This is a genomic window from Pedobacter soli, from assembly GCF_900101435.1.
GTDB lineage: Bacteria > Bacteroidota > Bacteroidia > Sphingobacteriales > Sphingobacteriaceae > Pedobacter > Pedobacter soli.
The window spans coordinates 2615-60285 of sequence record NZ_FMZH01000004.1; the positions used below are offsets into that span (position 1 = coordinate 2615).

10 protein-coding genes (1 of these 10 cut by a window edge) are annotated in these 57671 nt (G+C 44.3%); 9 read left to right on the plus strand and 1 reads right to left on the minus strand.

Features of this window, described 5'->3' with window-relative positions:
- From BLR37_RS09890 to BLR37_RS09900, 3 genes are all read left to right on the plus strand, one after another.
- A partial coding sequence (locus BLR37_RS09890) for a DUF7507 domain-containing protein (RefSeq protein WP_090767928.1) occupies positions 1-5432 on the plus strand: 5432 nt, incomplete at its 5' end.
- Positions 5433-5436: 4 nt separating this feature from the next.
- Positions 5437-6408: a PorP/SprF family type IX secretion system membrane protein gene (locus BLR37_RS09895; RefSeq protein WP_090767932.1), complete on the plus strand. Its 972-nt coding sequence runs from the start codon at positions 5437-5439 to the stop codon at positions 6406-6408.
- Positions 6409-6519: 111 nt separating this feature from the next.
- Entirely contained in the window at positions 6520-7167 is a 648-nt protein-coding gene (locus tag BLR37_RS09900; protein WP_090767935.1) for a response regulator, read from the plus strand.
- A gap of 19 nt (positions 7168-7186) precedes the next feature.
- Here the strand turns inward: BLR37_RS09900 and BLR37_RS09905 are convergent, their stop codons facing one another.
- Positions 7187-7372, minus strand: a complete 186-nt coding sequence (locus BLR37_RS09905) for a hypothetical protein (RefSeq protein ID WP_090767938.1) — start codon at positions 7370-7372, stop codon at positions 7187-7189.
- Positions 7373-8011: 639 nt separating this feature from the next.
- Here BLR37_RS09905 and BLR37_RS09910 point away from each other — a divergent pair.
- The 6 genes from BLR37_RS09910 to dinB all read left to right on the plus strand — a co-directional run.
- Positions 8012-31837 (plus strand): Calx-beta domain-containing protein, encoded by a 23826-nt coding sequence (locus BLR37_RS09910; protein WP_090767942.1) that lies wholly within the window; start codon positions 8012-8014, stop codon positions 31835-31837.
- A 57-nt stretch (positions 31838-31894) separates the two neighbouring features.
- Complete coding sequence (locus BLR37_RS09915) at positions 31895-32869, plus strand: PorP/SprF family type IX secretion system membrane protein (RefSeq protein ID WP_244154632.1); 975 nt, start codon at positions 31895-31897, stop codon at positions 32867-32869.
- A 46-nt stretch (positions 32870-32915) separates the two neighbouring features.
- Positions 32916-34877, plus strand: coding sequence for an OmpA family protein (locus tag BLR37_RS09920; protein WP_090767948.1), 1962 nt, complete (start codon positions 32916-32918; stop codon positions 34875-34877).
- A gap of 585 nt (positions 34878-35462) precedes the next feature.
- The gene (locus BLR37_RS09925) at positions 35463-56279 is read left to right on the plus strand and encodes a Calx-beta domain-containing protein (protein ID WP_090767951.1); all 20817 of its coding nucleotides are present in this window, start codon (positions 35463-35465) and stop codon (positions 56277-56279) included.
- Between the two features lie 23 nt (positions 56280-56302).
- Positions 56303-57277 (plus strand): PorP/SprF family type IX secretion system membrane protein, encoded by a 975-nt coding sequence (locus tag BLR37_RS09930; protein WP_244154633.1) that lies wholly within the window; start codon positions 56303-56305, stop codon positions 57275-57277.
- Positions 57278-57576: 299 nt separating this feature from the next.
- On the plus strand, positions 57577-57671 hold the 5' end (the start) of the coding sequence (gene dinB, locus BLR37_RS09935; protein WP_090767956.1) for a DNA polymerase IV. The gene runs 1228 nt beyond the window's last position; the window shows 95 of its 1323 coding nt (coding positions 1-95); it begins with the start codon at positions 57577-57579; its stop codon lies off the right edge, out of view.

Here is a 57671-nt window from a genome sequence, read left to right on the forward strand (position 1 = left end):
GTGTGTATACCTTAACTTATACCATCACCGATAAACTGGATGCTTCAAAAACTTCGACCGCAACAGTTAAAGTTACGGTAGCTTCAGGCGCGATCTTAGCCAAAGACGATGTAGGTTCAGCGAACTCGGTAACCGGTGGAACTGCTGTTGCGAATGTATTGGCGAACGATAATTATAACGGTACGACAACTGCTCCAACCTTAAATGATGTAACCATCACCAATGGTACTAACGACAGCAATGGCAAAGTAACCTTGGATCCGTCAACAGGTGCTGTGAGCGTAGCAGCAAATACCCCTGCAGGCGTTTATACCTTGACTTATACCATCACCGATAAACTGGATGCTTCTAAAACTTCGACTGCAACAGTTAAAGTAACAGTAGCTTCAGGCGCGATCTTAGCCAAAGATGATGCCGGTTTGGCAAACTCAGTAACCGGTGGTACTGCAGTGGCGAATGTATTGGCGAACGATAACTACAACGGCACGACTACCGCACCGACCTTAAATGATGTAACCATCACTAATGGTACTAACGACAGCAATGGCAAAGTAACATTGGATCCGGCAACAGGTTCAGTGAGTGTAGCAACCAATACCCCAGCTGGTGTTTATACCTTGACTTATATCATCACCGATAAACTGGATGCTTCTAAGACTTCAACCGCAACAGTTAAAGTAACGGTAGCTTCTGGAACTTTAACTGCAAAAGACGATGCAGGAAGTGTTAATGGTTTAGTAGGAGGGATACCGGTTGCAAATGTATTGGCTAATGATGCTTACAACGGCACATCTACAGCTCCGACCTTAAGTGATGTAACACTTACACAGGTTTCTACAACAAACCCGAATATTACACTTGATGCTACAACCGGACAGGTAAATGTAAAACCAAACACCCCGGCTGGCGTTTACACGATCATTTATGAAATTGCAGATAAATTAGATCCTAACCAAACCAAACAAGCTACAGTAACCATCACAGTGACAGCACCAGCTATGGTTGCGACAAACGATTCAGGAAATGCTAACGGCTTTACCGGAGGTACTGCAGTTGAAAATGTATTGGTAAACGATACCTACAATGGTAACCCTGCAACTTTCACCGATGTTAAATTAAATCAGGTTTCGAGCAGCAATCCTAACGTAAGTTTAGATGTAACTACCGGAAAAGTAAATGTAGCGCCAAATACGCCCGCAGGAACTTATACTTTGGTTTACCAGATAGAAGATAAGTTGAACCCTGGTCAGACTAAAACAGCGACCGTTACCATCACAGTAACAGCACCAGCTATAGTTGCTACAAACGATTCAGGAAATGCTAACGGCTTTACCGGAGGTACTGCAGTAGAAAATGTATTGGTAAACGATACCTACAATGGTAACCCTGCAACTTTAACGGACGTTAAATTAAATCAGGTTTCGAGCAGCAATCCTAACGTAAGTTTAGATGTAACTACCGGAAAAGTAAATGTAGCGCCAAATACGCCTGCAGGAACTTATACTTTGGTTTACCAGATTGAAGATAAGTTGAACCCTGGTCAGACTAAAACTGCTACCGTAACCATTACAGTTGGTACAGGAACAATTTTAGCTAAAGATGATGCAGGCACCGCAAATGGCTTTACCGGAGGTACTGCAGTTGCCGATATTTTAGTGAACGATAACTATAATGGTACCTCAACCGCCACAACAGAAACAGTTTCCATCACCCAAAATTCAACTGATAATCCAAATATCAACATCGATGTTACCAGCGGCAAAGTAAATGTTGCAGCTAAAACACTACCGGGTGTTTATAACTTAACCTATACCATTACCGATAAACTGGATGCAACCAAGGCTGCAACAGCTAAAGTTGTGGTAACTATTCCGGATTGGAGCAGCGATTTGCAAATCAGCAAAATAGCCAATATAAGCGGAGTGGAAACCAACGGAAACATCAGCTATACCATTAAAATTAAAAACAATGGTCCGGCTACTGTTTTAAGTGGTAAAGCTATCGGTGTGACAGAAAACCTTCCGGCAGGATTAGAAAATGTTACCTATACCACTACAGATGGAGTTTATAATGCTGCTGCAAATACCTATACCTTATCGGCCGATTTATTGTCTGGCGATGAAGTCAGTTTAGTGGTAAACGGAAAGGTTGCAGCAAACTACGCAGGGTCGACCCTGGTTAATCAGGTAGCTTTAACTGCACCAGTTGGAACAAACGATCCTGAAAATACCAACAACCAATCTTCAGTAAGTACACCTATATTAAAAGGTAGTATTGCGCTGGTTAAAACTGGTAGCTTAAGTACCGATGGTAATCAGATTACTTACACCTTTACCGTTACCAATACCGGCGATGTTGCCCTTACTGATATCGTATTGGTGGATAGCAAACTGGCCATGACCAAAACCTTACCGGGAACTTTGGCTGCGGGCGCAAGTTTAACTTATAATGAGGTTTATATTCTTACACAAAGTGATAAAGATGCCGGAAAAGTAAGTAATACCGCTTCGGTAACGGCAAAAACACCTGCGGGTAATACAGTAACCGATGTTTCGGGTAGCGGTAGAGGTAACGATACCCCAACCGAGACACCAGTACCTGGCAGTCCTTCATTTAACTTTACCAAAGTAGCCACCTCAAAAGGTACTAAGGCGGGCGAATCGATTGATTATATTTTCACCATCACCAATACCGGAACTACTACATTGAGCAATCTGATATTGAGTGATGCTGCTGCAAATGCAGGAAGTATCCAGCCAGCAAGTATTGCTACTTTAGCGCCGGGAGCAAGCGTTACTGCTGTAGCGAAACATACTTTAACACAAAGTGAGGTTAATGCGGGCAGCTTTACCAACCAGGCCACTGTAAAAGTTACCGATAGTAAAGGAAATATCATCAATCAGTTATCAGATGATCCGGGTACTAGCACGCCAAACGATCCGACAGTAACTAAACTGGTTACTTCGCCTGCTTATACGTTAACCAAATCGGCGACCAATACCGCAACTAAAGCCGGTGATGTAGTTAATTACAACATTATCTTTAAAAATACCGGTAATGTAACCTTAACCAATATTGTTTTAACAGATGCCAATGCCGATGCCGGAAGTTTAACACCTGCCAGCATTACAACAGTATTACCGGGTGAAACGGTTAATATTACAGCTAAACATACTGTAAAACAAAGTGAAGTGAATGCTGGTGGTTTCAGTAACCAAGTAAATGCAACGGCAAAAGATCCGATGGGAAATACAATAACCAAAGTATCTGATAATCCGACTACACCTGCTGCAGATGATGCTACTTTCTCACCAATTATAGCCGATCCATCGGTAAGGTTTACCAAGTTGGTGGCCAGTGGGGCGGGAGTTATCAAGGTAATTGAATATAGTATTCAGGTAACCAATACCGGGAACATTACTTTAACCAATGTCGTGGTAACCGATCCTGGTGCCGATGCCGGTAGCATTACACCTGCAGTTATTGCCAAACTAGAACCCGCTGAAACAGCAATGATTTTGGCGCGCCATACCTTAACGCAACCTGAAATCGATTATGGTAAGTTTGTAAACCAGGCTAGTTTAACGGCTAATTATGGTGTAGGTAATAATAAGTTGTCTAAATTGTCTGATAACCCTAAAACAATTGCACCAGACGATCCGACTGTTTATATTATTCCTGAAGCTCCGGGTTTAACTTTAGTGAAAACAGGTGCCCTGAGTGCAGATGGTAATACGGTAACTTACACTTTCACTGCTAAAAATACGGGTAACATTACCTTAAATAATTTCAACCTGGTAGATGCCAAAATCCCTGCTGCGGTTACTTTCGCACCGGCAAGTATTGCACCAGGCGAAACTGCTGTGGCAAACGTGGTGTACACCATTACCCAGGCCGAGAAAAATGCCAGTTCAGTGAGCAACACCGCTACACTTACGGCAAGCACCCCGGCAGGAAATAAAGTAACCGATGTTTCGGGTACGGCAGAAGATAACGACAGTCCGACAATTTTAGAATTGCCACGCATTGTTAGCGCTAAAACCGTTACCGATGCCAATAATAATGGTAAGGCTGAACCTAATGAGGTATTAACTTACAACATTATGGTACGTAATAATGGCAATACCACCCGTACAGGTGTTAAAATTACCGACCAGATACCGGCCAATACTACTTATGTAAATGCGAGTGCCGATAATGGTGGTATACTTGCGGGCAATGTGTTAACCTGGGCTAACTTAACTATACCGGCTAACGGTCAGGTCATGGTTGCTTTCAAGGTAACTGTTAATGCTACGCTTCCTTCAGGTGTTTTAAATATCAACAACATTGCAACGGTAGTTGATCCGGCCAATATTACCTCGCCATTAAATCCGGCTGCTGCTATCCCTACTGAAGGCAAATTGGAAGGAAGCAAATCAGTAAGCGATACGAAGGGTAACAAAGATGGTAAGGCACAGGCAAACGAAATATTAACTTACGCCTTGCAGGTTCGCAATACCGGTGGTTCGGCCTTAAATGGCGTAACCATTACCGATGAGCTTCCGGCAGGTTTAACCTATGTGCCGGGTTCAGTTTCAGGATATGGAACAGTAACCGGCAACAGCCTGAAATGGACGATCAACATGCAGCCAAACTCGAGCACCGTACTCACTTTTGATGCGAAGGTTGCACCTGATGTAAACAGCTACAACACCATTAAAAATGTGGCTACAATGACTGCTCCGACAGGAACTGTAATTAAGCCAGAGGTAATTATGGATGTTGATCAATCGGCTGATTTAGTGGTAACCAAAGAATTGATGACCACTGGCGAAATCAGAACCGGATCAGATGTAACCTATAAAATTACGGTAACCAATAAAGGTGCAAACAGGGCAACAGGCGTAACTGTTACCGATAGGTTAAGTACGCTCATCGATGCATCTAAAGAAATTACAGTAACCACAGGTACTACAACTTACAGCACCACAACGCGCGATTTCGTATGGTTGGTTGGTAGCCTGGATCTAAACCAATCAGCAACCTTAACATTCAAATCGCGTACGCTGGCAACAGGTGCATTGAATAATTCGGCAACCGTAAAAGCCGACCAGCCAGATCCTGTACCAAATAACAACTCGGTATCGGCTAATGCGGCCACCATTTCCGGTGATGAATTGCTTATTCCGAACCTGTTTACGCCAAACGGCGATGGTATTAACGATACCTTCGAAATAAACGGATTGGCCAATTTCGCTGAAAGTGAACTCACCATTGTAAATCGTTGGGGGAACGAAGTGTTCCGTGCAAAAGGTTACCAAAACAACTGGACAGGGGAGGGGCTGAACGAAGGTACTTACTATTATTTGTTAAGGGTGCGTAAAGCCGGTAGCAGCGAACTAAAAGTATTTAAAGGTTATATCACATTAATCAGGGCATTTAAGAACTAAAAGGATGAAGAAATTAATTTGGATAATTGCAGGTGCTTTCATGTCCCTTTCGCAGGGCGTATCTGCCCAGCAGGATGCCCAGTATAGCCAGTATATGTTTAACGGTATCTACATCAATCCGGCCTATGCAGGTTATAAAGAAGTGCTGAATGTGCATACTTTTTATCGCAGCCAGTGGACAGGAATAACAGGGGCGCCAAGGAGCATGTCGCTGGCAGTAGATGCCATTGCCAACAGTGGTAATGTAGGCCTTGCCCTGCAGGTGGCCAGCGATAAGCTGGGTGCGCAGAATAACCTCAGCATTTACGGTAACTACGCTTACCGCATCAGGATGAATGATGATGGCAGCTCGCGCCTGGCACTGGGCTTAGGTGTAGGGATGGTACAGCTGGGGATTGATGGTTCGATGCTTAACCCCAACAATCCTGAACCTAACCAGCCGGTAGGGATGCAGAGCACTATTGTACCCGATGCCAGGGCAGGGGTATATTTTGCCAACGATAAATACTATGCGGGTTTTTCGGTCGATAACCTGATTGCTACTTACATCGATATAGACCGTTATGCTTTTATTCCGCAACCCAAACCGCATTACTATTTAACGGCAGGTGCTTTATTTCCGCTTTCCGAAAACTTTCAGCTTAAACCATCTTTCCTGTTGAAAGACGATCGCGGTGGACCAACGAGTCTGGATGTAAATGCCTTTTTAATGATCAAAGATTTTATATGGGTAGGCGGGTCTTATCGTACGGGGGTAAAACTGTATGATAAAAGTTACCTGCAGAAAGATTTAACGCCACGTAACTCGGCTGTTGCCGCGATCCAGATTTTTCCTTCCGAGAAAATCCGGATTGGTTATGGCTACGATTTCTCTATTGGTCCGCTACAAGGCTATAGCAGCGGCACTCATGAGATTTCTATAGCCTATTCTTTTATCAGGCAAAACATCAGATTAGCAACACCAAGGGTCTTCTAAACAAAACAATTAAAATGTGTATAATAATATTTACACTTTTAGACAAAAAATAACTTACATTAGCGTACAAAAAAATAACTTTTTATTAACTTGCAGAATATTATAAAAACAATGAAAACAAAAAATGCTGTTAGCGGCTTCACAGTACTTATCGCCGATGATCATGAGATTATCCGTCGTGGATTAAAAGGTTTAATATCAGACTTTTGGCCTGGTGTCGAAATTATCCATGCATCAACTATGGAGCAAGCGCTTGTTGAAGCAGAAAAATCGCCAAGTTTAATTATCATTGATGTAAACTTACCGGGTGGTAACAACTTAAAGGTTATCGATCAACTTAAATTGGTTCAGCCAAATGCGAAAATCCTGGTGTTTTCTTCATTGAACGAGAATATTTACGCGGTTCCTTATTTAAAATCTGGTGCGTCTGGTTACTTAACCAAAAATGCCGAAGAGTCGGAAATCGTAATTGCCATTACCACAATTCTGGCTGGTAGCCGTTATTCGAGCAGAAATGTTAAAGAAAACATGTTCAATAGCATATTGGGTAACGATGCCGATAATCCATTTACCAAACTATCTGGCAGAGAGCTTGAAGTAGCTGAGCTTTTAACTAAAGGTATTGGTGTATTGGAGATTTCTAACCAGTTAAACCTTCAAATGGGTACAGTAAGCACATATAAACTGAGACTTTTCCAAAAACTGAAAATAAAGAGTATCATCGAACTTGCCGAAAAAATGAGCATTTATGAAAGATAAAAAGAGTATTTTACTCTTTTTATCTTTCCCTGTTCTTATTTTTAGTGCCGAGCCCGCTTTCTCCCGATTCGTTGTGAGTGGAGCCAGCCTGTCCAAATTTATCTGACGAGCCAGCTCCATTTTGATCAAAAGATGCTTTTTCCTTTGCTGTTCCCTTTACTTTTTCTTTGCTTTTCTTTGCGTTTTCCGGTGTGGTCGTTTTCATAGTCTTCCTTATTACTTATTCAATAACAGGCCTTGAACAGGAAAGGTTTTGCCAAAAACAGATCCGTAAATTTTCCGATAGTTAAAAAACAAACATTTAGCATGTAGATTTGGGTATACAATTTACATGCAATATATGTGTAGTTAGTACTCAATTTGAAGGGCCCATTTATACAATCTTAATATAGGGCAGATAGCAGATAAAATCCGATCAAATGGCTAAGGTCAAACGATTGACTAATGCTTAACATGCATCTATAGCAAAAATGACTAAAAGAAAATATAGCTGTAAGTTGTATTGAAAATATTGACGCAGATCAATATCTATGAGTCTAAATGCATTTTAAAAAGCTCTCTAACTCCCTCTAAACAAATAATTTTCCTGACAAATATCAAAAAATATAAATCTTGTCTTATTTGTTGTACGTTATTCAAGTTCTGAATAGAAAATTGAAAATTCAAAAATATATCTTTGCTCACTAAATGAACGAAATGAACTGAGCTGAAAAAGTTTGGGCGTTTTTTTTTATTTTTTTAAAACCATAGGTTTTAAGCTTACGTATGTATGCCTAAAACTGAATAAATAAGCTATGTAAACTGGATTATTCCAGATAGTATAATACCATTCATTATCCCGTGTATGAATAAAAATTTACTCTCTCCGTGTGTCCCGACACGGTATTTCCTGACGAATAACAATTATTTAACGAAGTATTTCGGCAAATATTTTAAGTCTGCATTCTTTTTAGCTCTTGCGCTTCTTTTTATTAACCTCAATCATGCATTTGCTGATGGAAGTAAGGACTTGTATCCTAGTGGTGCAACAGGTAACAGGGCTTTCTTGTATACGAATATAAACCCCGCTTACGCCCCAGATTCGTGGCCCTTTAAAACAGCAGGTACTCATTTTGTGTATGCGAAAGCAGGAGAAGTGATTATGGCTTCTTCGAGTGCTGTTGGTCTTGGTTCCGGAGCAGTCAGGATTTACAGCCCTGATGGTTCGATAACCCAAACAAGTACTACAAATGGTTTCATATCTAACAGGGTACAGGAGTTAGCCGGACCAAAAAATGGTACTGCCGATGCAACGGCAAACAGGTATACCCCGTTTCAGTTAGTTGTTCCTGCAGGTCAGGATGGTATATGGAGGGTAGAATTTATCCCGCCTTCGGGAGAGACCAATACAACCGCTCAAAATTCAGGTACTGCAACTGTAGCTGCAGATGCTGCCTGGATGCAGGGAAACACAGCTACAGGAACAACTGCAGTAACAATGATTGCCGCATGGGATGTAAGTGTGAGGACGGGAACGCTGGCTACTGCAGGTACATTCATACCAGGAAGGGTATATACAAATGTGATGAACTTTAGGATCAACAACGTGTATACAGCCGGATCGGGATTTTACGGTCGTTTTTATGTTCTAACGAAAGATGGTAATGCTTACCGTGTAAGCAATAACGGGCAAGTAGGTGTTGGTTTTACTTTTTTTGCTAACAGCAGGGGCTTTACAACAGCTGCTAATGGGGCTGGCGATCCGACTTATAAAAGTGTTAATACTTCCACCAATTTAAATATTAAAGATCCGCGGACCGATGACAATGCCAATATAACACACAAGATCTTTTACACTTCACCCGCAAGTGATATGCCTACGGTTTCTAAAATCAATGGATTATCAGATACCTGGTTAAAGCCTGCAATTATATCTCCACAAGCATCGGGGCTAACATTTTTGGGTGTTGAAGGATCATCGAGTAGCGTAAGTTCTAAAGGAGCTTACATCAAATTCACGTCAAATGTGAATGGTAAATATAAAATTACCATTCCAGGTAATGGTAATTTCATTGACCGTACGCTTGTTGGTATAGCAACTACAGGTAATATGACTGTTTTTTGGGATGGAAAAGCTGGAAGCGCTTTGAACTCAAGCCTTCCTGGTGCAGCTGTTCCGCCTGGAACAACTGTAAACTCATTAAAAGTACAATTGTTTGGAGCAGAGGTACACTTTCCGTTTATAGATACTGAAATAAATCCGAATGGTATCATTATCGAACAATTAGATGCCAGTGGTAATGTTATCAGTGGTAATGATATTGTTTATTGGGATGATTCTGATATAACAAGTACCGGAACTGCACCTACACCTGCTTCTGGCTATCCCTTAACTACTTCTGGTGTTTCAAGTAATGCCAATGGTCATAAATGGGGTGCCAATACAGCTACGACTGCAACAGGAGATAGTGAATATGGAAACAATAAGGCGCTTGATACCTATGCTTTTACTCCCGGACTTGAAAATACTGAATCGGTAAGTGTTACCATTTCACAAGCTGATTTAAGGGTAACCAGTATAACTCCTTCGGTTACCACTGCAAAGGTAGGAAGTACAATAACTTACACTGTTGTACTGGAGAATTTAAACAATGCCAACAGTGTGAGTAATGTAAGTGGGGCTGTATTTGGCCTGGAGTATCCATCTGGTTTTGTGGTAAGCTCGGTTTCAGCACCTGTAGTAAATGCAGGAACTGCTTCTCAAACGTCGAGTACCATTGGGGCTACAAAATTTTCTGCCACATTAAATATGTCAACAGGGTCAAGAATTACTTATACGATTACCGGTACAGTGGGGAACGCCTTAAGTAATACAACAGTTGCTGCAAGAGCAACAATTTTAAGACCGGCAGATGTGGGAGATCCGGATGCTACTGACGAAAGTACAACAACTTTCTCTGGCAATGCAGATACAGAGTGTAACGGCGCTCCATCCGGAGTTGGCTGTAATAATATTGTAACTGCAAATGCAGTTACCGTACCTGCATCGGTAAGTATTGTAGCGACTACCCCTAATGCTTCAGAGCCTTCCACAAACGGATTGTTTACTGTAAATTTAACCAGTGCGGTTTTAGGAAATACCGTGGTTAATTATACCATCAGTGGAAATGCCACTAATGGGGTCGATTATAATACGGTTACACCATTATCGGGATCGGTAACCATCCTGGCTGGTCAAACTTCGGCAACAATTCCAATTACTGTATTTGACGACAATATTGTAGAATCTACAGAAACTGTTACGCTAACCATCAACAGCGTTAGCAATACATTAACTCCGTCAACTACAACGGCATTTAATGCAGCTGATTTAACGGCTACGGTAAATATTGCTGATGATGATGTGGCCACCATTACAGTGGCTACAACAGATGGAGCAGAACCTGGTACCAACGGATCGTTTTTATTTACCATGAACAAACCGAGCAGTACAAACACCACGATCAGTTATACTGTGGGCGGCTCGGCGGGTAATGGTACAGATTACAATACCATCGCTGGTACAGCAACTATCTTGGCCGGCCAAACAACGGTAACGGTTCCGGTAACAATTATCGACGATTTGGTTAGTGAACCTGCTGAAAATGTTATTTTAAGTGGTTTCAGTACAAATAATGCAAAAATTACAGTTACGCCAACTTCTTCAACAGTTAATATCACAGATAACGATGCGTCGAGTATTGCGATCAACAATATAAGTGTTGCCGAAAATGTAGCTGGAGGTAATGCTGTGTTTACGGTAACCCTTACCGGAGCTATCCAGAATGCCTTTACGGTAAACTATGCCACTGCCAATGGTACTGCCATTGCCGGATCGGATTATACCAATACTACAGGCACCTTAACTTTTCCTGCAAATTCAGCAACAGGTACCACGCGTACGATTACTGTTCCTATTCTGAACGACGCAATCAGCGAGCCTTCAGAGGCTTTCACAGTTGTGCTGTCTGGTATCAGTGCGGGTCCAACCACCATTGCTACAGCAACCGGGACTGGTACGATTACCGATGATGATGCTTCGAGTTTGGCAATCAATAACGTAAGTGTTGTAGAGAATGTGGCAGGAGGTAATGCTGTATTTACGGTAACTTTAACAGGCGCGATCCAAAATGCACTAACGGTTGATTTCGCCACTGCTAATGGTACTGCCATTGCCGGATCGGATTATACCAGTACTACAGGAACTTTAACTTTCCCGGCAAACTCAGCAACAGGTACCACGCGTACGATTACTGTTCCTATTCTGAACGATGCAATCAGTGAGCCTACTGAAGCCTTCACGGTTGTACTTTCAAATATCAGCGCAGGTCCAACTACCATTGCAACTGCTACAGGAACCGGTACGATTACTGATGACGATGCTTCGAGTATTGCGATCAATAACGTAAGCGTTGCTGAGAACGTGGCAGGAGGTAATGCTGTATTTACGGTAACCTTAACAGGAGGAATCCAGAATGCAGTAACCGTTAATTACGCTACTGCCAATGGTACTGCTATTGCCGGATCTGATTATACCAACACTACAGGAACTTTAACTTTTCCTGCAAATTCGCCAACTGGTACCACACGTACCATTACGGTTCCTATTCTGAATGATGCGATCAGCGAGCCTACCGAAGCCTTCACTGTGGTGCTGTCTGGTATCAGTGCGGGTCCAACTACTATTGCTACAGCAACCGGAACAGGTACGATTACAGACGATGATGTTTCGAGTTTGGCGATCAATAATGTAAGTGTTGTGGAGAACGTGGTAGGAGGTAACGCTGTATTTACAGTTACTTTAACAGGTGCGATCCAGAATGCGGTAACGGTTGATTTCGCCACAGCCAATGGTACTGCCATTGCGGGCTCAGATTACACTGCAACCAGCGGAACATTAACGTTCCCTGCAAATTCACCGACAGGTACCACGCGTACGATAACTGTTCCTATTCTGAACGATGCCATCAGTGAACCTGCCGAGGCTTTCACGGTTGTGCTTTCGAATATCAGCGCAGGTCCAACCACCATTGCAACTGCTACCGGAACAGGTACGATTACAGACGATGATGTTTCGAGTTTATCGATCAATAATGTAAGTGTTGTGGAGAACGTGGTAGGAGGTAATGCTGTATTTACAGTTACTTTAACAGGTGCGATCCAGAATGCGGTAACGGTTGATTTCGCCACTGCTAATGGTACTGCTATTGCGGGCTCAGATTACACTGCAACCAGCGGAACATTAACTTTCCCTGCAAATTCACCGACAGGTACCACGCGTACGATAACTGTTCCTATTCTGAACGATGCCATTAGTGAGCCTACTGAGGCTTTCACGGTTGTGCTTTCGAATATCAGTGCAGGACCTACCACCATTGCTACTGCTACCGGAACAGGTACCATTACTGATGATGATGCTTCGAGTTTGGCAATTAACAACGTAAGTGTTGTGGAGAACGTGGCAGGAGGTAATGCCGTATTTACGGTAACTTTAACAGGCGCGATCCAAAATGCACTAACGGTTGATTTCGCCACTGCTAATGGTACTGCCATTGCAGGTTCAGATTATACCTCAACCAGTGGAACTTTAACTTTCCCGGCAAATTCAGCAACGGGTACCACGCGTACGATAACTGTTCCTATTCTGAACGATGCAATCAGCGAGCCTTCCGAGGCTTTCACCGTTGTGCTGTCGAATATCAGTGCAGGTCCAACTACCATTGCAACTGCTACCGGAACAGGTACGATTACCGATGATGATGCTTCGAGTTTGGCGATCAACAACGTAAGTGTTGTGGAGAACGTGGCAGGAGGTAATGCCGTATTTACAGTAACTTTAACCGGTGGTATCCAAAACGCAGTAACGGTTGATTTCGCGACTGCCAATGGTACTGCCATTGCCGGATCGGATTATACCAGTACTACTGGATCCTTAACTTTTCCAGCAAATTCGCCAACAGGTACCACGCGTACCATTACGGTTCCTATCCTGAACGATGCGATCAGTGAGCCTACTGAAGCTTTTACTGTTGTTCTTTCAAATATTAGCGCAGGTCCAACCACCATTGCTACTGCTACCGGAACCGGTACGATTACCGATGATGATGCTTCGAGTTTGGCGATCAATAACGTAAGTGTTGTGGAGAACGTTGCAGGAGGTAATGCTGTGTTTACGGTAACCTTAACAGGGGGAATCCAAAATGCAGTAACCGTTAATTATGCCACTGCCAATGGTACTGCCATTGCGGGATCGGATTATACCAATACTACAGGAACACTAACTTTTCCGGCAAATTCACCAACAGGTACCACGCGTACAATTACCGTTCCTATCCTGAACGATGCCATCAGTGAACCAACCGAAGCCTTTACGGTTGCGCTGTCGAATATCAGTGCAGGCCCTACTACCATTGCTACGGCTACCGGAACCGGCACAATTACTGATGACGATGCTTCAATTGCAAGTATTACTCCGGGAGTTAACGGAAATGAAAACGGCCCGGTTAACGGAACTTTTACGGTTACTTTAAGTAATGCCGCTTCAACAGATACACAAATTACTTATAGTTTGGGTGGTACAGCCACCGAAGGAAGTGATTATTCTACGATTGCAACCAAAACCATTACTATTCCTGCGGGTCAGACTACAGGAACCATTACCATTCCGGTATTGACGGATAATTTGGTGGAGGGTAATGAAACGGTTATTGCAACACTTGTTTCTTCAAATAGCCCGCTGGTAAGTATTACCACAACACCTGCCGATAAAACAGCTACGATCAATATCCTCGATAACAATACTGCTACTGTTAGCATTTCTGCTACACCAACAAGTGTTAACGAAGGAGCGGGTACAGCCACATTCACCGTAACCTTAAGCAATGCGGTTCAAAATGCGTTTAGTGTTAATTATACTACAACCAACGGAACAGCTATTGCAGGTCAGGATTATACAGCAACCAGCGGAACATTAAACTTCCCGGCAAATTCTGCAGCGGGATCTACATTAACCTTTACCGTTCCGATTACCGACGATAACATCGTTGAACCAAGTGAAACTTTCAATGGAACATTAACCGGCGTTACCGGCGGACTGGTAACCATTGGGACAGGTAGCGCTGCCGTAACCATTATCGATAACGACAGCTCTGTGGCCAGCATTGCCCCGGGTGTTAATGGTAACGAAACCGGTCCGGTTCAGGGAACCTTCATTGTAACCTTAAGCAAACCAGCTTCAACAGATACACAAATTACCTATACATTAGGTGGAACGGCAACCGAAGGAAGCGATTACAGTACCATTGCAACCAAAACCATTACTATTCCGGCCGGACAAACCACCGGAACTATTGTGATTAATGTATTGCAGGATGCCCTTACTGAAAGTACTGAAACCGTAATTGCTACATTGGGTACTTCCAACAATGCAGTAACGGTAAATACTACTCCGGCATCAATCGATATCCTTGATGCCAATACTTCAAGTGTAAGTATTTCTACTACGCCGACAGTTAACGAGGCTGCCGGCACAGCTACCTTTACCGTAACTTTAAATAATGCTGTTCAAAGCGCATTCAGTGTAAATTATGCAACCGCTAACGGAACTGCAACAGCAGGAGCAGATTATACTGCAACCAGCGGAACATTGAATTTTCCTGCAAATTCTCCTGCGGGTACAGCATTAACCTTTACAGTTCCGATTATTAACGATAATATTGCTGAACCGAACGAAACCTTTACGGCTACGCTTAGCGGCATTACCGGTGGAGTAGTGGTGATCAGCAATGCAACTGCCACAGCTACCATTGTAGATAATGATGCGGCAACGGTATCTATCGCGGCGGGAACACCAGGCAGCGAAAATGGTCCTGTTAACGGTACATTCACGGTAACCTTAAGTAATCCATCATCAACTGATACACAGATTACCTATACTTTGGGTGGCACAGCAACTGAAGGAAGTGATTACTCAGCAATTGCTACTAAAACCATTACTATTCCGGCAGGCCAGACTACCGGAACCATTACCATTCCGGTATTAACCGATAACATTGTCGAAGGTACTGAAACGGTAGTAGCCACACTGGTTTCTACCAACAGTGCATTGGTTACGGTAACACCAACTCCGGCAAATAAAACGGCAACGATTAACATCACCGACAATACTACTGCAACGGTAACCGTAGCCGCTACAACCAACGGGGCTGAGCCGAATACACAAGGCTTATTTACTTTCACGCTAAGTAATGTATCTACAACCGATACGCAGATTGCTTATACCGTAACAGGATCTGCAACCAGCGGAACGGATTATACCTCAATTGGTACAAGTATAACAATCCCAGCCGGACAGACCAGTGTAACCTTACCAGTTATTGTGCTGGATGATACTTTCGCAGAACCTACGGAAAGCGTAATTCTGACGATGACCGCGGCAACCAATAATCCGGCAATTACTGCAAACACAAGCCCTGCAACCGTAAATATTACCGATAATGATAATGCAACCGTAGCCGTTAATAACGTTACAGTAGCAGAGAACGGAGGAAATGCAACCTTTACCGTAACTTTAAGCGGTAATGTTCAGGATGCATTTACTGTAAACTATTCTACAACAAACGGAACTGCAGTTTCGGGTACTGATTACACCGCTACATCGGGTAGTGTAACCTTTCCTGCAGGTTCAGTGAGCGGTACCACGCGCACTTTCAATATTCCGGTTATAAACGATAACATCGCCGAACTGACTGAAACCTTTACGGTGAAATTAAACAGTGTGAGCGCAGGATCGGTTGTAACCATACCTGCTGCCGGTGCAACCGGAACAGCAACCATTACTGATGACGATGCCGCAAATGTGGCAATCAATAGTGTTTCTGCTTTAGAAAATGCAGGTAACATGACTTTCACGGTAACCTTAACCGGAAATATCCAGGATGCGGTTTCTATTAACTATGCAACTACAGATAACACTGCAATTGCAGGATCAGATTATACTGCAAAAACAGGTGTAATTACTTTTCCTGCCGGATCTGTTTCGGGAGCTACCCAAACGATCCTGATCCCGATAACGGATGATAACGTGACCGAAGCCTCCGAAAGCTTCAAGGTAACTTTAAGCAATGCAACTGCTCCGGTTACCATTACGCAACCAGAAGGTATCGGAACCATTACAGATAACGATCCTGCAACAGTAAGCATTTCAGCTACACCAACCAGTGTAAATGAGGCGGCAGGTACAGCAACATTTACCGTAACCTTAAGCAATGCGGTACAAGCAGGATTTAGCGTTGATTATGCAACAGCCAACGGAACAGCCAATGCCGGTAGCGATTACACCGCCACCAGCGGAACGCTAAACTTCCCGGCAGGATCGGCAGCAGGTGCAACCTTAACTTTCACCGTTCCGATTATCAACGATAATGTGGTTGAACCTAGCGAAACGTTTAGTGCTTCGATTAACAATGTAAGCGGTAACCTGGTTACCATTGGTACTTCGACTGCAAGCGTAACCATTATCGATAATGATACTGCTATTGCTACGATCACTCCAGGAACTCCAGGAAATGAAAATGGTCCGGTTAACGGAACATTTACAGTTACGCTAAGTAACCCTTCATCAACCGATACCCAGATTACCTATACTTTGGGCGGAACAGCAACTGAAGGAAGTGATTACTCAACTATTGTTACCAAAACGATTACCATTCCGGCCGGACAAACTACCGGAACCATTACTATTCCGGTATTGACCGATAATATTGTAGAAGGTACCGAAACGGTTATTGCTACTTTGGCCAGTACCAACAATCCTGCTGTAACCGCAAGTAATACACCTGCAACAATCAACATTAGCGACAATACTACTGCTACAGTAACTGTAGCTGGTACTGCTGATGGTGCCGAGCCTAATACCCCGGGTAAATTTACCTTCACCTTAAGTAATGTATCTACAACCGATACACAAATTACCTATGCCGTTGGCGGTTCTGCTACCAGCGGTGCAGATTATACTGCCATTGGCACAACAGTAACCATCCCTGCCGGACAAACTACTGCAACAGTTACTGTTCCGGTATTAGATGATAATATTGCAGAAGGTACCGAGACCGTAATTTTAACGATGACAGCTGCAACAAGTAATCCATCGGTTACAGCAAGTACTACACCTGCCAGTATCAATATAACAGATAACGATACTGCTGTAGCAACCATAGCAGCAGGCACACCAGGCAATGAAAATGGCCCTGTTAACGGAACATTTACGGTAACCTTAAGCAATCCTTCTGCTCAGCCAACTACCATTACCTATACTTTAGGCGGCACGGCAACCGAAGGCAGCGATTACAGTACCATTGTTACCAAAACCATCACTATCCCGGCTGGTCAAACCACAGGGACAATTACTATTCCGGTATTAACCGATAACCTGGTAGAAGGTGTAGAAACTGTAATTGCCACATTGGCTACCTCAGGCAATCCGCTGGTAAGCGTAAGCAATACACCAGCTACGATTAATATCCTCGATAACAATACAGCAAGCGTAAGCATTTCGGCCACGCCAACCAGCGTAGATGAGGCTGCAGGTACAGCAACCTTTACCGTAACTTTAAGTGCCGCAGTACAAAATGCCTTTAGCGTTGATTATGCAACCGCAAACGGAACAGCTACAGCAGGTAGCGATTACACTGCTACAAGTGGTACGTTAAACTTCCCGGCAGGATCGGCAGCAGGTGCAACCTTAACTTTCACCGTTCCGATCATCAATGATAATGTGGTAGAACCTGGCGAAACGTTTAATGCTACCATCAGTAATGTAACCGGCGGATTGGTAACCATTGCAACCAGCTCGGCAACCCTAACCATTACCGATAATGATACTTCGGTTGCTACCATTACCCCGGGTATAAACGGCAATGAAACCGGACCGGTAAACGGAACGTTCACGGTAACTTTGAGTAACCCTTCATCAACAGATACCCAGATTACCTATACTTTAGGTGGAACGGCAACTGAAGGCAGCGATTACTCAACCATCGTAACTAAAACCATTACTATTCCGGCAGGCCAGACTACCGGAACAATTACTATTCCGGTATTAACCGATAACCTTACAGAAGGTGCCGAAACGGTTATAGCTACATTAGCCACAACAAATAATCCGTCGGTGAGTATCAGCAATACTCCGGCCACTATTAATGTTTTAGATGCCAACACAGCCAGCGTAAGTATTTCTACTACACCAACGGTTGATGAAGCAGCTGGAACAGCTACCTTTACAGTAACGCTAAATAATGCTGTTCAAAATGCATTCAGCGTTGACTATGCTACTGCAAACGGAACGGCAACAGCAGGCTTAGATTATACCGCAACAAGCGGAACTTTAAATTTCCCTGCAAATGCCGCAGCCGGAACTACCTTAACTTTCACTGTTCCGGTTATTGATGATAATATTGCCGAGCCAAGCGAAACCTTTACCGCTACATTAAGTAATATTACCGGTGGAGTAGTGGCCATCAATACTGCCACAGCAACAGCTACCATTGTTGATAATGATGCATCTGTAGCTACTATTGCTGCAGGTATTACAGGAAACGAAAACGGCCCTGTTAACGGAACGTTTACCGTAACCTTAAGCAAGCCATCATCAACTGATACGCAGCTTACTTATACTTTAGGCGGTACAGCAACCGAAGGCAGCGATTACAGTACCCTCGCTACTCATACAATTACTATCCCTGCTGGTCAAACCACCGGAACGATTACCATTCCGGTTTTAACCGATAACCTGGTAGAAGGTGTAGAAACAGTGATTGCCACACTGGCTACCTCGGGCAATCCATTGGTAAGTGTAAGCAATACACCGGCAACCATCAATATTCTTGATAACAATACGGCAACCGTAAGCATTTCGGCTACACCTGCCAGTATAGATGAAGCCGACGGAACAGCAACCTTTACCGTAACTTTAAGTAGTGCGGTTCAAAATGCCTTTAGCGTTGATTACGCAACAGCAAACGGAACAGCGACTGCGGGTGCAGGCTTAGATTACACCGCTACCAGCGGCACGCTGACTTTCCCTGCAGGATCTGCCGCGGGTACAACCTTAACTTTCACTGTTCCGGTTAACGACGATAACCTGATTGAGCCAAGTGAAACCTTTAATGGTACCATTAATAATATAACTGGTGGCCTGGTAACCATCGCAACCAGCTCGGCAACCGTAACCATTACCGATAATGATAGCGCTGTGGCTACCATTACCCCAGGCATAAATGGTAATGAAACTGGACCTGTTAACGGAACGTTCATTGTAACTTTGAGTAACCCTTCATCAACCGACACCCAGTTTACCTATACTTTGGGTGGTACCGCGACGCAAGGCAGCGATTACTCAACCATTGTAACCAAGGTGGTTACGATACCGGCGGGCCAGACTACCGGCACCATTACTATTCCGGTGTTAACCGATGCAATCACCGAAAGCATTGAAACGGTTATTGCTACCTTAACCACATCGAATAATCCGTCGGTAACTGTTAATAATACTCCGGCTACGATTAATATTTTAGATGCCAATACGGCCAGCGTAAGTATTTCTACTACGCCAACAGTTGATGAGGCCGCTGGAACAGCAACCTTTACGGTAACCCTTAATAATGCTGTTCAGGATGCATTTAGTGTTGACTATGCAACCGCAAACGGAACGGCAACAGCAGGCTTAGATTATACCGCAACAAATGGAACGCTAAACTTCCCTGCAGGATCGGCAGCGGGAGCATTCTTAACTTTCACTGTTCCGATTAACGACGATAATATTGCCGAACCGAGCGAAACTTTTACCGCTACATTAAGCAATATCACCGGTGGTGTGGTATTAATCAGTAACGCCACAGCAACAGCTACCATTGTTGATAATGATGTTTCGGTGGCTAGCATTGCTGCAGGTATAACAGGGAACGAAAATGGTCCGGTTAACGGAACATTTACCGTAAGCCTAAGTAAACCATCATCAACTGATACACAGCTTACCTATACTTTAGGTGGTACCGCGACTGAAGGCAGTGATTACAGTACTATTGCAACCCAAACAATTACCATTCCTGCTGGTCAAACCACAGGGACCATTACCATACCGGTATTAACCGATAACGTTGTTGAAGGTGTAGAAACCGTAATTGCCACTTTGGTTAGCTCAGGCAATCCGCTGGTAAGTGTAAGCACTACACCGGCATCTATTGATATCCTCGATAACAATACCGCAACGGTAAGTATTTCAGCTACGCCAACCAACATAAATGAGGCAGCAGGCACAGCCACTTTTACCGTAACTTTGAGTGCAGCGGTTCAAAATGCCTTTAGCGTTGATTATGCAACAGCCAACGGAACGGCAATTGCCGGTAGCGATTATACCGCTGCCAGCGGCACGCTGACTTTCCCGGCCGGATCTGCTGCAGGTGCAACCTTAACTTTCACCGTTCCGGTAAATGACGATAACCTGGTTGAGGCAAATGAAACCTTTAATGCCACAATTAGTAATATAACCGGTGGACTGGTAACCATTGCAACCAATTCTGCAAGCGTAACCATTACCGATAATGATAGCGCTGTAGCTACCATTACCGCAGGTGTAAACGGCAACGAAACCGGACCTGTAAATGGAACATTCACGGTAACCTTAAGTAACCCTTCATCAACCGATACCCAGATTACCTATACTTTAGGTGGAACAGCGACTGAAGGCAGCGATTACTCAACCATCGGAGCCAAAACGATTACCATTCCAGCAGGCCAAACTACCGGAACGATCACTATTCCAGTATTAACGGATGCGATTACCGAAGGCGTTGAAACGGTTATTGCTACATTGGGCACATCAGGTAACCCTGCAATAACTATTGATGCTACACCAGCAACAATTAATATCTTAGATGCCAATACCGCCAGTGTAAGTATTTCTACTACGCCAACAGTTGATGAAGGCGCCGGAACTGCTACCTTTACGGTAACGCTAAATAATGCGGTTCAGGATGCATTTAGTGTTAACTATGCTACTGCAAACGGAACGGCTACGGCAGGATCAGATTATACCGCAACAACGGGAACGTTAAATTTCCCTGCAAACGCTGCAGCCGGAACTACCTTAACTTTCACTGTTCCGATTACGGATGATAACATTGCTGAGGCAAACGAAACCTTTACAGCAACACTGAGTGGTATTACCGGTGGAGTAGTGGTGATCAGTAATGCAACCGCTACGGCTACCATTTTAGATAACGATGCAGTTGTGGCTACAATTACGGCGGGTACACCAGGAAACGAAAACGGCCCTGTTAACGGAACGTTTACCGTAACTTTAAGCAAGCCATCATCAACTGATACGCAACTTACCTATACATTGGGCGGCACAGCAACAGAGGGCAGCGACTATTTAACCATCGTAACCAAAACCATTACCATTCCAGCAGGTCAAACTACCGGAACCATTACCATTCCGGTGTTAACCGACAATGTTGTAGAGGGGACTGAAACCGTTACTGCTACTTTAACTACTTCGGGTAGTCCGTTGGTAACAGTAAGCAATACGCCTGCAAGTATTAACATTACCGATAATACTACGGCAACAGTAACAGTGGCGGCCACAAATGACGGGGCAGAACCAACTACCCCTGGTTTGTTTACTTTCACGTTAAGTAATGTCTCAACAACTGATACACAGATTACATATACTGTAAGTGGAACAGCAACGGGTGGATTAGATTATACTTCGATTGGTACAACGGTAACCATTCCGGCCGGACAAACTACGGCAACAGTAAATGTACCGGTATTGAACGATAACATTGCTGAAGGAACAGAAACGGTTATCTTAACTATGACTGCGGCAACAAGCAATCCATCAATTACAGCCATTACTACGCCGGCTACTGTTAATATTATTGATGATGATACTGCTGTAGCAACAATTACCGCAGGTACCTCGGGTAACGAAAACGGGCCATTAAATGGTACTTTCACGGTAACCCTGAGCAATCCATCATCGCAGCCTACTACCTTAACCTATAGCTTAGGTGGTACAGCTACAGAAGGAAGCGATTATTCGGCGATCGTTACCAAAACCATTACTATCCCTGCGGGTCAAACCACAGGAACCATTACCATTCCGGTATTAACTGATAATATTATAGAAGGTACAGAAACAGTAACCGCTACTTTGACCAATTCTGCTAATCCATTGGTGAGTATCAGTAATACACCTGCTACCATTAATATTGATGACAATACTACTGCAACAGTAACCGTTGCAGCAACCACAAATGGTGCAGAACCTGCAACACCAGGTTTGTTTACTTTCACCTTAAGTAATGTATCTACAAGCGATACGCAGATTACTTATACCGTAACCGGAAGTGCAACCAGCGGTGTAGATTATACGGCAATTGGTACAACAGTAACCATCCCGGCCGGACAAACCGCTGCAACAGTAAGTGTGCCGGTAATTGACGACAATATTGCTGAAGGAACAGAAACAGTGATACTGACCATGACAGCGGCAACAAGCAATCCTTCAATTACTGCCAATACAACACCTGCTGTTATAAACATTACCGATAACGATACTTCGGTGGCATCAATTGCTGCCGGAACAAATGGTAATGAGAACGGACCAGCAAATGGAACCTTTGTGGTAACCTTAAGTAATCCGTCTTCGCAGCCAACTACCATTACCTATACCATTGGTGGTACAGCTACCGAGGGCAGCGATTACAGCAATATCGTAACCAAAACAGTTACTATTCCTGCAGGTCAAACCACAGCAACCATTACTATTCCGGTATTAACCGATAATCTGGTAGAAGGCGTTGAAACAGTTGTGGTAACGCTGGGTACTTCAAATAATGCATTGGTAAGTGTAAGCAATACTCCGGCGAGTATTGATATCATTGATAATACCAGTGCAACGGTAACCGTAACAGCAACAGCTAACGGGGCAGAACCTGCAACTCCGGGCCAGTTTACCTTTACCTTAAGTAACGTGTCTACTACACCAACACAGATTACTTATACAGTTGGCGGATCAGCAACAAGCGGATTAGATTATACTTCGATTGGTACAACAGTAACCATTCCTGCAGGGCAGACCACTGCAACGGTTAGTGTGCCGGTATTAAACGATAACCTTGTAGAAGGAATAGAAACGGTGGTGTTAACCATGTCTGCTACTACCAGCAACCCTTCAATTACAGCGAGTACAACTCCGGCAACGGTTAACATTACCGATAACGATACCGCAATTGCAACCATTACTCCGGGTGTAAATGGTAACGAAAACGGTCCGGTTAGTGGCACATTTATCGTAACCTTAAGTAATCCATCATCTACCGATACGCAGATTACCTATACCGTTGGCGGAACTGCTACCGAGGGAAGTGATTACAGCACGATTGTGAAAACCATTACTATCCCTGCGGGGCAGACTACCGGCACCATTACCATTCCGGTATTGGCCGATGCAATAGTAGAAGGAACTGAAACGGTTGTAATTAGCCTTACCGGAACCAATAATCCTTTAGTTAATGTAAACAGTACCCCTGCAAGTATTAATATTCTGGATAACAATACGGCTACTGTAAGCATTAGTACCACACCAGTAATTAATGAAAATGCGGGTACTGCAACGTTTACAGTAACTTTAAGTGCAGCGGTACAAAATGCATTTAGTGTCGATTATAGAACAACTGATGGAACTGCTACAGCAGGTTTAGATTACACTGCAACATCAGGAACCTTAACGTTCCCGGCAAATTCTCCTGCAGGTACAACATTAACCTTTACGGTTCCAATTGCCGACGATAACCTGGTTGAACCATCAGAAACCTTTAGCGCCGCTTTAAGCAATGTAAGCAATACATTGGTAAGCATTGCAACGGGTACAGCTACAGTTACCATTACAGATAATGATACAGCAGTGGCAAGCATTGCGCCGGGTACAAACGGTAACGAAACAGGTCCGGTTAACGGAACTTTCATTGTAACTTTAAGTAACCCATCGGCTACCGATACACAGCTTACCTATACTTTAGGTGGCACAGCAACAGAGGGAAGTGATTACACGGCAATTACAACTAAAGTAATTACCATTCCTGCTGGTGAAACCACCGGAACAATTACCATCCCTGTGATTGCCGATGCAGTAGCAGAAAGCATCGAAACTGTAATTGCAACTTTGGGTACATCAAATAATGCTGCGGTAAGTGTTAATACCACTCCGGCCAGCATCAATATCCTCGATGCCAACACGGCCAATGTAAGTATCTCGATCAATGCGGCAAGTGTAACTGAAGCTGTAGGCACGGTTACTTTATCCGTTACTTTAAATGTGGCCGTTCAGAACAGCTTTACGGTAGATTATGCTACCGCTGATGGTACTGCAAAAGCAGGACTGGATTATGCGGCAACCAGCGGAACCTTAACTTTCCCTGCAAATTCTCCTGCAGGTACCGTACTTAATGTTGTGATCCCGATTATTGACGATAACCTGATCGAAACTTCAGAATCGTTTACAGTTGGCCTAAGCAACGTTCAAGGGGCTGATGTGGCTATTGGTACAAGTCCGGCAACAGTAAATATTGCAGATAACGACAGTGCTGTCGCAACCATTGTGGCTGGAACCAATGCAAATGAAACTGGTTTGGTAAACGGTTCGTTTAATGTAACATTGAGCAACCCGTCATCTACACCAACTACATTAACCTTTACCCTTGCGGGTACTGCAACTGAAAGTGCCGATTACGGTGCGGTTACCAAAACCATCATTATTCCTGCAGGAGCAACCTCAGGAACCATCACTATTCCGGTAATGGCAGATGGTGTGGCAGAAGGTACTGAAACTGTAGTTGCAACATTAACTGCTTCAAGCAATGCGGCAATTACAGTAAGCAACACACCTGCCTCGATCAATATTCTTGATGCGGACGTGGCAACGGTTAGTATTGCTACAACTCCGGTAATCAATGAAGATGCCGGCACCGCAACCTTTGTGGTTACGCTAAGCAATGCCGTACAAAATAGTTTCAGCGTAAACTATGGTACTACTGATGGAACAGCAACAGGAGGACTTGATTATACTGCAACCAATGGAACTTTAACCTTCCCTGCAAATGCTGCAGCCGGAACAAGCTTAACTTTCACGGTTCCGGTTACTGATGATAACCTGGTTGAACCATCAGAAACATTTAGTGCTTCATTGAGCGGTATTACCGGTGATGTGGTTACCATTGCAACTTCATCAGCAACTGTAACCATTACCGACAACGATAATTCGGTGGCCAGCATTACTGCAGGTACCAACGGTAACGAAAATGGTCCGGTAAATGGAACTTACACAGTAACATTAAGTAATCCGTCATCAACCGATACCCAGCTTACCTTTACGGTAGGTGGTACCGCAACAGAAGGCGGCGATTACAATACCATCACAAAAACGATAATTATTCCGGCAGGGCAGACTACCGGAACCATTGCTATCCCGGTAATCAGCGATAATGTTGTAGAGGGTAACGAAACGGTTATCGTTACGTTAACAGGAAGCAATAATTCAGCAGTTACAGTTAACAATACGCCTGCAACCATCAATATTATCGATAACAACTTGGTAACTGCAAGTATTTCTGTGGCCCTTGCAAGTGTAAACGAAGCTGCCGGAACAGCAACCTTTACCGTAACTTTAAGCGGTTCGGTACAAGATGCCTTTACGGTAGATTACATTACTGCTGATGGTACTGCAAAAGCAGGATTGGATTATGTGGCAACCAGCGGTACCTTAGTTTTCCCTGCAGGTTCTACTGCAGGTGCAAGTCTGACCTTCACCGTTCCGATTATCGACGATAACCTGGTTGAAGGTGACGAAACCTTTAGTGGTGTTATCACTAACGTAAGTGGTGGCTTGGTAACCATCGGAAATGGTACTGCAGTAGTAACTATTATCGATAACGATTTGGCTGTTGCTACAATCACTGCCGGTACTAACGGTAATGAGAACGGACCAGTGAACGGAACTTTCACGGTAACTTTAAATAATCCGGCTGCTGCCGATACCCAGTTAACTTACACCCTCGCAGGAACAGCAACTGAGGGTAGCGATTACAGCAATATCGTAACCAAAACCATCACCATTCCTGCAGGTCAAACCACTGCAACCATCACTATTCCGGTATTAACCGATAATATTGTAGAAGGAACTGAAACGGTTGTTGCTACCTTAACAAATTCTGGCAATCCGTTAGTTACTTTAAGCAATACGCCTGCAAGTATTAATATTATCGACAACACTGAGGCAATAGTTACAGTAGCGGCAACTGCCGACGGGGCAGAGCCATCTACACCGGGTCAGTTTACCTTTACGCTAAGTCAGGTATCTACTACCGATACCCAGATTACCTATACTGTAAACGGTACAGCAACGAGCGGAACAGATTATACCTCAATTGGTAATACCGTTACTATCCCGGCCGGACAAACCACGGCAACAGTATCGGTACCGGTATTGAACGATAACATTGTTGAAGGAACAGAAACCGTAGTTCTGACCATGAACGCTGCAACCAATAATGCTTCGATTGTTGCCAGCACTACGCCTGCAACAGTTAACATTACCGATAGCGGTTCTTCAATTGCTTCGATAAGTGCGGGTACAAACGGTAACGAGAATGGTCCGGTTAACGGAACATTTACAGTTACCTTAAATAACCCATCTGCTACCGATACACAGCTAACCTATACTTTAAGTGGAACAGCAACAGAAGGAAGCGATTACAGCACAATTGTAACCAAAACTGTTACCATCTTAGCTGGTCAGACTACTGCAACTATCACTATTCCGGTATTAACTGATGCAATAGCAGAAGGTACAGAAACGGTTATTGCTACCCTGGTATCTTCAAACAATCCACAAATTACCGCCAGCAATGTGCCTGCAACCATTACCATTGCCGATAACAATACGGCTACGGTTAGCATATCAACTGGCCCAACAGTTAACGAGGCAGCTGGTACCACTACATTTACGGTAACCCTAAGTGCTGCGGTTCAGGATGCATTTACAGTTGCTTATACTACAAGCGACGGAACGGCTGCGGCAGGCTTAGACTATACAACTACCAGCGGAACACTAACGTTCCCTGCTGGTTCAGCTGCTGGCGCAACCTTAACGTTTACTGTTCCGATCCTCGATGATAACATTATTGAAGGCGATCATACATTTAATGGTGTAATCAGTAGCGTAAGCGGAGGTTTGGTAACCATAGCCACTGGTACGGCAACTACTACTATTATCGATAACGATTCGGCCATAGCTACCATTACAGCTGGTGTTGATGGTAACGAAAACGGTCCGGCAAACGGAACATTTATTGTAACCTTAAGTAAGCCATCGGCTACGGATACCCAGCTTAGCTATACTTTAGGCGGAACGGCAACTGAGGGCAGCGACTACAGTACAATTGTAACCAAAACGATTACCATTCCTGCTGGTCAAACCACTGCAACCATTACCATTCCGGTATTGAACGATGCTGTTCTTGAAGGTGTTGAAACCGTAACAGCTACCCTGACTACTTCTGGTAATCCGGCTATTACCCCAGATAATGTACCGGCAACCATAAATATTGCCGATAATAATGCCGCAACTGTAAGCATCTCTACCGCGCCAAGTATTAACGAAGCAGCCGGAACGGCTACCTTTACGGTAACCTTAAATGCAGCAGTACAGCAGGCATTTAGTGTGGATTATAAAACCACCGATGGAACAGCTACAGCAGGTTTAGATTATACTGCAACCAGTGGAACCTTAACGTTCCCTGCGAATTCGCCTGCAGGTACCACTTTAACCTTTACCGTTCCGGTTATCGATGATAACATTGTTGAAACTAACGAAACCTTTAATGGTGTAATCAGCAATGTAACAGGTGGTCTGGTAACCATCGATATCAATACGGCAACTACTACCATCGTTGATAACGATGCAACAGTAGCTACCATTACAGCTGGTGTTGACGGTAACGAAAATGGCCCTGTTAACGGAACATTTACGGTAACCTTAAGCAAACCATCAGCTACCGATACCCAGATAACCTATACTTTAGGCGGAACAGCAACTGAGGGTAGCGACTATACTGCGATTGTAACCAAAATCATTACCATCCCGGCTGGTCAAACCTCGGCAACCATTACCATTCCGGTATTGAACGATGATGTTGTAGAAGGTACCGAAACCCTAATCGCCACACTGGGTACCTCGGCCAACCCTGGTGTAACCGTAAGCAATGTTCCTGCAACCATCAACATCATCGATGGTACAACAGCTACAGTTACGGTAACCGCAACTGCTGATGGTGCTGAGCCATCAACTCCTGGTCAGTTTACCTTTACGTTAAGTCATCCATCTGCTACAGCTACACAGATTACTTATACCGTAAACGGAACTGCAACCAGCGGTACAGATTATACCTCAATTGGTACAACAATTACCATTCCGGCCGGACAAACTACGGTAACGCTTCCGGTTCCGGTATTGGATGATAACATCAACGAAGGAAACGAAACAGTGATTATAACCATGAATGCAACTACCAGCAACCCATTAATCACTGCAAGTACAAGTCCGGCTACGGTTAACATCAGAGATAACCGCGCACCTGTTGCCACTGCACCGGCGATAACGGTTAATGAGGATACCCCGGTAAATGGAACTATCACTGCCAGCGATCCTGATGGTAACCCGCTTACTTACACGGTAACTACACCACCGGCACACGGATCAGTAACTGTAAATCCTGATGGTACTTATACTTATACACCGGCACCAGATTACAACGGTACCGATACCTTTACGGTAACCGTAAGTGATGGCAAAGGTGGTACAACAACTGTAACCATTCCGGTAATTATTAATCCGGTAAATGATGCGCCGGTTGCAACAGCACCAGCCATTACAACCACTAAAAATACACCGGTTAACGGCACCATTACCGCAAGTGATGTAGACGGCGATCCGCTTATCTTTACGGTAACCACGCCACCGGCACACGGTACCGTAGTGGTTAATCCTGATGGAACCTATACTTACACTCCAGCGAACAACTACAGCGGGGCAGATGTATTTACAGTAACCGTAAGTGATGGCAAAGGTGGTACCACAACGGTGACCATTAACGTAACTGTTAATCCAACCAATGTGGCTCCTGTTGCAACAGCTCCGGCAATTACTACCAATAAAAACACGCCGGTTAATAGCACCATTACCGCAACTGATGCAGACGGCGATCCGCTTACCTTTACGGTAACTACGCCGCCTGCACATGGTACTGTAGTGGTTAATCCTGACGGAACCTATACTTACACTCCAGCCAACAACTACAGTGGGGCAGATGTATTTACAGTAACCGTAAGCGATGGCAAAGGTGGTACTACTACGGTAACCATTAATGTTACGGTTAGTCCAACCAATGCAGCACCAGTGGTAACCGCACCTGCGCTTAGTACTAATGAGGATACTCCTGCTAATGGTACCATTACTGCAACAGATGCAGACGGGGATCCGCTTACCTTTACGGTAACTACACCTCCGGCACATGGTACAGTAGTGGTTAATCCTGATGGTACTTATAGTTACACACCTGCGCCAAATTATAACGGTACCGATACCTTTACGGTAACCGTAAGCGATGGCAAAGGTGGTACAACTACTGTAACCATTTCGGTAACTATTAACGCGGTTAACGATGCACCGGTTGCTACAGCGCCTGCTATTACCACGCCGCAAAATACTCCGGTTAACGGAACCATTACCGCAAGTGATGTAGATGGCGATCCGCTTACTTTCACCGTGACTACAGCTCCTGCACATGGTACCGTAGTGGTTAATCCTGATGGTACCTATACCTATACTCCAGCTGTGGGTTATTCAGGTAGCGATACCTTCACTGTAACCGTTAGCGATGGTAAAGGAGGTACTACAACAGTAACTATTCCTGTAAACGTAACCTTGGTAGCCGCACCAACCATGAGCTTAACTAAAGCAGCTACAAACAGTGTAAGCAAAGTAGGTGATGTGATCAATTACAACATCATTGTAACCAATACAGGTAATGTTGCCTTAAATAACGTTACAATAACTGATGCCGGCGCAGATGCAGGTTCTATTACTCCAGCCAGCATTGCAACCTTACTGCCAGGCTCGAGCGTAACGGTAACGGCTAAACATACGGTTACCTTAACAGAAGTGAATAATGGTTCATTCACCAACCAGGCATCTGCAACAGCGCAGGTACAGGGTGGTGGTAACATCAATAAACTATCTGATGATCCAGGTACACCAGCAGTTGGCGATGCAACCGTAACTGCGATTGCTCCCGCATCAACCATTACCCTGGTTAAAGCAGGTACATTAAGCGCTGACGGAAACAGTATCACCTATAACTTCAGCATTAAGAATACCGGAAATGTAACCCTGCATGTGGTGAACCTGGTAGATGCCAAACTTGGACTGAACAAAACCTATTCTGGAAATGTTGCCCCAGGTGGTACCATTACTGATACTTATGTTTACCAGTTAACCCAGGCCGATAAAGATGCGGGCAGCGTAACCAACTCTGCAAATGTGAACGCAAGAACACCTGCTAACCTGCCGGTAAGCGATGTGTCGGGTACAGCCGAAAATAACGATGCACCAACCATTACGGCAATTCCAACTACTGGATTGATAGCACTGGTTAAAACAGCATCATTTAACGGTAATAAGATCACTTACACCTTTACCATTAAAAATACTGGTGCGGTGACCTTAAATACCATTACCTTAACCGATGCCAAACTTGGTTTAAACAATAAGGTAATTACGGTAACAGGCGGACTTGCACCTGGTGCAAGCACAACTGATGTTGAAGTTTATACTTTAACTCAGGCCGATAAAGACCTGGGTACGGTAACCAATACAGCAACAGTAAATGCTAAAACAATTGGTGGAGCCAATGTAAGCGACGTTTCCGGAACGGCCGAGAGCAATAATACGGCAACAGTAACCAGCTTCCCTAAATCGCCTCGTGCGGTTGATGATGCAGGTGGTACTGTAGCCAACAAACCTGTTGTAATCAGTGTACTCGATAACGACGATCCGGGTAACTCTACATTCGATAAATTAACTGTCGAAATCGTAAGTCAGCCTAAACATGGTACCGTAAAAGTAAATGCCGATGGTACGGTAACTTATACGCCAGATGCAGGCTATACCGGCGATGATGTATTTACCTATCGTGTAAAAGATGCTTACGGATATTATACAAACGTGGCTTCTGTAAACTTAACCGCCAACTTCACCGGTATTACTATACCAAACCTGTTTACACCTAACGGCGATGGTATTAACGATACCTTCGAGATCATTGGTCTTAACCAATACCAGACCAGCGAACTGCAGATCGTGAACAGATGGGGTAATGAAGTTTTCCATGCTAAAGGTTACCAGAACAACTGGACAGGCGAGGGACTGAACGAAGGTACTTACTACTACTTACTGCGTGTTAAAAAAGCAAACAGTAACGATGTTGAAGTATATAAAGGTTACATTACATTAATCAGAGCGTTTAAAAAATAAGATAAGAGGCTTAGCCGGGCCTGGTTTTTAAACCAGACCCGGCTTTAAGATATTAAGATGATGAAGAAATTAATAGGATTTATAGCAGGTTCGTTCATAATGCTTTCGCAGGGCGTATTTGCGCAACAGGATGCCCAGTATAGCCAGTACATGTTCAACGGCATCTATATCAATCCGGCCTATGCGGGCTATAAAGAGGTGTTGAATGTACACAGCTTTTACCGGAGTCAGTGGACAGGTATTACCGGTGCACCTAGAAGTATGTCGCTCGCGGTTGATGCCATTGCCAACAGCGGTAACGTGGGACTGGCTTTGCAGGTGGCCAGCGATAAACTGGGTGCCCAAACCAACCTGAGCATTTATGGCAACTACGCATACCGCATCAGGATGAACGATGATGGCAGCTCGCGCCTGGCACTGGGCCTGGGTGTGGGGATGGTACAGCTGGGTATTGATGGTTCGATGCTGAACCCCAATAATCCAGAACCCAATCAGCCGGTAGGCGTGCAAAGTACTATTGTACCCGATGCCAGGGCAGGTGTGTATTTTGCCAACGATAAATACTATGCCGGTTTCTCGGTCGATAACCTCATTGCAACTTATATTGATATAGACCGTTATGCCTTTATCCCTCAACCCAAGCCACATTACTATCTAACAGCCGGGGCCTTGTTTCCACTTTCTGAAAATTTTCAGATAAAGCCTTCTTTTTTATTGAAAGATGATCGCGGTGGCCCAACCAGTTTAGATGTAAACGCCTTTTTAATGATTAAAGATTTTATATGGATCGGCGGGTCATATCGTACCGGGGTAAAATTGTATGATAAAAGCTACCTGCAAAAAGATTTAACGCCACGCAACTCAGCAGTTGCTGCGATCCAGATTTTCCCTTCCGAGAAAATCCGGATTGGTTATGGTTACGATTTCTCTATTGGGCCACTACAGGGCTACAGCAGCGGTACGCACGAGATTTCAATCGCCTACTCATTTATCAGACAGAACATCAGGGTGTCTACTCCGAGGGTGTTTTAAATACACAATATTTTAATATTTTTGATCAAATTAGCTAAACATTATAATGAAGAAAATTTTAATAGGAACCTGTTTTTCTGCATATTGTTTATTTGCCCTCAACTTTTCAGCAAATGCACAGTATGTTTTAAAAGATGCTGATAAACAGTACGAACTATTCAATTACAGCAAAGCAATAGATTTATACGAACAGGCCTATAAAAAGAAACCTACCCTGCACACGGCAGAACGTTTGGCTAGTGCCTATGTATTGGTTTTTAATTATAAACAGGCCGAAAGCTGGTATGCCATTGCAGCTAAAATGCCTGGCAGTAAAGCCGAAAATATCCTGGGCTATGCCAAAGCTTTACAACAAAACTCGAAATACAGCGAAGCCAAAGTACAGTACCTGAATTATATCGAAAAAAAGAAGGATGTATCCGAAAAGCAGCAGGCGGTTTGGATTTCTTCATGCGATTCGGCCTTGAAATGGATAAAGAATCCTAAAAAGGTTGAATTGATTAATCAGAAAGCCCTAAACAGCCCGCAATCAGATTGGGGTGCTGTTAACTACCAGGGCGGTGTGGTATTTACTTCCGATAGGTCGGATGCCCGCTTTGAAACACAGGAAGGTAAACCTTTTTTAAGGTTCGATGGAAGCAAAGAGCCAGATAAAAAGGTTTATGGCTGGACAGGTAACGGATATTTGAAGTTGTATATCAAAACCTCGCCGGCCGATAGTTTACAGTTGTTCCCCATTAAAGCCGGAACACGCTACCACGTAGGCTCAGCAAGTTTTACGGCTGATGGTAAAACCATGTATTTTACCTTAACGCGCATTACCAATGAGCTTGAGCGACTGAAAAAACAACCCACTACAGTTAATGTCGAGATTTTTAGCAGCACAAAAGGAGCCGATGGTACCTGGGGCGAACCCGTTTCTTTTGCCTATAATAATGTAAACCAGTATTCGGTAGGCGATCCTTTTATTACCACTGATGGAAACAGCCTTTATTTTGCTTCCAATATGCCAGGTGGTGTGGGCGGAACCGATATTTATGTTTGTTTAAAAACCGACGCAGGCGAGTGGGGAAAACCGGTTAACCTGAAAGAAATTAATACCGAAGGTAATGAGCGAAGTCCGGTTTTTGATGAGAAAGATAATTTTTACTTTTCTACTGATGGCCGTACCGGAATGGGTGGACTTGACGTGTACCAGGCTTTAAGAACCGGCGCTGGTATTGGTAAAGTAGAAAACCTGGGTTATCCTTTCAACTCTCCTCAGGATGATTTTGGTTTCAGTTTAAACGAAAAGGGAGGTATTGTTTACCTTTCCTCTAACCGCGAAGGTGGTTTAGGCAGCGATGATATTTACACCATCGACCAGAAAATGATTTTGGCTTTCAAACTCGAAGGTCGTGTTTTAGATAAAGAGAGTGGTCAGCCAATTGCAGGTGCTTTGGTTACTTTAGCCAAAGTAAACGGTGGTAGTTTAAAAACAGAATCTGATGAAAACGGTACCTACCGTTTTGATCTCGCCAAAGAATCAGAATATAATGTGTCTGCCGAAAAAACCGGCTACAGGGTAGATGCAGAAAACCTGGCTACCATTGGTTTAACCACTTCTGCCGTACTAAAAGAAGATTTACACTTAGAAGCCGTGGTAATTGACAAAGCCATCCGCATCGAAAATATTTACTATGATTTTGATAAATGGAACATCCGTGCCGATGCTGCGGTAGAGCTGGATAAGCTGGTAAAAATCATGGCCGATAACCCAACCATCTGGATCGAGTTAGGCTCGCATACCGATAGTAGGGGTAAAGACAAGTATAACCTCGATTTATCGCAAAAACGTGCCGAATCTGCGGTACAATACATCATCTCCAAGGGGATCAATAAAAACCGGATAACGGCAAAAGGATACGGCGAAACCCAGCTGTTAAATAAATGCGCCAACGGGGTAAATTGTACCGAAGAAGAGCATCAGTTAAACAGAAGAACCGAGTTTAAAATTGTAAAACAATAAGCTTTTAAGGTTAAAAATATATTTGAATTTTGTAGAAGTCTCCGTCAAAAGCGGGGACTTCTTTTTTTTAGACCATGCTCGTTTCCTTATCAAACTCGCTAACCACTTTTTGTAATCATTCAGCTTTAATTTCTATATAAATGTCTTAAACCAGTAAAAGGCTTAAAGCAGGCTAAAATTTTGATCCTATTTTTTATTGTTTTAACTTCGTGTTAATAATCCCGCAAGTCTTTGTTTATAAAGGCTTCCGGGATTTTTTTTTGTTTTTTTTGCCCGAAATTTTGAACTCAAGTATAGGAGATTTAGAAATTGACTGCAAATAGATGGTGTCTGTCCCCGGTATAAGTAATAGCATTAAAGCTGCCAAATATTTTTAATGCTCCCCAGGTTTAAATGGTTTTTCCTGCTGGATCAATCGAGGTACACCGGTTTAAAGGTTAATTGTTCTTGCCCTGAAAAAGATGGTCATGAGGTATGCTTTAACCCATCAGTATGGTGTGGTAAAAAGATATTCCATTCATCCGAATTAGTTTAAAAGCCATCGGGCGCTAACCAAATGGTATTTGTTATGCTAAACAATTATATATGAATAAAAATCTACCCATTTTTTACTGTTTTTGTTTAGGTATCTGTAATCATCTGGTGAAGAAATCCGGGCATTTTTTTACACCTGCATTATGGGTATTGATCGTAATTATAGCTGGCGTTTCTTCTGCTAAAGCTCAAACAGCTATTTGTGCTACGCCGGGAGCGGATGGTGCAGGAAATTTAAGTACGGCAGCCAATACCTTTTATCCTTCTAAAGCCGGTGCTGTTACGTTAAATGCCGGCAGTACTTCTTTAGAGCTTGATCCGGTTCCGGCATCATTTAAAGTAGGGAGCACTGTGTTTTCATTTGGCAATACGCAGATTACAAAAGGTAATTTATTACTTATTATGCAGATGCAGGGCGCTGATGCCAATACAACCAATACCTCATCGTATGGATCTGGATCGGCTGCTAATAATGGTTCGGGTTATACAGAAGGAACAGTTATAGCAGGTCGTTACGAGTATATCGTGGCACTCAACGATGTAACTACGGCCGGTGGAACACTGCAATTTAAAGGCGCCGGAACAGGTGGAGGGCTTGTAAATGCCTATGTTAATTCGGATGCCACCACAACTAAAGGCCAAAGGCGTTTTCAGATTGTGCGTTTAATGCAATATTCGAATTTAGCGATGAATGCAGATATTAAAACGATTCCCTGGAATGGTAAAGCAGGAGGATTAATTGCCATTGATGTTTCGGGAACATTAAGTATGAATGGGCGCTTAATTGATGCCAGTGCTACCGGTTTTAGAGGAGGATATTTATTACCAAGAACTATTGCCAATACTCAGCAAAGTTTATATGTAACTACCAATTCTACATTGGCCAGTACTAAGGGGGAAGGAATTGTGGGAACGCCCCGCTACATGTGGGATGGTTATAATCAGGTAGATAATGGGACTCAGGGATACCCAAATGGGGATTATGGTCGTGGGGCGCCGGGTAATGCCGGTGGAGGGGGCAATGTACACAATGCTGGTGGTGCAGGTGGCGGTAACGGAACGATAGGAGGAGCAGGTGGATGGGGTTGGAATAGTGGTGATGGTGATAATACAGTTACAGGCGGGCGCCCTGGCTCCACTGTTCCTTATGCTTTGAACAGGTTGTTTCTAGGTGGAGGTGGTGGTGCCGGCGACGCCAATAATGCCACAAATGGTGTTAGAGGTGGCGTAGGTGGTGGGATCATTATTATTACAGCCAATAAAATAGAAGGAACAGGAAGTATTTTAGCCAACGGCGGAAGGGGTGAAGCAGGGGGCTTAAGTGGTGCTGCAGATGGTGCTGGTGGTGGTGGCGCCGGTGGAACCATATTTATCAATGTATCCAGTCCAAGTTCAACAGCTACATTAACCATACAGGCCAAGGGTGGCAATGGGGGCAACTCATATACCACCACAGCCCATGGCCCAGGTGGTGGTGGCGGTGGTGGAGTTGTACACTATAAAATTCCAAATGCTACCGTTAATGTAAGTACTGCCGGAGGCGTAAGCGGAAGAACCAATGATGGTGTTACACAGGCTGGCAATGCCAACTCAAATGTGCCATACGGTGCTACAGATGGTGGCACCCCAGGGGTAACCAATTTGTTTAAGGCTAGTGATTTACCTCCGGAACTTCAGGCTGTAAGTTCAAATTGTTTGCCAAACCTTAAGGTTAGCAAATCGAGGGTTAACCCAACTGTTGCTGTACCTGCCGGATCTACAACTGTTTATACTATTAAGATCGATAATACTGGTGGAGGTGCAGAAGGCGTTTACGTGAATGATCAGCTTCCTTCCGGATTAACCTTTTTATCCGCCAGCATTAGTTATTCAACCAGTTCGTCTACTTCAACTACGTTAACAAACAGCGGAACCGCCGCCTCGCCGGTGATGGGGCCTTTTAGTATTCCCAGTTCAACTTCGGCTACCATCAGTTTAACTGTTAACATTCCGGCAACAACAGCAGCGGGTACTTATAGCAATCCGGCACAGGTTACTTATCTCGATCCGACACGTACAGCTGCTAATCCAAACAGGTCTGTATCACCCTCAAACTTTGCCATTGCCGGCGCCAATACCACTTACGAAACAGGAGGTACGGTAGGGGGCAGCAATTACGATCCAACCTTAAATGATGAAGATTTGCTGTTAACCAAACCCAATATATCCATTGTTAAAACTGTTAATACCTCATGTATTGCCACAGGAAGCAATGCCGAATATACCATAACCGTAAAGAACGAAGGTACCACCACTTTAAACAGCTTTTCGGTAACAGATGAGATTCCGACAGGGATGACTTTTGTAAGCTCTACCGGAACCACAGCCCCCTGGACACGCACGAATACAGGTGCAACTTATACGTTTTCTTACAGTTCTGGTACTGGGCTCGCTGCAGGTGCATCTACTTCTTTCACCCTTACGGCAACTGCTACAACTGTACAGCCTTCTGGTAACTGGTCTAATACCGCCTCGGTTAATGGGGGCAGTAATTCCACCGTTTTACTCTATGCCAATCCAACTACAGCCACATCGTCTATCACTTCAGGTGGAACGGCCTGTAACGATGGTACTTTCTTTATTCAGGGGAATGCCCCAACGGTGGGTAACGGGCAATGGAGTATGGTTTCCAATCCCGGCAATTTCGCAACCCTTAACAACGCCAATCAGGCCAACGCAACAGTTGTGGGAGTCAAAAACGGCTCGCCTGTAACTGTACGGTGGACTATTACCAATGGCAGTTGTACAAGTACTTCCGATTTGGTGCTTACCAATAATAGTGTGTTGCCAACGGGTACTTTAAGCATTGCCGGAACAAGCGGAAGCTCAGCTACAGTTTGTACAGGTACCGCGCTGCCGCAATTAAACATTACCTTTACCGGTACAGGGCCCTGGCTGTATACCTACCGCGATGCGGCAGGTTTGGTCTCGGCAGAAAAGAGCAGCAGCTCATCCAATGTTACCATTACGCCAACACAAGCCGGAACCTACAGTTTGGTTTCTGTTAGAAATTCATCCTGCACCGGAACGGCCTCCGGAACAGTAGTGCTTAACCAAAGTCCAGCTACTGTTGCAGGTACCATAAGTGCTGCGCAAACAATTTGCGCCAATACTGCACCAACCGCATTATCTTTAAGCGGACAAACAGGAAATGTTGTTTTTTGGCAGTCTTCTGCAAATAACAGTACCTGGATAGATATTGCCGGAACCGAAAATTTAACGTCAATTAGCCCCGGCACTTTAACGGCTACCACATATTTTAGGGTAAGGGTTAAAAGTGGTGCATGTGCCGAAGCCACAACCGCTGCCGTTACCATAACGGTAAATCCATTGCCGTCAGGTACCGCAACGCCTTCAAGTCAAACCATTTGCAGTGGTTCAGTTATAACTACTGTTAACTTTAATGGTGCAACAAGTTATACCTGGGTAAGGGATAACGCAACCAATGTTACAGGTATAGCAAACAGCGGCTCAGGAACAAGTGTTAACGGAACACTGACCAACACAACAGGTTTAAGCCAAACTGTAACCTTTACCATAACACCGGTTACCAATGGATGCTCGGGGAGTACTTTTACTTTTTCAGTAACCGTTCAAGGTACAATTGGTGCCGGAGCTATTGCAGCTAATCAAACCATCTGTACCAATACAACACCGGCCCCAATTACCTCCACTACTGCTGGAACAGGTTCGGGAACGCTAAGTTATATCTGGGAAAACTCTACCAATGGAAGTACCTGGAGCACCATATCCGGGGCAACCACGGCAACTTATGCGCCGGGCGTATTGACCCAAACCACCCAATACCGCAGAACAACGGTATCAACATTAAATGGAACAGTATGCCAGTCGGCAGCTACAAGTCCAGTAATCATTACGGTAGGCACAGCCAGTACCATCACCACTCAACCCGTTAATCAGAATGTAAGGGCCTTATCCAATGTTACTTTAATTGTGGCTACCTCAGGCGGTACAGGTACCAGCCAATACCAATGGCAGCTAAGCACCAATAATGGAACAAGTTTTTCTGATATTGTTAATGGAGGAGCATACAGCGGTGCAACAAGCAATACCTTAACCATTACCGGGGTTAATGGCACTATGGAAGGTTACAAATACAGGGTACTGATTAATCAAAGCGATAATGCCTGTGCCAGTGTAATTTCAAATGTAGTGAACCTGACCATAGACTCTGACCGAGATGGTGTACCGGACAGTACCGATCTTGACGATGACAATGATGGCATCCCAGATACTGTTGAGGGGATTACAGACAAAGACGGCGATGGTATCCCCAACTATCTGGATGTGGATTCGGATAACGATGGTATTGTTGATGCGATCGAATCGAACGGAAACGCTAATAACGACCCTGATAAAGACGGTAAATTTGGTACAGGCGCATTTGTAGATACCAACGGAAACGGATTGATTGATACTTTAGATCCTGCTTCAGGTGGTACAGCTTTGGTGATCGGCGATAAGGACAGGGATGGTAAACCAAATTATCTGGACCTTGATTCGGATGCCGATGGGATACCGGATACCTATGAAGCAGCTTTCTACATCATAGATGGCGAAAATGATGGTATTATTGGCACTGGTGCGATTGTCGATGCGGATAAAGATGGGCTTTCAGATTTAAACGATCCGGATTTTGTAACAATAAGTATACTGTTTAACCAGGATAGGGATTTCGATGGTCTTTCCAATTACCTGGATATTGATAACGATAATGATGGGATTATCGACAACATAGAAGGTTTGCCTACCGCTGCTTATGTAGCACCAAAAGGCGTAGATACTGATGGAGATGGAATAGACGATGCATACGATGTAAATAACGGCGGGGCAGTTTCCGGCTACTCGAATATCGACGGGGGAAGTGCAGCCGATTATGTAGATACTGATGCCGATAACGATGGATTTAGAGACTGGTTGGAAAATGCGGTTAACAGTTCGCTGGAAGTAGATGAGAAGAATAACCAGACTGGTGCATCAGTTGCAGATGGCATTATGGATCTATTACCAGATGCTGATGGAGATGGATTAGCCGATATTTATGATAATGATAATGGCAACACCAGTCATATAGGTTACGCAACCAACGGGGGTCAAAAACCAACGGATATGCCTGCTACGCAAACCACAAGTGGCGAACGCGATTGGCGGGCAACCTCCGATTTTGATAAAGACGGGGTGCCTGATGGGGTAGATCTGGATGACGATAATGATGGGATTTTAGATACGGTAGACGGAATGGTGGATAATGGAGGGAGGGATGGTTTACCCAACTACCACGATCTGGATTCGGATGATGATGGTATTCCCGACGTAATTGAAGCCGGAGGTGCCGATCCTGATAATAACGGATGGCCGGGCACCGGGCAGGTGGGTACACAGGTAGATGCAAATGGGGTGCCGCTGGCAGCAAACGGAGGTTATACACCACCCGATAAAGATGGCGATGGCATACCTGATTTTCTGGATCTCGATTCCGATAACGATGGTATTGCTGATGTGATTGAAAATGGTGGGCCAGATCCTGATGGCGATGGGAAAGTAGGCTCAGGCGTACAGAACGATTTTGATAGTGATGGTATTGCAGATATTGTTGATAATTATAATAATCTTGATAGTTCATCACAACTGCCGTCGGGCACGCCAATAGTAGTTAAGGATCAGGATGGCGATGGGTTGTTTAACCATCTCGATCTCGACTCGGATGGAGACGGGATCACAGATGCTGTTGAAGGGCTAGGTGATCCGGATGGCGATGGAATCCCGAATTTCCTCGATCTCGATTCGGATGGTGATGGTATTCCAGATAACATCGAAGCACAAACTACTATCGCTTATATCCCTCCTTCGGGCAGTGATACCAATCAGGATGGCATAGATAATGCTTATAGCACCGGTTTGATGCCTGTTGATACTGATGGAGATGGGAAACCTGATTACCTGGATTTAGATTCGGATAATGATGGCGATAGCGATACAATAGAAGCTTACGATACAGATAATAACGGGGTGGCCAATGTGATAGCGGTGGGCACTGATGCCGATAAGGATGGTTTGGATGATGCCTTTGATAACAACGATGCGGCCAATAATCCAACCAAAGCACAAAGCCCCGGTTCATTTCCTAATCTGGATACGCCAGGCACTCCTGAGCGAGATTGGCGAGAAGATTACAACATTGCTCCGGTAGCAACAGTACCACCTTCAGTTACCTTAACAGAGGATACACCACAGGCATTAACTGGCATTAGCGTAACCGATGCCGATGCCGGTAACCTGAATGTAGTGCTTACTTTAAGCGTACCAGCTGGTCAGGGTACTTTAACAGCCAACAGCGAAGCAGGTATTGCCATTACAGGTACTGGTAGCAACAGTGTAACCATTACCGGAAGCACTACGGCTATTAATGCCTTTATTGCTGGCAGTAAAGTAACCTATGCGCCTGCAGCCAATGCAAATGGCAATGTTACTTTAACAGTAGAGATAAACGACCAGGGCAATACCGGCGGACCAGCACTCACCGATACCAAAACAGTAACTTTAAATATTCAGGCTGTTAACGATATTCCAGTGGTAGCCAATGTGGCGAAGAATAGTACCGAAGATACCAATGTTGCTTTCACCACAACAGATTTTAGCAATCAGTTTACCGATGTTGATGGTACCTTAGCTAAAATACAGGTGTTGAGTTTACCACCTGCAACACAGGGCTTACTTAAATTAAATGGTGTTAATGTAACCGTTGGACAGGAAATTGCTGTGGCTGATCTGGCTAACCTGGTTTTTGTGCCTGCACCTGATTTTAATGGCAATGTATCGTTTAGCTACAATGGCAGCGATGGCGCGGCTTATGCAGCTTCAGCAGCCAACGTAAACATTAATATTGCTGCCGTTAACGATATTCCGGTTATTACTACCGTATCCAAATCAGGCACCGAAGATGTAACCTTAACCTTTACTGCCAGCGATTTCACCAGTCAGTTTACCGATGCTGATGGAGATGCATTAGCCAAAATTCAGGTGGTAACCTTGCCACCTGCCACACAAGGTGTATTGAAATTAAACGGAGTTAATATTGTTGCAGGTCAGGAAATAACTGCGGCGAACCTGGCTAACATTACTTTTGTGCCGGCGCCAAACTTTAATGGTAATGTTAGCTTTAAATGGAATGGAAGTGATGGCACGGCTTATGCGGCCACTCCTAATGATGTAAACATTGTTATTGCCGCTGTTAACGATATTCCAACTATTAACAACATCAGTTTAACCACTGCCGAAGATGTTAACCTGCCATTTACACTAGCTAACTTTAGCAATAATTACAACGATTTGGAGGGCGATGCACTGACAAAAATCCAGCTATCCAACCTTCCTTCAAATACACAGGGAACTTTACTCCTCAATGGCTCGGCCATTACAACAGGTCAGGAAATACTGGCTTCGGATATTCCGAACCTGGTTTTTGCACCGGCAGCCAATTTTAATGGAAATGTAAGCTTTAACTGGGCCGGAAGCGATGGTACTTCATATTCGGCAGTAGCTACAGTCAATATTTCGGTTAGTCCGGTTAACGATCCGCCTGTAATTAGCGATATCGCCAAATCCGGAATAGAAGATATGGGGCTTACTTTTACCCAGGATGATTTTACCAGCCATTTCACCGATGTAGAAAATAGCACATTAAGTAAAATCAAGATCCTGAACCTACCAGCCAATGGTTTGCTTAAATTAAATGGTATCAATATTATTGCCGGTCAGGAAATTAACAGCACTGATCTGGATAAGATTACTTTTGAACCTGTTGCCGATTTTAATGGTTCATCCAGCTTTAACTGGAACGGGTATGATGGAACAGATTATGCCATTTCCGGTAAAAATGTTAATATCACGATCATTCCGGTAAACGATGCCCCATCTTTTACAAAGGGTGCAGATCAGGTTATCAATGCCGGGGCCGGAGCGCAAACAATTAATAACTGGGCTACGGCTATTGCCGCCGGACCCGCAGACGAAATGGCTGCACAGCGTGTAAATTTTGTAGTTACCAACAATAGCAATACCTCCTTTACCGTACAGCCTGCCATCAGTGCTACTGGTGATTTAAATTATACACCAGTTGCCAACTTTGCCGGAAAGGTTACCATAACTGTCGTGTTACAGGATAATGGAGGTACTGCAAATGGAGGCATAGCTCAAAGCGCAGCACAAACTTTTGTGATTACGGTTAAACCTACCGGACTTCCTGATAATGTTAATACGTTTATCAATACCCCTGTAACCACTGATGTTAGGGCCAACGATGGCGCATCAGCAGCCAATACAACAGTGTTGGCCGGAACGGCAGCACATGGTACAACAGCTGTAGATGCTACAGGAAAAGTGACCTACACACCAAATGCTGATTATACAGGTACAGATAGTTATACCTACACCTTAACTACGGCCGATGGGGTTGTGAGCGATCCTGTTACCGTTAATGTAACCATCTATCCCACTGTTGTGCTTTCGGGGCCGGCAATGGTAAATGAAAATGCAGGAACGGTAAACTATACCGTTACGCTCAGTGGTACTCCCGGAACAACGCTGGGAGCGCCGGTAACGGTAACAACAGGCCTTGTACCCAACACTACAAATTCTGCTGATTATAATTTTACAGCAACTACCCTTACATTTCCGGCAGGATCGGTAGTTGGTGCGCCAAGTGGCACCATTACTTTTCCGGTTACCATTGTGGATGATAATCTGCTCGAAAATATAGAAGATTACACGGTTTCTATTGGGAACATTACCGGTCCTGCATCTTTAGCAAATGCAAATATTGTTACTGCCATTACAGATAATGATAATGCCTCGGTTGCTATAGCCAATATTACTGTTGCCGAAAACGTAGCAGGTGCTTTGGCTACTTTTACGGTAACCCTAAGTGGCAATGTACAAAACAGCTTTACCGTTAACTATGCTACAGCCAATGGCACAGCAGTTCAGCCCGGCGATTATACCGCTACTTCAGGAACCGTTACATTTCCGGCAGGATCGCTGAACGGTGCAACACAAACCTTTACAGTACCGGTTATTAATGATAATGTAACCGAAACCAGCGAAACATTTACGGCCACGCTTTCGGGGATAACCGGACTGGCCACCATTGCTACCGCAACAGGTACCGCTACCATTACCGATAACGATCCTGCAACACTAAGTATCGCGGCCACACCAGGTAGTTACGATGAAGCTGCGGGAACAGCCACTTTTACGGTTACTTTAAGCAATGCAATTCAAAATGCCTTTACGGTAGATTATGCCACTGCAAACGGTACAGCAATAGCCGGGCTGGACTATATAGCCAAAAACGGTACCTTAACCTTTCCCGCCGGATCGGCAGCAGGGGCTATCCAGACCTTCACTGTTTCAATTGTTAATGATAATATAGTAGAAGCAAATGAAACCTTTTCTGTTGTATTAAGTAATCCGACCAGTGGTTTGGTTACCATTGCTGCCAATACCGCTACTGCAACGATTACCGATAACGACGTTTCGGTGGCAAGTATTACAGCAGGAAATACCGGCAACGAAAATGGACCGGTAAATGGAACCTTTACGGTTAATTTAAGTAATCCCTCGGCTACCGATACCCAGGTTACCTATTCATTAAGTGGTACCGCCACAGAAGGTACCGATTACAGTACCATTACAACAAAGACCATTACCATTCCGGCCGGTCAAACCTCAGCAAACGTTACCATTCCGGTTAATGTTGATGCCCTGGTTGAAGGAACAGAAACTGTGGTGATGAACCTGCTATCTACCAATAGCGCTTTGGTTAATATCACTACAGTACCTGCCGATAAAACGGCCAGCATAAATATTCTCGATAATAATACGGCTACAGTGAGTATTTCGGCTACACCAACCAGTATAAATGAGGATGATGGAATAGCTACTTTTGCCGTAACATTGAACAATGCAGTTCAAAATGCATTCGATGTTACCTATGCTACTACAAACGGAACAGCAGTGGCAAGCCTCGATTTTACAGCAACCAGCGGAACGTTAAACTTTCCTGCCAATGCCGTTGCAGGTACTACCTTAACCTTTAACGTGCCTGTAAATAACGATAACCTTGTTGAACCATCCGAAACCTTTAACGGAACTTTAACCGGCATTACCAGTGGTTTGGTAAGCATTGCAACGGCAAGTGCAACGGTTACCATAGCGGATAATGATGCGGCTGTGGCCAGCATTGCGGCTGGTATTAACGGTAACGAAACCGGACCGATAAATGGAACCTTTACCGTTACTTTAAGCAATCCTGTTTCAGCCGACACCCAAATTACCTATACCTTAAGTGGTACGGCAACTGAGGGAAGTGATTATGGTACAATTGCCAATAAAACCATTACCATTCCGGCAGGACAAACTTCGGGTAACATTACCATTAATGTTCAGGCCGATGCACTTACAGAAAGTACCGAAAATGTAATTGCAACTTTGCTTACCTCAAACAGTGCAGCAACGGTGAATACGGCTCCGGCGAGCATCAATGTTATTGATGCCAATACCGCCAGTATAAGTATTGCCACAACACCCGTCATTAACGAATCGGCTGGGACAGCAACCTTTACCGTAACTTTAAAAAATGCGGTTCAAAATGCATTTAGTGTAAATTACAGCACGGCTGATGGAACTGCAAATGCAGGCCTTGATTATACTGCAGCCAGCGGAACATTAAACTTCCCTGCCAATGCGGCTGCAGGAACCGTATTAAGCTTTACCGTTCCGATCAATAACGATAACATTGCCGAGATTTCAGAAAATTTTACAGCTACATTAAGCGACATTACTGGCGGGGTAGTGGTAATTAGTAATGCGACTGCAACCGCAACTATTACCGATAACGATGCTGCAACTGTATCGGTAATTGCAGGTACGAACGGAAATGAAAGCGGACCTGTAAACGGAACGTTTACCGTTAAATTAAGTAATCCATCATCAACGGATACACAAATTACCTACACCTTAGGCGGAACAGCAACTGAAGGTGCCGATTACGACAACATTGCAGTTCAAACAATTATCATTCCTGCAGGAGAAACCACTACAGGCATTGCTATTCCGGTTAAACCCGATGCAATAGTTGAAGGGCCGGAAACTGTAGTGGCTACAATTGTGGCTACAAACAGTGCACTGGTAACAGTTGCACCAAGTCCGGCTGATGGAACAGCAACCATTATTATAATCGATAATACCACGGCAAGCATAACCGTTACGGCTACAAATGATGGGGCTGAGCCAGGTACGCAAGGCTTATTTACCTTTACTTTGAGTAACGTAGCTACAACCGATACGCAGATTACTTACGTCCTAACGGGAACTGCAACCAGCGGAACAGATTACAGTGCCTTGGGTACAACGGCGACTATTCCGGCCGGACAAACCAGTATAACCCTACCAGTACTTGTACTCGATGATACTTTTGTCGAGCCAGCTGAAACTGTTATCCTAACCATGGTAGCTGCCACCAGCAATCCCGCCATTACGGCAAGTACCACTGCTGCAACCGTAAATATCAGCGATAATGATAATGCAACAGTAGCGGTAGGCAACGTTTCGGTAACGGAGAATGGTACCAATGCTACTTTCACAGTAACTTTAACCGGTAATGTTCAGAATTCATTTACCGTAAATTACGCTACTGCAAACGGATCGGCATTGGCCGGCACCGATTACACCGCCACAACTGGTAGCGTAACATTTCCGGCAGGTTCGCTTAGTGGCGCAACGCAAACCATTAACATCCAGTTAATTAACGATAATATTGCCGAGCTTGCCGAAACCTTTACACTAACGTTGAACAGCATAAGCGGAGGATCAACTGTAACCATTCCTGCTGCCGGTGCAACCGGAACCGCAACCATAACCGATGATGATGCGGCCAGCGTGGCGATTGCCAATACTTCTGCTACCGAAAGTGCCGGTAATATGGTTTTCACAGTTACTTTAACCGGTAATGTTCAGGATGCTGTTTCGATTAATTACAATACGGCAGATAACACAGCCATTTCTGCTACCGATTATATTGCGAAAACGGGTGTGGTTACTTTTCCTGCCGGATCGGTATCTGGCGCAACACAAACGATTCTGATCCCGATCAGAGACGATAACGTTACCGAAAATGCCGAAAGTTTCAAAGTGACATTAAGTGGTGCTGATGCTCCGCTTACCATCACCCAGGCTGAAGGAATAGGAACCATTAATGATAATGATGCGTCAGCAGTGAGCATTTCTGCCACACCTGCCAGTGTTGATGAAGCGGCAGGTACAGCAACCTTTACGGTAACCTTAAACAATGCGGTACAGGCAGGCTTTAGTGTCGATTATGCAACGGCCAATGGAACGGCTACCTCTGGTAACGATTACACTGTTACCAATGGAACATTAAACTTCCCTGCCGGATCTTTAGCCGGGGCAACGCTAACCTTTACCGTTCCGGTTATCAACGATAATCTTGTTGAACCGGCCGAAACTTTTATCGCCACAATCAGCAATGTAACGGGTGGTTTGGTAACCATTGCAACCAGCACGGCTACCGCGACCATTATCGATAACGATACAGCGATCGCCACCATTACTCCGGGTACACCAGGTAATGAAAAAGGTCCGGTGAACGGCACATACACGGTTACCTTAAGCCATCCATCGGCAACGGATACGCAGCTGAGCTTTACCTTAGGCGGTACGGCTACTGAAGGAAGCGATTACGCTACAATCGTAACTAAAACCATTACCATACCAGCGGGTCAAACTACAGCAATCATTACTATTCCGGTGTTAACCGATGCAATAATTGAAGGTGCCGAAACCGTAATAGCCACATTAACGGGTACCAGCAACCCTGCTATAACCGTAAGCAACACGCCGGCAAGCCTCAATATTAGCGATAATACCACCGCCACAGTAAATGTAGCTGCAACAGCTAATGGGGCCGAGGCAACTACTCCGGGTACCTTTACTTTTACCTTGAGTAACATAGCTACAACAGATATTCAGCTTACTTATTCAGTTACCGGAACGGCAACCAGTGGAGCAGATTACACCAGCATGGGCACAACAGTGACCATCCCGGCCGGACAAACCACTGCAACTGTTACCGTGCCGGTATTGGATGATAATACTGCCGAAGGCAATGAAACGGTAGTTTTAACCCTGACAGCCGCTACAAGCAATTCAGCTGTTACTGCCGGTACAACACCGGCAACGGTTAATATTAGCGATAACGATACCGCTGTAGCCACCATTACAGCTGGCACCACAGGCAACGAAAACGGGCCGGTAAACGGTACCTTTACTGTAACTTTAAGTAATCCAGCTGCCCAGGCTACCACCATTACTTATACCTTAAGTGGTTCGGCAACCGAAGGAAGTGACTACAGCACTATGGTAACCAAAACCATTACCATTGCTGCCGGTCAAACCAGTGGAACCATTACCATTCCTGTATTAACCGATGCTGTGCTTGAAGGTACAGAAACCGTAATTGCGAGCCTGGCTACATCAGATAACCAATTGGTAGACATCAACAATATTCCCGCTACTATCAATATTCTCGATAATAATACAGCAACAGTCAGCATTTCGGCTTCACCGGTTAGTATAAACGAGACCGACGGAACAGCAACTTTTACCGTAACCTTAAGCGATGCCGTACAAAATGCTTTCACCGTTGATTATACAACCGCAAATGGAACAGCAGGTGCAGGTTCAGATTATGCCCCTACCAGCGGAACATTGACTTTCGCGGCCGGATCTGCTGCGGGTACAACATTAACCTTCTCGGTTCCGATAAATGACGATAACCTGGTTGAGCCAGATGAAACCTTTAATGGTACCATTGCTAATGTAACCGGTGGACTGGTAACCATAGCAGATAGTTCGGCAACGGTAACCATTACCGATAATGATATTTCGGAGGCTACTATAAGCTTGGGTATAAATGGTGATGAAACCGGACCGGTAAACGGAACATTCATGGTTACATTGAGTAAACCTTCATCAACAGATACCCAGCTTACTTATACGTTGGGGGGCACTGCTACAGAAGATATCGATTACGCAGCCATCGTGACCAAAACCATCACCATTCCGGCAGGTCAAACAAAAGGAACCATTACCATTCCGGTGTTAACCGACGAGATTACCGAAAATATCGAAACGGTTATTGCTACTTTAACCTCAACAAGCAATCCATCGGTAAGCATCAGTACCACTCCGGCCACGCTTAACATTCTGGATGCCAATACTGCCAGTGTAAGTATCTCTACCGCATCATCGGTAAATGAAGCAGATGGAACTGCAACATTCTTGGTAACCCTGAATAATGCTGTTCAAAATGCTTTCAGTGTTGATTTTGCAACGACAAGCGGAACTGCTACATCCGGATTGGATTACACTGCAACCTCCGGAACGTTAAATTTTCCGGCAAATGCTCCAGCCGGTACTGTTTTAAGCTTTACAGTTGCGCTTAACGACGATAATATTGCCGAACAGGATGAGACTTTCAGCGCCGAATTAAGTAATATTACCGGAGATGCGGTATTAATCAGTAATGCCACTGCAACAGCCACCATTATCGATAATGATGTTTCTGTAGCAACCATTACAGCTGGTGCATCAGGAAGCGAAAATGGCCCTGCAAATGGAATCTTTACGGTAACCTTAAGCCATCCATCATCAATTGATACACAGCTTTCTTATACTTTAGCTGGTATGGCTGTTGATGGCAGTGATTATACATCGACTGTAGCCAAAGTAATAATCATTCCGGCGGGAGAAACCACAGGAACCATTATTATTCCAGTATTATCCGATAATTTGGTAGAAGGTACCGAAACGGTCATAGCAACTTTAACTGCTTCCGGCAATCAGTTGGTAACTGTAAACAATACACCGGCCACGATTAATATTGCCGATAATACCGTAGCTACAGTAAACGTAGTGGCAACCAACGATGGAGCTGAACCCACAAAGCATGGTTTATTCACATTTACGATGGATCATCCGGCTACAACCGACACACAAATTACCTATAATTTAAGCGGAACGGCCGTAAGCGGTTTAGATTTTACCGCAATGGGCACTACGCTAACCATTCCTGCAGGACAAACTACGGCCACATTAACCGTACCTGTATTAAACGATAATATTGCCGAAGAAACAGAAACAGTAACTTTAACGATGGTAGCAGCAACCAATAACGCTGCTATTACAGCCAGCACCATACCGGCAACCGTAAATATTACCGATAATGATACGGCCATAGCCACAATCACTGCTGCAACACCTGGAAATGAAAACGGACCTATAGCAGGTACTTTTACCGTTACACTAAGCAATCCGTCGTCGGTGCCAACTACCATAACCTACACGTTAGGCGGTACTGCAACAGAAGGTAGCGATTACACCACTATAGCTACGAAAACGATCACCATTCCTGCCGGACAACTTACAGGCAGTATTAATATTCCGGTAATGGCTGATAACGTGGTAGAAGGAACGGAAACTGTTATAGCTACCTTAATCAATAGTACAAATGCATTAGTAAGTATAAATAGTACTCCGGCCAGCCTTACTATTGCTGATAACAGTACAGCAACAGTAAGGGTAGCAGCAACAAACAACGGAACTGAGCCAGCAACCTCAGGCCTGTTTACATTTACCCTAAGTGATGTGTCGACTACCGATACCAAAATTACTTATGCAGTTGGTGGAACGGCAACAAGCGGAACCGATTACACTGCAATTGGTACAACGGTAATTATTCCTGCCGGCCAAACCTCCGCAACAGTAATGGTGCCGGTAATAAATAACAATATTGCAGAAGGAACCGAAACGGTTATTTTAACCATGCAGGCTACAACAAATAATGCCGCAATTACAGCAGTTACAACACCAGCTACAGTAGATATTACCGACGATGATACAGCTATAGCAAGCATAGCTGCAGGAAGAAACGGAGCTGAAAATGGTCCTGTTAACGGAACTTTTGTACTAACATTAAGCAATCCTTCATCACAGCCAACAACCATTAGTTATACCATCGGTGGTACAGCAACGGAGGGAAGTGATTATACAACACTGGTAAGCAAAACCATTACCATTCCAGCCGGACAAACTAACGCTCTCATCAGTACTCAAACATTGGCCGATCACCTGGTAGAAGAAACAGAAACCGCTGTTGTTACCTTAACCGGCACAACCAATCCTTTGGTAAGTTTAAGTAATACACCAGCTAGCATTAATATTATTGATGATACTAAAGCAATAGCAACCGTATCTGCAACAGGGAATGGGGCAGAGCCAGCTACTGCCGGCCAGTTTACCTTCACCTTGAGTAATGTATCAACCACCGATACGCAAATTAGCTATGCAGTTAGCGGAACTGCAACCAGTGGAGCAGATTATACCGCAATGGCTACAACGGTAACCATTCCTGCCGGACAAGCCACAGCAACAGTAAGCGTGCCGGTATTAAACGACGAACAGGTAGAAGGAATGGAAACCGTTATCTTAACCCTGAATGCTGCAACAAACAATGCAGCGATTACAGCAAGTACAACACCAGCTACCGTTAATATTACCGATAATGATACGGCCGTTGCGAGTTTAACACCTGGAGCATCGGGCAACGAGAATGGTCCTGTGGATGGAACCTTTACCATTACCTTAAGTAAAGCATCAGCTACCGATACACAGCTAACTTATACGGCAGGTGGAATAGCTGTTGAGGGAAGCGACTACTCGCCGGTGGTTAAAACCGTGATCATCCCGGCAGGCGCAACCACTGTAACCATTACTATTCCGGTGTTAACCGATGCTGTTGTAGAGGGAACAGAAACCGTAATACTAACTCTAGCGACTTCAAACAATCCGTTGGTGAGTATAAACAATACGCCTGCCAGCATTAATATTTTCGATAACAATACTGCATCAGTAAGTATCACTGCTCCGCCGGTTATAAACGAAGCAGCCGGAGCGGCAACCTTTACCGTTACTTTAAATACTGCAGTGCAAAATTCGTTTAGCGTTGATTACAATACCACAAACGGCACGGCCACCGCAGGTTTAGATTATACTGCAGCCGCAGGAACATTAATATTCCCGGCCAACTCATCAGCAGGTACAACTTTAACATTCTCCGTGCCGGTTATTGATGATCATGTTGTTGAACCAGCCGAAACCTTTAGTGCTAGTTTAAGTAATGTAATTGGTGGACTGGTGACTATCGGAACCTCGACTGCAACGCTGAGCATTACCGATAACGATACTGCGGTGGCAAGTAATACCCCTGGAGTAAACGGTAACGAAAGCGGACCGGTTAACGGAACATTCACGGTAACCCTGAGTAACCCATCGGCAACCGATACGCAGCTAACCTACACTTTAGCAGGTAGTGCAACCGAAGGAACAGATTACAGCATCGTAACCAAAACAATCACCATCCCGGCCGGGCAAACAACAGGTACGATTACCATTCCGGTTATTGTTGATGCAGTGGCCGAGAGCATTGAAACGGTTGTAGCTACCTTAGGTACTTCTGATAATCCGGCCATCAGTGTTAACGGGACTGCGGCCAGCATCAATTTATTAGATGCCAATACAGCTAACGTAAGCATATCTATCAGTGAAGCAAGCGTTAGCGAAGCTGTAGGTACAGTTACTTTATCGGTAGTACTGAATATAGCAGTCCAGAATAGCTTTACTGTCGATTATGCAACCGCAAACGGTACAGCACTTTCAGGATTGGATTATACTGCAACCAGCGGAACATTAACCTTTCCTGCAAATTCGGCTGCTGGCACTACCCTTAAAGTAATAATCCCGATTATCGATGATCACCTGATCGAAAATTCAGAATCATTTACTGTAGGTTTGAGTAATGTAACAGGGGCAGATGTAGCTATTGGTACCAATCCGGCAACAGTGACCATCGCTGATAATGATCATGCTGCGGTGAGCATTACTGCAGGTGCCAATGCGAATGAAAATGGTTTAATCAATGGAACATTTAATATTACTTTAACCAATCCATCCGCTACATCAACTGCTTTAACCTTTGCCTTAACTGGTACTGCAACAGAAAATGCCGATTACAGTGCTGTAAATAAAACCATTGTAATTCCGGCAGGCACAACAACAGCAAGCATTACCATTCCGGTATTGGCCGATGCTATTGTTGAAGGTACTGAAACCGTTGTGGCTACATTGGTAACTTCGGGTAATCCATTGGTAAGCATTAGCAATATGCCGACTATCATAAATATTACGGATAATACACAGGCTATTGTAACCGTTGTGGCAACAGCCGATGGTGCTGAACCATCAACACCTGGCCTGTTTACCTTTATGCTAAGCCATGTATCCACTACAGATACCAAAATTACTTATACCGTGTCCGGATCTGCAACCAGTGGAACCGATTATGCCTCAATAGGTAACACTGCAACCATCCCTGCAGGACAAACTACTGTAACAGTCGCGGTTCCTGTACTTGATGATAACCTTAACGAAGGGGATGAAACGGTAATCTTAACGATGAATGCAGCAACTAACAATGCCTTAATCATGGCCAATACAACACCTGCTACGGTTAACATCAGCGATAACCACTCGCCAGAGGTTAATTCGCCTGCCATTAGTACTAATGAAGATACTGTCGTTAATGGCACCATTGCCGCGGGCGATGCAGAGGGCGATCCGCTTACCTTTGCGGTTGGCACGGCACCGGTACATGGTAAGGTAGTGCTTAATGCAGATGGCACCTATACTTACACACCAGATCCAAACTATAGCGGAACCGATAGTTTTACGGTAAGCGTAAGTGATGGTAAAGGCGGCACCACCAGGGTAAGTATTTCAGTAACGGTAAATCCGGTTAACGATGCACCGGTTGCTACAGCGCCTGCCATTACTACGCCACAAAATACGCCGGTTAACGGCACCATTACCGCGACCGATGTAGATGGCGATCCGCTTACCTTTACAGTAAGTACACCACCGGTACATGGTACAGTAGTGGTTAATTCTGATGGTACCTACACTTATACGCCATCAGCGGGTTATGTTGGTAGCGATACTTTCACCGTAACCGTTAGCGACGGCAAAGGGGGGCTAACTACGTTAACTATTCCGGTAACGATAACGTTGGTGGCTGCACCAGCCATGAGTTTGACCAAAGTAGCCACCAATACCGTAAACAAAGCCGGTGATGTAATCAACTACAACATTGTGGTAACCAATACCGGTAATGTAAGCCTAAGCAATGTTGTGGTTAGTGATGCGGGTGCCGATGCAGGTTCAATTACGCCAGCCAGCATTACAACCTTATTACCGGGCTCGAGCGTAACGGTAATTGCTAAACATACAGTTACTTTAACTGAAGTAAATGCTGGTTCGTTTACTAATCAGGCATCGGCAAGTTCACAGACGCCAAATGGTGGTACTTTAAATAAACCAAAATCTGATGATCCGAATACGCCGGCTGTTGATGATGCAACAGTAACGGTAATTGAACCGGCATCAACCATTACTTTGGTTAAAACAGGCACCTTAAGCAGCGATGGTAATAGCATTGCCTATAACTTCAGTGTAAAAAATACCGGAAATGTAACCTTGCATATCGTCACTTTAACCGATGCCAAATTAGGATTAAACCAGGTGATTCCTGGTACATTGGTTCCGGGTGCAACTGTAACCGATAGCTTTGTGTATCAATTAACCCAGGCCGATAAGGATGCGGGCAGCGTTACCAATACGGCAACCATAACGGGGCAAACCCCTTCAAATGTTACCGTGAAAGATTTATCCGGAACGGCCGAAAATAACGATACACCAACCGTTACCGTACTTCAGAATGTCGGCACAATCGCATTGATTAAAACCGCAACCTTTAGTGGTAATAAGGTTACTTATACCTTTACCATTAAAAACACCGGTACAGTTACCTTAAATACCATTACTTTAACCGATGCTAAACTTGGTTTAAACAATAAGGTAATTGCGGTAAGCGGCGGACTTGCTCCTGATGCAACTATCACCGATGTTGAAATTTATACCTTAACCCAGGCTGATAAGGATTTAGGTACGGTAACCAACACGGCAAGTGTAAACGCCAAAACGGTTGGTGGTGCAAATGTTTCGGATATTTCTGGTACATCTAACGCCAACAACAATGCAACGGTGATTACGGTGCCTAAATCGCCAAGGGCCGTTGATGATGCAGGTGGAACAGTTGCCAATAAACCTGTAACCATTAATGTACTGGCTAACGATGATCCGGGAAATTCTACCCTCGATCAGTTAACCGTAGAAATTATGATTCAGCCTAAACATGGTAAAGTAACAGTAAATGCTAATGGTAGCATAACCTACACGCCTGATCCGGGCTACACTGGCGATGATACCTTTAGCTACCGCGTAAAAGATGCTTTTGGATATTATACCAACGTAGCTGCCGTAAGCTTAACCGCTAACTTCGCTGGTCTTACCATTCCTAATCTGTTTACGCCAAATGGCGATGGTAATAACGATACCTTCGAGATCATTGGGCTTAACCAGTATCAGGCCAACGAACTTACCATTGTAAACCGTTGGGGTAATGAAGTGTTCCGCGCCAAAGGCTACCAGAATAACTGGACAGGCGAGGGATTGAATGAGGGTACCTACTATTACTTACTTCGCGTTAAAAAAGCAAACACTAATGCGTTTGAAGTATACAAAGGGTACATTACATTGATCAGGGCATTTAAAAAGTAAGATAAGGGCTTTAAGATATCAAGATGATGAAGAAATTAAGAGTACTTATAGCAGGTTGGTTGCTATTGCTTTCGCAGCTTGTATTTGCGCAGCAGGATGCCCAATACAGCCAATATATGTTCAACGGCATCTATATCAATCCGGCCTATGCGGGCTATAAAGAAGTGCTGAATGTGCACAGCTTTTACCGGAGCCAGTGGACGGGTATTACCGGCGCCCCACGGAGTATGTCGCTGGCGGTCGATGCTATTGCCAACAGCGGTAATGTAGGTTTGGCACTTCAGGTGGCCAGCGATAAGTTAGGTGCACAAACCAACCTGAGTATTTATGGCAACTACGCTTACCGCATCCGGATGAATGATGATGGCAGCTCGCGCCTGGCCCTGGGCTTAGGCGTGGGTATGGTACAGCTGGGTATCGATGGTTCAATGCTGAATCCCAATAATCCCGAACCTAACCAACCTGTAGGCGTGCAAACTACCATCGTGCCCGACGCGAGGGCAGGAATATATTTCGCCAACGATCAATATTATGCCGGTTTTTCGGTCGATAACCTCATTGCCACCTACATCAATATCGACCGTTATGCCTTTATCCCTCAACCCAAACCGCATTATTATTTAACTGCAGGCGCTTTGTTCCCACTTTCCGAAAACTTCCAGATCAAACCTTCCTTTCTGTTGAAAGACGACCGCGGAGGCCCAACCAGCCTGGATGTAAATGCCTTTTTGATGATCAAAGATTTTCTTTGGGTGGGCGGCTCGTACCGTACAGGAGTGAAACTCTATAATAAAAGTTATCTGCAGCGCGACCTTACCCCGCGTAACTCAGCAGTTGCTGCGATACAGCTTTTTCCATCAGAGAAAATCAGGATCGGTTATGGTTACGACTTTTCTATCGGCCCGCTACAGGGTTACAGCAGTGGTACGCACGAAATTTCTTTATCTTACTCATTCATCAAACCTAATATCAGAGTAATGAGCCCAAGGGTATTCTAAAAACATATCCCTGCTATGATCTTCATAGGTATGTCTATTTTTAAACGGAAATATAGCTGCTAATCAATATCCCATCTACCCATCTGATGCTGCATATCACCAGGTGTTGTTTCATAATTTTCCATGGTCTGTGTCTCCACAGACCATCCTTAAACCATAAACCTCGCAGGTTTTTAAAACCTGCGAGGTTTATGGTTTGGCTAAAAATGTTAGTATTTTGTTTAAAACAAATCACGCTTTATTTTTATTAAAACTAAAAATATTAGTAATTTTGATTTCAATCATCCCAATTGGCAGTAATGGAAAAAGAAAGGCAGATTATTCATATGGATCAAGATGCATTTTTTGTGTCGGTAGAAATCAGAAAAAATCCCAAACTATTAGGCAAACCCGT

Coding starts and splice junctions, on each gene's coding strand:
- BLR37_RS09905 (WP_090767938.1), bottom strand. CDS start 7,372: ATGAAAACGACCACACCGGAAAACGCAAAGAAAAGCAAAGAAAAAGTA.
- BLR37_RS09920 (WP_090767948.1), top strand. CDS start 32,916: ATGAAGAAAATTTTAATAGGAACCTGTTTTTCTGCATATTGTTTATTT.
- BLR37_RS09930 (WP_244154633.1), top strand. CDS start 56,303: ATGATGAAGAAATTAAGAGTACTTATAGCAGGTTGGTTGCTATTGCTT.
- BLR37_RS09925 (WP_090767951.1), top strand. CDS start 35,463: ATGAATAAAAATCTACCCATTTTTTACTGTTTTTGTTTAGGTATCTGT.
- BLR37_RS09910 (WP_090767942.1), top strand. CDS start 8,012: ATGAATAAAAATTTACTCTCTCCGTGTGTCCCGACACGGTATTTCCTG.
- BLR37_RS09900 (WP_090767935.1), top strand. CDS start 6,520: ATGAAAACAAAAAATGCTGTTAGCGGCTTCACAGTACTTATCGCCGAT.
- BLR37_RS09895 (WP_090767932.1), top strand. CDS start 5,437: ATGAAGAAATTAATTTGGATAATTGCAGGTGCTTTCATGTCCCTTTCG.
- BLR37_RS09915 (WP_244154632.1), top strand. CDS start 31,895: ATGATGAAGAAATTAATAGGATTTATAGCAGGTTCGTTCATAATGCTT.